The sequence below is a fragment of the Nocardiopsis protaetiae genome (genome assembly GCF_045446735.1).
GTDB classification, from domain to species: Bacteria; Actinomycetota; Actinomycetes; order Streptosporangiales; family Streptosporangiaceae; genus Nocardiopsis; species Nocardiopsis protaetiae.
This window is the reverse complement of the sequence record NZ_JBJJBV010000015.1, coordinates 1-46,482: the sequence shown is the minus strand read 5'-3', so window position 1 is coordinate 46,482 and position 46,482 is coordinate 1. Positions and strand designations below refer to the sequence as shown.

At 73.5% G+C, this 46,482-nt stretch carries 46 protein-coding genes and 1 CRISPR repeat array; of the genes, 18 read left to right on the top strand and 28 right to left on the bottom strand.

Annotated elements, in window-relative coordinates:
- From ACJOT3_RS04180 to ACJOT3_RS04150, 7 genes are all read right to left on the bottom strand, one after another.
- Positions 1 to 813: IS481 family transposase (locus ACJOT3_RS04180; RefSeq protein ID WP_406968942.1), on the bottom strand; the 813-nt coding region annotated here is incomplete at its 3' end.
- A gap of 68 nt (positions 814 to 881) precedes the next feature.
- Positions 882 to 1,313, bottom strand: a complete 432-nt coding sequence (locus ACJOT3_RS04175) for an SDR family NAD(P)-dependent oxidoreductase (protein WP_406968940.1) — start codon at positions 1,311 to 1,313, stop codon at positions 882 to 884.
- Positions 1,314 to 1,433: 120 nt separating this feature from the next.
- Entirely contained in the window at positions 1,434 to 1,832 is a 399-nt protein-coding gene (locus ACJOT3_RS04170) for a GNAT family N-acetyltransferase (RefSeq protein WP_406968938.1), read from the bottom strand.
- Between the two features lie 17 nt (positions 1,833 to 1,849).
- A complete protein-coding gene (locus ACJOT3_RS04165; protein WP_406968936.1) occupies positions 1,850 to 3,289 on the bottom strand; it encodes an AMP-binding protein in 1,440 nt (479 codons plus the stop codon).
- 141 nt (positions 3,290 to 3,430) lie between these two features.
- Positions 3,431 to 4,117, bottom strand: coding sequence for a helix-turn-helix domain-containing protein (locus ACJOT3_RS04160; RefSeq protein WP_406968934.1), 687 nt, complete (start codon positions 4,115 to 4,117; stop codon positions 3,431 to 3,433).
- A gap of 115 nt (positions 4,118 to 4,232) precedes the next feature.
- The gene (locus ACJOT3_RS04155) at positions 4,233 to 6,854 is read right to left on the bottom strand and encodes a glycoside hydrolase family 65 protein (protein WP_406968932.1); all 2,622 of its coding nucleotides are present in this window, start codon (positions 6,852 to 6,854) and stop codon (positions 4,233 to 4,235) included.
- Positions 6,851 to 7,621 (bottom strand): HAD family hydrolase, encoded by a 771-nt coding sequence (locus tag ACJOT3_RS04150; RefSeq protein ID WP_406968930.1) that lies wholly within the window; start codon positions 7,619 to 7,621, stop codon positions 6,851 to 6,853. Before ACJOT3_RS04150 ends, ACJOT3_RS04155 begins: the two co-directional genes overlap by 4 nt.
- Before the next feature lie 307 nt (positions 7,622 to 7,928).
- Between ACJOT3_RS04150 and ACJOT3_RS04145 the strand changes: the two genes are divergently transcribed.
- Complete coding sequence (locus tag ACJOT3_RS04145; protein ID WP_406968928.1) at positions 7,929 to 10,643, top strand: cation-translocating P-type ATPase; 2,715 nt, start codon at positions 7,929 to 7,931, stop codon at positions 10,641 to 10,643.
- A gap of 262 nt (positions 10,644 to 10,905) precedes the next feature.
- On the opposite strand, the gene ACJOT3_RS04140 is transcribed toward ACJOT3_RS04145, so the two are convergent.
- From ACJOT3_RS04140 to ACJOT3_RS04130, 3 genes are all read right to left on the bottom strand, one after another.
- Positions 10,906 to 11,352, bottom strand: a complete 447-nt coding sequence (locus tag ACJOT3_RS04140) for a hypothetical protein (RefSeq protein ID WP_406968926.1) — start codon at positions 11,350 to 11,352, stop codon at positions 10,906 to 10,908.
- Complete coding sequence (locus ACJOT3_RS04135; protein ID WP_406968924.1) at positions 11,345 to 11,692, bottom strand: hypothetical protein; 348 nt, start codon at positions 11,690 to 11,692, stop codon at positions 11,345 to 11,347. The genes ACJOT3_RS04140 and ACJOT3_RS04135 overlap by 8 nt, the downstream gene beginning before the upstream one ends.
- An 845-nt stretch (positions 11,693 to 12,537) precedes the next feature.
- Positions 12,538 to 12,810, bottom strand: coding sequence for a helix-turn-helix domain-containing protein (locus tag ACJOT3_RS04130; protein ID WP_406968922.1), 273 nt, complete (start codon positions 12,808 to 12,810; stop codon positions 12,538 to 12,540).
- 797 nt (positions 12,811 to 13,607) lie between these two features.
- On the opposite strand from ACJOT3_RS04130, the gene ACJOT3_RS04125 reads away from it, so the two are divergent.
- Together ACJOT3_RS04125 and ACJOT3_RS04120 are read left to right on the top strand one after the other, a co-directional pair.
- The gene (locus ACJOT3_RS04125) at positions 13,608 to 14,591 is read left to right on the top strand and encodes a patatin-like phospholipase family protein (RefSeq protein WP_406968920.1); all 984 of its coding nucleotides are present in this window, start codon (positions 13,608 to 13,610) and stop codon (positions 14,589 to 14,591) included.
- Positions 14,592 to 14,866: 275 nt separating this feature from the next.
- Positions 14,867 to 16,069: a hypothetical protein gene (locus ACJOT3_RS04120; RefSeq protein ID WP_406968918.1), complete on the top strand. Its 1,203-nt coding sequence runs from the start codon at positions 14,867 to 14,869 to the stop codon at positions 16,067 to 16,069.
- Positions 16,070 to 16,224: 155 nt separating this feature from the next.
- Here the strand turns inward: ACJOT3_RS04120 and ACJOT3_RS04115 are convergent, their stop codons facing one another.
- Complete coding sequence (locus ACJOT3_RS04115) at positions 16,225 to 16,986, bottom strand: SDR family NAD(P)-dependent oxidoreductase (RefSeq protein WP_406968916.1); 762 nt, start codon at positions 16,984 to 16,986, stop codon at positions 16,225 to 16,227.
- A 181-nt stretch (positions 16,987 to 17,167) separates the two neighbouring features.
- Here ACJOT3_RS04115 and ACJOT3_RS04110 point away from each other — a divergent pair, with 181 nt between their 5' ends.
- Complete coding sequence (locus ACJOT3_RS04110; RefSeq protein ID WP_406968944.1) at positions 17,168 to 17,872, top strand: TetR/AcrR family transcriptional regulator; 705 nt, start codon at positions 17,168 to 17,170, stop codon at positions 17,870 to 17,872.
- Between the two features lie 75 nt (positions 17,873 to 17,947).
- Positions 17,948 to 18,529: a hypothetical protein gene (locus tag ACJOT3_RS04105; protein WP_406968914.1), complete on the top strand. Its 582-nt coding sequence runs from the start codon at positions 17,948 to 17,950 to the stop codon at positions 18,527 to 18,529.
- Between the two features lie 638 nt (positions 18,530 to 19,167).
- Here the strand turns inward: ACJOT3_RS04105 and ACJOT3_RS04100 are convergent.
- A complete protein-coding gene (locus ACJOT3_RS04100; RefSeq protein WP_406968912.1) occupies positions 19,168 to 19,716 on the bottom strand; it encodes a TetR/AcrR family transcriptional regulator in 549 nt (182 codons plus the stop codon).
- Between the two features lie 148 nt (positions 19,717 to 19,864).
- On the opposite strand from ACJOT3_RS04100, the gene ACJOT3_RS04095 reads away from it, so the two are divergent.
- The gene (locus ACJOT3_RS04095; RefSeq protein ID WP_406968910.1) at positions 19,865 to 20,851 is read left to right on the top strand and encodes an SDR family NAD(P)-dependent oxidoreductase; all 987 of its coding nucleotides are present in this window, start codon (positions 19,865 to 19,867) and stop codon (positions 20,849 to 20,851) included.
- A 191-nt stretch (positions 20,852 to 21,042) separates the two neighbouring features.
- Here the strand turns inward: ACJOT3_RS04095 and ACJOT3_RS04090 are convergent, their stop codons facing one another.
- Entirely contained in the window at positions 21,043 to 21,564 is a 522-nt protein-coding gene (locus tag ACJOT3_RS04090) for a P-loop nucleotide/nucleoside kinase family protein (RefSeq protein ID WP_406968908.1), read from the bottom strand.
- Between the two features lie 161 nt (positions 21,565 to 21,725).
- On the opposite strand from ACJOT3_RS04090, the gene ACJOT3_RS04085 reads away from it, so the two are divergent.
- Positions 21,726 to 22,532 carry an NmrA family NAD(P)-binding protein gene (locus ACJOT3_RS04085; protein ID WP_406968906.1) on the top strand — a complete coding sequence of 269 codons (807 nt, stop codon included), beginning with the start codon at positions 21,726 to 21,728 and terminating at the stop codon, positions 22,530 to 22,532.
- Between the two features lie 51 nt (positions 22,533 to 22,583).
- On the opposite strand, the gene ACJOT3_RS04080 is transcribed toward ACJOT3_RS04085, so the two are convergent.
- Together ACJOT3_RS04080 and ACJOT3_RS04075 are read right to left on the bottom strand one after the other, a co-directional pair.
- On the bottom strand, positions 22,584 to 22,802 hold the full coding sequence (locus ACJOT3_RS04080; protein WP_406968904.1) for a hypothetical protein: 219 nt from the start codon (positions 22,800 to 22,802) through the stop codon (positions 22,584 to 22,586).
- Positions 22,768 to 23,739 (bottom strand): erythromycin esterase family protein, encoded by a 972-nt coding sequence (locus ACJOT3_RS04075; protein ID WP_406968902.1) that lies wholly within the window; start codon positions 23,737 to 23,739, stop codon positions 22,768 to 22,770. The genes ACJOT3_RS04080 and ACJOT3_RS04075 overlap by 35 nt, the downstream gene beginning before the upstream one ends.
- 92 nt (positions 23,740 to 23,831) lie before the next feature.
- Between ACJOT3_RS04075 and ACJOT3_RS04070 the strand changes: the two genes are divergently transcribed.
- Entirely contained in the window at positions 23,832 to 24,542 is a 711-nt protein-coding gene (locus ACJOT3_RS04070) for a TioE family transcriptional regulator (protein ID WP_406968900.1), read from the top strand.
- Between the two features lie 509 nt (positions 24,543 to 25,051).
- Here ACJOT3_RS04070 and ACJOT3_RS04065 read toward each other — a convergent pair.
- On the bottom strand, positions 25,052 to 25,645 hold the full coding sequence (locus ACJOT3_RS04065) for a hypothetical protein (RefSeq protein WP_406968898.1): 594 nt from the start codon (positions 25,643 to 25,645) through the stop codon (positions 25,052 to 25,054).
- A gap of 369 nt (positions 25,646 to 26,014) precedes the next feature.
- On the opposite strand from ACJOT3_RS04065, the gene ACJOT3_RS04060 reads away from it, so the two are divergent.
- The gene (locus ACJOT3_RS04060; protein WP_406968896.1) at positions 26,015 to 26,533 is read left to right on the top strand and encodes a pyridoxamine 5'-phosphate oxidase family protein; all 519 of its coding nucleotides are present in this window, start codon (positions 26,015 to 26,017) and stop codon (positions 26,531 to 26,533) included.
- Between the two features lie 130 nt (positions 26,534 to 26,663).
- A CRISPR array of direct repeats spans positions 26,664 to 27,242; the repeat unit is 29 nt; unit sequence CTGCTCCCCGCACGCGCGGGGATGGTCCC.
- Between the two features lie 109 nt (positions 27,243 to 27,351).
- Here the strand turns inward: ACJOT3_RS04060 and ACJOT3_RS04055 are convergent.
- A complete protein-coding gene (locus ACJOT3_RS04055) occupies positions 27,352 to 28,269 on the bottom strand; it encodes an alcohol dehydrogenase catalytic domain-containing protein (RefSeq protein WP_406968894.1) in 918 nt (305 codons plus the stop codon).
- Positions 28,270 to 28,401: 132 nt separating this feature from the next.
- Here ACJOT3_RS04055 and ACJOT3_RS04050 point away from each other — a divergent pair, with 132 nt between their 5' ends.
- Positions 28,402 to 28,842: a winged helix-turn-helix transcriptional regulator gene (locus ACJOT3_RS04050; protein ID WP_406968892.1), complete on the top strand. Its 441-nt coding sequence runs from the start codon at positions 28,402 to 28,404 to the stop codon at positions 28,840 to 28,842.
- Positions 28,843 to 28,848: 6 nt separating this feature from the next.
- On the opposite strand, the gene ACJOT3_RS04045 is transcribed toward ACJOT3_RS04050, so the two are convergent.
- The gene (locus tag ACJOT3_RS04045; protein WP_406968890.1) at positions 28,849 to 29,250 is read right to left on the bottom strand and encodes a MerR family transcriptional regulator; all 402 of its coding nucleotides are present in this window, start codon (positions 29,248 to 29,250) and stop codon (positions 28,849 to 28,851) included.
- Positions 29,251 to 29,411: 161 nt separating this feature from the next.
- On the opposite strand from ACJOT3_RS04045, the gene ACJOT3_RS04040 reads away from it, so the two are divergent.
- The gene (locus ACJOT3_RS04040) at positions 29,412 to 30,125 is read left to right on the top strand and encodes an SDR family oxidoreductase (RefSeq protein ID WP_406968888.1); all 714 of its coding nucleotides are present in this window, start codon (positions 29,412 to 29,414) and stop codon (positions 30,123 to 30,125) included.
- Between the two features lie 84 nt (positions 30,126 to 30,209).
- Here the strand turns inward: ACJOT3_RS04040 and ACJOT3_RS04035 are convergent, their stop codons facing one another.
- The 3 genes from ACJOT3_RS04035 to ACJOT3_RS04025 form a co-directional block, all read right to left on the bottom strand.
- Entirely contained in the window at positions 30,210 to 32,189 is a 1,980-nt protein-coding gene (locus ACJOT3_RS04035) for a hypothetical protein (RefSeq protein ID WP_406968886.1), read from the bottom strand.
- 646 nt (positions 32,190 to 32,835) lie between these two features.
- Positions 32,836 to 33,441 carry a hypothetical protein gene (locus tag ACJOT3_RS04030; RefSeq protein ID WP_406968884.1) on the bottom strand — a complete coding sequence of 202 codons (606 nt, stop codon included), beginning with the start codon at positions 33,439 to 33,441 and terminating at the stop codon, positions 32,836 to 32,838.
- A gap of 23 nt (positions 33,442 to 33,464) precedes the next feature.
- Positions 33,465 to 33,896 (bottom strand): DoxX family protein, encoded by a 432-nt coding sequence (locus ACJOT3_RS04025; RefSeq protein WP_406968882.1) that lies wholly within the window; start codon positions 33,894 to 33,896, stop codon positions 33,465 to 33,467.
- Between the two features lie 160 nt (positions 33,897 to 34,056).
- Here ACJOT3_RS04025 and ACJOT3_RS04020 point away from each other — a divergent pair, with 160 nt between their 5' ends.
- The 5 genes from ACJOT3_RS04020 (at position 34,057) to ACJOT3_RS04000 (ending at position 38,226) form a co-directional block, all read left to right on the top strand.
- The gene (locus tag ACJOT3_RS04020) at positions 34,057 to 34,635 is read left to right on the top strand and encodes a TetR/AcrR family transcriptional regulator (RefSeq protein WP_406968880.1); all 579 of its coding nucleotides are present in this window, start codon (positions 34,057 to 34,059) and stop codon (positions 34,633 to 34,635) included.
- A gap of 518 nt (positions 34,636 to 35,153) precedes the next feature.
- Positions 35,154 to 35,471, top strand: a complete 318-nt coding sequence (locus ACJOT3_RS04015; protein ID WP_406968878.1) for a hypothetical protein — start codon at positions 35,154 to 35,156, stop codon at positions 35,469 to 35,471.
- Between the two features lie 415 nt (positions 35,472 to 35,886).
- Positions 35,887 to 36,495, top strand: a complete 609-nt coding sequence (locus ACJOT3_RS04010) for a dihydrofolate reductase family protein (protein WP_406968876.1) — start codon at positions 35,887 to 35,889, stop codon at positions 36,493 to 36,495.
- Positions 36,496 to 36,629: 134 nt separating this feature from the next.
- On the top strand, positions 36,630 to 37,532 hold the full coding sequence (locus ACJOT3_RS04005) for an aminoglycoside phosphotransferase family protein (protein ID WP_406968874.1): 903 nt from the start codon (positions 36,630 to 36,632) through the stop codon (positions 37,530 to 37,532).
- 526 nt (positions 37,533 to 38,058) lie between these two features.
- On the top strand, positions 38,059 to 38,226 hold the full coding sequence (locus ACJOT3_RS04000) for a DUF397 domain-containing protein (protein WP_406968872.1): 168 nt from the start codon (positions 38,059 to 38,061) through the stop codon (positions 38,224 to 38,226).
- Between the two features lie 323 nt (positions 38,227 to 38,549).
- On the opposite strand, the gene mgrA is transcribed toward ACJOT3_RS04000, so the two are convergent.
- The 7 genes from mgrA to ACJOT3_RS03965 form a co-directional block, all read right to left on the bottom strand.
- Positions 38,550 to 39,590: an L-glyceraldehyde 3-phosphate reductase gene (gene mgrA, locus ACJOT3_RS03995; RefSeq protein ID WP_406968870.1), complete on the bottom strand. Its 1,041-nt coding sequence runs from the start codon at positions 39,588 to 39,590 to the stop codon at positions 38,550 to 38,552.
- A gap of 123 nt (positions 39,591 to 39,713) precedes the next feature.
- A complete protein-coding gene (locus ACJOT3_RS03990) occupies positions 39,714 to 40,142 on the bottom strand; it encodes an HIT family protein (RefSeq protein WP_406968868.1) in 429 nt (142 codons plus the stop codon).
- Positions 40,143 to 40,214: 72 nt separating this feature from the next.
- Positions 40,215 to 41,234 (bottom strand): LLM class flavin-dependent oxidoreductase, encoded by a 1,020-nt coding sequence (locus ACJOT3_RS03985; RefSeq protein ID WP_406968866.1) that lies wholly within the window; start codon positions 41,232 to 41,234, stop codon positions 40,215 to 40,217.
- A 66-nt stretch (positions 41,235 to 41,300) separates the two neighbouring features.
- Positions 41,301 to 41,675, bottom strand: coding sequence for a hypothetical protein (locus ACJOT3_RS03980; RefSeq protein ID WP_406968864.1), 375 nt, complete (start codon positions 41,673 to 41,675; stop codon positions 41,301 to 41,303).
- The gene (locus ACJOT3_RS03975; RefSeq protein ID WP_406968862.1) at positions 41,672 to 41,959 is read right to left on the bottom strand and encodes an aromatic acid exporter family protein; all 288 of its coding nucleotides are present in this window, start codon (positions 41,957 to 41,959) and stop codon (positions 41,672 to 41,674) included. The genes ACJOT3_RS03980 and ACJOT3_RS03975 overlap by 4 nt, the downstream gene beginning before the upstream one ends.
- A gap of 7 nt (positions 41,960 to 41,966) precedes the next feature.
- The gene (locus tag ACJOT3_RS03970; protein WP_406968860.1) at positions 41,967 to 42,809 is read right to left on the bottom strand and encodes a SigB/SigF/SigG family RNA polymerase sigma factor; all 843 of its coding nucleotides are present in this window, start codon (positions 42,807 to 42,809) and stop codon (positions 41,967 to 41,969) included.
- A 467-nt stretch (positions 42,810 to 43,276) separates the two neighbouring features.
- Positions 43,277 to 43,699, bottom strand: a complete 423-nt coding sequence (locus ACJOT3_RS03965) for a CBS domain-containing protein (protein WP_406968858.1) — start codon at positions 43,697 to 43,699, stop codon at positions 43,277 to 43,279.
- Between the two features lie 184 nt (positions 43,700 to 43,883).
- Between ACJOT3_RS03965 and ACJOT3_RS03960 the strand changes: the two genes are divergently transcribed.
- Complete coding sequence (locus ACJOT3_RS03960) at positions 43,884 to 45,530, top strand: carbamoyltransferase family protein (RefSeq protein ID WP_406968856.1); 1,647 nt, start codon at positions 43,884 to 43,886, stop codon at positions 45,528 to 45,530.
- Between the two features lie 87 nt (positions 45,531 to 45,617).
- Positions 45,618 to 46,472 (top strand): SDR family oxidoreductase, encoded by an 855-nt coding sequence (locus ACJOT3_RS03955; protein WP_406968854.1) that lies wholly within the window; start codon positions 45,618 to 45,620, stop codon positions 46,470 to 46,472.
- The last annotated feature ends 10 nt before the right edge of the window (positions 46,473 to 46,482 follow it).

The window sequence follows — 46,482 nt, the reverse complement described above, 5'->3', positions numbered from 1 at the left end:
CCATTCCTCGACCAGGATGCGGTTGAACCGCTCGACCTTGCCGTTGGTCTGGGGACGGTAGGGGCGGGTGCGCTTGTGCTTGATGCCCTGGCCGGCCAGCAGGTCCCGCCAGGCGTGGGACTTGTAGCAGGACCCGTTGTCGGTCAGCACCCGCTCCACGACGATGCCCACCGACGCGAAGTAGGCGGCCGCGCGTTCCCAGAACCCGGTGGCGGTCTCCTTCTTCTCATCGGCCAGGATCTCGCAGTAGGCCAGGCGGGAGTGGTCGTCCACGGCGTTGTGCAGGTAGGCGTACCCGGCCCGGGAGCGGTTCTTGCGCCCCCGGGCGCGGCCCAGCATCTTGTGGCCGCCGCCGTCGGGGATGTTGCCGAGCTTCTTGATGTCCACGTGGACCAGCTCGCCGGGCCGCTCGCGTTCGTAGCGGCGCACCACACGGCCGGTGGCCCGGTCCAGGTGGGTGAGGCGGGCGCACTTGTAGCGGGTCAGGATGCGGTGGACGGTGGAGGCGTGCATGCGCAGGTGGCCGCCGATGCGGGCCGGTCCCCACCGCTTGAGGATGCGGAGTTTGATGATCCGGCGTTCGCGGCGGGTGGGGGTGCGCCGGGGGCTGTGGTGGGGGCGGCTGGAGGTGTCGTGCATGCCGGGCTCGCCGAGGGTCCGGTAGCGGTCGGCCCAGCGTTTGGCGGTGGTGGGGCTGGTCTGGAAGCGTTCGGCGGCCCGGCGCAGCGGCCAGCCCCGGTCGACGACGCAGCGGGCCAGGGCGAGGCGGCCCGCGGGTGTGAGGGTGGCGTTGGCGTGGGTAGTGTGGGGCATCGAGGGCCTTCCGGTCCGGTGGTAGATGTCGCAATCCACACCGATACCGGAGGCCCTCTTCGTGTGTGTCAGGCGGGGTGGGTGTTACCAACCTCCGTGGTCAGTACACCTAGGTGGTTGGTGCCGAAGGTGAGCTCGAACCCGTCGGCGGTGGTCCGCCGCTCGGGCACGTTCATCACCCCCGCGTTGTTGAACAGCAGGTCGACGGTGCCTTCGGCGGCCAGGGGCGCGGTGGCCCCGGCGATCGAGGCCAGGGAGCCCAGGTCGACCACCAGGGTGTCCGGGGCCGCTCCGGGGTGCGCGGCGCGCAGTTCGGCGGCGGCGTGTTCGAGCTTCTCGGGGCTGCGCCCGGCCAGCACGAGGTGGGCGCCGTGGCCGGCCAGGACGCGGGCGGTCTCCAGGCCGATGCCACCGCTGCCGCCGGTGATGAGCGCGGTCCTGCCGGTCAGGTCGCCGATGTCGGCGGGGGTCCAGTGGGCGGCGGCGCGGGTGGCGTGCATGTCATCCTCCAAAATGAATGTTCATTCAATGGCTTCGAGTGTGCACCCGCGTGGAGCATCTGTCAATGAACGTTCATTCAATTCAGGGTGGGGTGGGTCACCAGGCCTCCGCCTCCCCGGTCAGCGCAGGCGGAGCAGCCCCGCGGCGGTGCCCCCGAACCCCGCCCGCCGGTAGAACTCCTCCAGGTGCGGTTCGAAGTCCACGTGCACCCACTCCACGCCCAGCTCCCGCAGGTCCGCCACCAGCGCCGCGACCACCCGGCCGCCCACGCCCCGGCGCTGCGCGGCCGGGGCGACGGCGGTGTCCAGCAGGAACGCGTGCCCGCCCCCGTCCCAGACCGCGTGCGCGAACCCGACCAGGTCCGGGCCGTGGAACTCCCCGGCCCAGGAGCGGCTGTGCCGCCGCAGCCGCTCGCCCCAGGGCACGAGCGCGTACGGGTGCCCGAACGCCGCGGCGTGCAACCGCGACACCCGCGCGTCGTCGACCGGGAAGCGCACCCGCAGCTCGGGTCCGGGCACGGGGGAGCCCCCGCCCATCAGGCGCCCAGGGAGCGCTTGAGGATCTTGCCCATGTCGTTGCGCGGCAGCGCCGCCACCACCCGCAGGGCGCGCGGCCGCTTGTGCGGGGCGAGCTCGGCGGCCACCAGGTCCGCCAGCTCCTCCAGCGAGGGCGCCTCGCCGCGCGGCACCACCCAGGCCACCACCCGCTCGCCCAGGTCCGGGTCCGGCTCCCCGGTCACCGCCGCCTCCGCGACCGCCGGGTGCGCCAGCAGGACGTTCTCGATCTCCCCGGCGCCGATCTTGTACCCGCCGCTCTTGATCAGGTCGGTGCTCTTGCGCCCCACCAGCCGCACCGCGCCGTCCGGTGCCCGCACCGCCATGTCGCCGGTGCGGAACCAGCCGTCGGCGGTCATCGCCTCGGCCGTCGCCTCGGGCCGGTTCAGGTAGCCGGTGAACAGGTTCGGCCCGCGCACCTGGACCTCGCCCACCGCCTCCGGGTCGCCCGGCGCCAGCGGGGTCCCGTCCTCCTCGACCAGCCGCAGCTCCACCCCGGCCAGCGGGGTGCCCACCCCGCCCGGCGCGGAGCCGTCCCCGGGGCGGACCGACGTGTTCATCAGGGTCTCCGACATCCCGTACCGCTCGACCACCCGGTGCCCGGTGGCCGCCGTCAGCCGTTCGTGGTCGGGCAGCGGCAGCGCCGCCGAGCCCGACACCAGCAGGCGCGCCCCCGCCAGGGCCGCGGCGAGCTCCGGGTCGCCGCCCACGGCCAGCGCCAGGCGGTGGTACATCGTCGGCACCCCGAACAGCAGGGTCCCGCCGCCGCGCAGCGCCGCGGCCACCGTCGACGGCTCGAACCGGCCGGTGTGGTGCAGCGTCCCGCCCCGGCGCAGCGGGCCGAGCACCCCCAGCACCAGGCCGTGCACGTGGAACAGCGGCAGGGCGTGGACCAGCACGTCCTCGTCCGTCCACGACCACGCCAGGGCGAGCGCGTCCAGGGTCGCGGCCACCGCCCGGCGCGGCAGCAGCACGCCCTTGGGCGCGCCGGTGGTGCCGGAGGTGTAGACGATCAGCGCGGTCGACTCCTCGTCGACCTCCCGGCGCGGCGGCACGGCGGCGGGGGCGTCGGGGTCGGGGGAGGCGTCCACGTCGACCCGGCGCAGCCCGCGCAGCGCCTCGGGCAGCTCGGCGCCGGGCGGGGCCAGCACCAGGTCGGGGGCGCTGTCGCCGACGATGTGCGCCAGCTCCGCGCTGCCCGACTTCGGGTTCAGCGGCACCGCCGCCACCCCGGCCAGGAGCGCCGCCACCACGGCCACACACGTCTCCAGGGTGGGGAGCGCCCACACGGCGACCCGCCCGCCCGCGGGCAGCTCCGCGGCCAGCCGGGAGGCGGCCGCGGACAGGCCGCGGTAGGTGAGGGAGCGGTCGCCGAAGACCAGGGCGGTCCGGTCGACGGGATCGACGACGAGCGGGAGCACGGCGGGTTCCTTCCCGGAAGCGACAGGGGATCGTCCCATCTCTATCGCACCCGGGGTCTCCGCTCCGTCCGCGCCCCGGCCCCAGGGCGTGTGGGATCGGAGACAGTGGCGGGACCGCCGCGCCGGGGACGGTGCCCTGACTTACAGGGCCCGGCCCGTCAGGCGGCGCCCGGTGACCTCCGCGGCGGCGATCCGCACGTGCACGGAGCCCCGGCGGTCGGCCCAGCTCGCCAGCGGGGACACGGCCCGCAGCACGGCCTCCTCGTCCGGGTCGCCCACCACCCGCCCGTGCCCGGTCACCAGGACGCTCCACCCCTCGCTCAGGGTCTCGTCGATCCGGTCGACCTCGAAGGAGACCGGCCCCTGGGCGTGGGCGGCGATCACCCCGTCCGGGGAGGTGCGCACCAGCACCCCGCTCCCGTCCCACACGTAGTTGACCGGCAGCACGGTGGGCGCCGCACCGGGCCCGGCGGAGAACGCGATCCGGCCCACCCCGCCGGGGGCGATCAGGTCCTCGCACTCGGCCCGGGAGAGCACCCACAGGTCGTGGTGCGGGAAGGCGGTGGCCGCCACCCCCGGCGGGATCCCCGAGGCCGAGCCCAGCAGCTCCTCCGGGGAGGTGCGCAGGGCCATCGCCAGCCGGTAGAGCGCCGAACGCGTCAGCACCGGCGGATGCTCTTCGAGGTAGCCCACGTACCCGGGGTCCATCCCGGCGCGCAGGGCCACGTCCTCACGGGTCAGTCCCAGGCTCGTTCTGCGGTGCACCACCCGGCGGCAGAAGTCCCCTCCGGGCGCGGTGGACACGTGTGCCTCCGATGCCTCCGACATCTCCCCTCCGAACCCGGCCGACGGCCGCGGTGTTCGTCCCCGTGGACCTTCAGTGTCACCACGGGCACAGGGCCCTGAACAGGGACCTTCGACCTATGTCGGCGGCGATCGTCCCTCACCCGGGCGGCGAGGTCCACGACCCGCCCGGCGGCACGGTGGCGCGGTGCCCCCGCACGTCGACGGTGATCGGCGCCCGCCCCGACTCCGGCACCGCGACGGTGGCCCGGTCGCCGCGCACCCGCACCCGGACGCCCCAGTGGCCCCGGTAGCGCAGCTCGAACGCCGTCTCCGCGAGCTCGGGCGGCAGCAGCGGATCCAGGTACAGCACCCCATCGCGCACCTCCAACCCCGTGAAGCACCGGGTGAGCAGGTCGATGGTGCTCACCATCGCGCCCAGGTGGATCCCCTCGGCGGTGGTGCCGCCCTGGACGTCGTCGATGTCCGAGCGCAGCGCCTCCCGGAAGAACCGCCACGACGCGCGCCGGTCCCTCCGCGCCGACACCCAGGAGTGCACGACCGAGCTCAGCGTCGAGCCGTGCGAGGTGCGCCGCATGTAGTAGTCGATGGTGCGCGGGATCAGCCCCGGGTCGGCCTCGTACCCCAGGTGGTGCAGGACCCCGGTGACCTCCGCGGGCGAGAGCAGGAAGAACAGCATGAGCACGTCGGCCTGCTTGGAGGCCTTGTACCGGTTGCAGGTGTCGCCTTCGGCCTCCAGGATCCGGTCCAGCCTGCGGATGTCGCCGTACCGCTCCCGGTAGCCGTCCCAGTCCAGTTCCTCCAGCTCCCCGTAGCCCGCGAACTGGCTGACGACCCCCTCGTGGAAGGGCACGTACAGGCGGCGCGACACCGTCTCGAACCGCTCCACCTCCTCCGGGGCCAGCCCCAGGTGCTCGCGCAGGTCGCGGGCGCGCGCCGCGGGCAGCGCGTCCAGCACGTCCAGGGCGCGCGACAGCAGCCACGACGCCAGGACGTTGGTGTAGGCGTTGTCGTCCAGCCCCGGCTCCTCCCGGTCCGGGTACCCGTCGTGGTACTCGTCCGGGCCCATGACCCCGCGGATGCGGTACCGGTCCAGGGCCTTGTCGTGGACGGCCAGATCGGCGAAGGCCCGGGCGACCTCCAGCAGCGGCTCCGCGCCGGCCTCGCACAGGAACCCCGTGTCGCCGGTGGCCTGGTAGTGGCGCCACACGTTCACGCCGACGGCCAGGCCGACGTGGCGCTGCAACCGGGAGTGGTCCGGCACCCACCGCCCCGACCGGGGGTTGAGGTGGACGCTCTGGGACTCCTCCCGCCCGTCGCTCCCGCTCTGCCAGGGGAACAGCGCGCCGCGCACCCCGCACGCGCGGGCCCCGTCCCGGGCCGCGGGCAGGCGGCGCGCCCGGTAGCGCAGCGTTCCGCGGGAGACCTCGGGCAGGCGCAGGTCCAGGAAGGGCAGGACGAACAGCTCGTCCCAGAAGACGTGCCCCCGGTAGGCCTCCCCGTGCAGGCCCCGGGCGGGCACACCCGCGTCCAGGTCCGCGGTGTGCGGCGACAGCGTCTGCAAGAGGTGGAACAGGTGCAGGTTGAGGATGCGCTGGTCCTCCTCGTCGCCCACGTCCACCGAGCAGGCGCGCCACAGGCGGTGCCAGGCCGTGGTGTGCCGCTCCAGCAGGGCGTCGAACCCGGCGGCGCGGGCCAGGCACGCGCGGGCGGCGGTCAGCGGGTCGGCGGCGGCGTGGTCGCGCGAGGTGCACAGGGCGACGGTCTTCTCCACGGTCACGGGCTCCCCGGCGGTGACCTCCAGGGCGAGGTCGACCCCGATCCGTGTGCCGGGGGTGTGCCGCTCCCGCCCTCCCCGGGCGTCTCTCGTGCCTCCGGCTCCCCCCGCCCCACCGGTGTCCCCGGCGTCCTGAGGCCCACTCACGCCCCTGATGTCCCTGGCGTCCTGGGCGTCCCTTGCCTCACCGGTGTCCCCGGCGCCTCGGACATCTCTTGTGCCACTGGAGACTCCGGTGTCCCCGGGCTCCCCGGTATCCCCCGCGGCCCTGGTGTCCCTGGCGGTATCGGCGTTCGCGGCGGGCACGGGGGAGTACGCGGCGGGCGGGCCCGAGGTGACCCGGGTGCGGGCGGCCAGCGCGATGCCGATCCGCGACCGCGCGGTGGTGCAGCGCAGCCACACCGTGTCCTCCCCGTCCTCCCCGTCCGCGCAGGCGTCCCCGGGGACCAGGTGCCGCGAGGCCAGCCCCCGGTACCGGGCCACCCCGGTGTTGGCGACGTCCCCGTCCAGCTCCGAGCGGACCACCAGGGTCCCCGACCAGTCCACCGGGACGAACGTGGTCTCCAGCGCGGCCAGGTGCGGGTCGTCCATGGACACCAGGCGGTGCTGCACCACCCGGGTGCGGAGCCCCGGCGGGCCCGCCTCGAAGGCCCGGGTCAGCACCCCGCGCCGCATGTCCAGCTCCAGGCGCACCCCCTCCCCGGGGCCGGTGAACCACGCGCCGTCCCCCGCCCGGAAGGTCAGCGGCAGCCAGTTCGGGGCGTTGACCATGTCCTCGTTCTCGACCTCCCGGCCCGCGACCTCCGACACCGCCCGGTCGAAGCACCCGGCCAGGTAGGTGCCCGGGTAGTGCTCCCCGTCGGCCCGTGCCTCCGGATCGGCGCCGCGGGTGGCGAAGACCCCGTTGCCGAGCGTGCACAGCGCCTCCCGCAGCCCCGTGCGCCCGGGGTCGGCCCCCTCGTAGACCAGGGTCCAGCGGCTCATCGGTTCTCCTGTCCCCTCTCCGGGCCGCCGGTCCCCCCGACGGCGATCACCGCGTCGGCGCCGCGCCGGTACAGCTCCGCGGCCCGGCCCCCGTGGTCGACCCCGACCACGAACCCGAACCCGCCGCGCACCCCCGCCTCCACCCCGGCGAACGCGTCCTCCACCACCGCCGCCCGGCCGGGGGCGACCCCCAGCCGCCGGGCCGCCTCCAGGAACAGGTCGGGGGCGGGTTTGCCGGCCAGCCCCGACCGGGCGGCGTCCACACCGTCCACCCGGACGTCGAACAGGTCCGCCACCCCCGCCGCGCGCAGCACCTCGGCGCAGTTGCGGCTGGCCGACACCGCCGCCGTCGCGCACCCGCGTTCGCGCAGGCCGCGGATGATCGCGACCACCACGGGGAACGCGGAGGTCCCGGAGCGGCGCAGGGCCTGGAGGAAGTGGCGGTCCTTGCGCGCCCCCAGCGACGCCACCGTGTCCCCGGCGCCCCGTTCGGGCACCCGGATGCCCCGCGAGGCGAGGAAGGCGCGCACCCCGTCGAGCCGGGACCGCCCGTCGACGAACCGCACGTAGTCCTCGCGTTCGTCGAACGGCGCGAACCGGCCCTGGCCGCCGGTGCCGTTCGTACGGGCGCGCTCGCTCAGGAAGGCGTCGAACAGCCGCTTCCAGGCCGCGGCGTGCACCCGCGCGGTGTCGGTGACCACCCCGTCCACGTCGAACAGCACCGTCTCGATGTGGTCGGGCCAGGCCACCGGCCCGGGTTCGGCCACGGCGACCACCTCCTCGGTTCCGGAAGCGCGGTGGCCCCGGGTCTCCACTCGGGTCTTCAGAGGCCCCGGGTCTCCAGACCACGCGAGGCCGCACCCGGTGTCAAGGGCCGTCCGGCCCGGTCCCCGCGGCCGACCGAACGTCCTTCCCGCAGGTGGGAGGCGGTGTGCGCGGCCGGATCGGCGTGTCGGGGCGGGGACCTGTGGCCCACCCGGGTGCGGACCTTCGCCCCCTGCGTTCGCACCGGCCGATCACCGACCGTGGAGGAGAGGGCCCAGGCCACGCCCTCGGACGGGGACGGTGACGCTCATGACCGGTACGGCCCATCCCGGCGAGCCCGCCCGCGGGGTCGCGGCTCAGGTCGGCCGGGGCGGAACCTGGCACGCCCTCGCCCCGCGCGAGGTCCTGGCGGCCGTCGGCTCCGGCACCGACGGGCTGTCCCCGGCGGAGGCGGCCGCGCGGCTCGCCCGCCACGGCCCCAACCGCCTGCCCTCCGGCCGCGGGCGCGGCCCGCTGCCGCGCCTCCTGGCCCAGTTCCACAACCTCCTCATCTACTTCCTGCTCGGCTCGGCGGCCGTGGCCTGGCTGCTGGACCACCGCGTCGACGCCGCGGTGATCGTGGCCGTCGTCCTGGTCAACGCCGTCGTCGGCTTCGTCCAGGAGGGCAGGGCCGAACGCGCCCTCGACGCCATCCAGGACGTCATCGCGCCCCGCGCCGCGGTCGTGCGGGCGGGCCGCCGCACCGCCGTCCCGGCCGACGGGCTGGTGCCCGGGGACGTGGTCGAGCTGGAGGCGGGCGACCGGGTGCCCGCCGACCTGCGGCTCCTGGAAAGCCGCTCCCTGCTCATCGACGAGGCCGTCCTCACCGGGGAATCGGTGCCCGCCGAGAAGCAGCCCGCACCGGTGCCCGCGGACACCGCCCTGGCCGACCGCGCCTGCCTGGCCCACTCCGGGACGCTCGTGGCCTCCGGGCGGGCCACCGGGGTGGTCGTCGCCACCGGCGCCGACACCCGCATCGGCCGGATCAGCGGCCTGGTCGGCGGGGTGCGCACCCTCACCACGCCGCTGCTGCGCCGGATCAACGGGTTCGGCCGGGCGGTCACCCTGGTCGCCGCGGTCGGCGGCGCGGCCCTGTTCGCCTTCGCCGTCCTGGTCCGGGACTTCGCGTGGGTGGAGGCGCTGATCGCGGTGGTCGCGCTCACCGTGTCCCTGGTCCCCGAGGGCCTGCCCGCGGTCATCACCATCACCCTGGCCATCGGCGTGCGCCGGATGGCCGCGCGCCGGGCCCTCATCCGGCGGCTGCCCGCCGTCGAGACGCTGGGCGCGACCTCGGTGATCTGCTCCGACAAGACCGGCACCCTGACCCGCAACGAGATGACCGTGCGGCGGTTCCACCTGTGGGGGAGCACCCTGGAACCGGCGAGTGGCGAGACCGCCGCCGCCTCCCGGCCGGCCGCGGCCGCCGTCGAGACGGCGGTGCTGTGCAACGACGCCCGCGTCCGCCCCGGACCCGGCGGGTGGGCCCACGAGGGCGACCCCATGGAGGCCGCCCTGCTCATCGCCGCGCACGAGGTCGGGGCCGACCCCGACGGGATCCGGGACGGGCACCCCCGGACCGCCGAGATCCCCTTCGACGCCCGCCACCGGTTCATGGCCGTGCGCTGCCGCACCCCGTACGGCCCCGACCGCGTCCACGTCAAAGGCGCCCCCGAACGCGTGCTCGCCATGTGCTCGCACCAGTTGGGCGCCGACGGCACCGCCGAACCCCTGGACACCGCCCGCTGGGAGGGCGTCATCGCCGCCGCGGCCCGGGCGGGCGAACGCGTCATCGCCCTGGCCCGCCGCGACGCCCCCGCCGAAGCCCCGGGGCTGGGGTTCGGGGACGTGGAGGAGGGCCTGGTCCTGCTCGGCATGGTCGGACTCGCCGACCCGATCCGCCCCGAGGCCGCCGACGCCATCGCCGACTGCCGCAGCGCCGGGATCTCCGTCGTCATGATCACCGGCGACCACACCGGCACCGCCGTCGCCATCGCCCGGGAACTCGGCATCGCCGACGACCCGGTCGCGGCCACCGGCCGCGACCTCGACACCCTCGACGACGACGCCCTCGCCGACCTGGTCGAGAACGTGGACGTGTTCGCCCGCACCGACCCCGAGCACAAGCTGCGGATCGTCCGGGCCCTCCAGCGCCGGGGCCGGATCGTGGCGATGACCGGCGACGGCGTCAACGACGCCCCCGCCCTCAAACAGGCCGACGTCGGGGTGGCCATGGGCGTGCGCGGCACCGAGGCCGCCAAGGAGGCGGCCGAGATGGTGCTGCTCGACGACGACTTCGCCTCCATCGTCGCCGCCGTCAACGAGGGCAGGGTGGTCTACGACAACATCCGCAAGGTCATCGCCTGGACGCTGCCCAGCAACGGCGGGGAGGTGCTCGTCGTCATCGCGGCCATCGCCGCCGGGACGATCCTGCCGGTGACCCCGGTGCAGATCCTCTGGCTCAACCTGATCCTGGGCGCCACGCTGGGGCTCGCGCTGGCCTTCGAACCGGCCGAGGAGGGGGTGATGGAGCGGCCGCCCCGGGAACCGGACCGGGCCCTGCTCTCGCCCTTCCTGCTGTGGCGGGTGGGGCTGGTGTCGGTGCTGTTCCTGGTGGGGAGTATGGCGGTGTTCGGGTACGGGCTGGCCCGGGGGCACGACGTGGCGACCGCGCGGACGCTCGTGGTCAACGCGCTCGTGGTCTTCCAGATCTTCTACCTGTTCGACATCCGGTACCTGCACGTCGGGTCGCTGCGGCCGCGGTCGGTGCGCGGTACGCCGGCGGTGCTGCTGGCGCTGGCCGTTCTGGTCCCGGCCCAGTTCGCGCTGACGTACGCGCCCTTCATGAACGAGGTCTTCGGCACCGCCCCCGTGCCGTTCTGGGACGGGGTGCTGGTGGTCGTGTTCGGGTCCGGGCTGCTGTTCCTGCTCGCGGCGGAGAAGGCCCTGATCCGCGGGTTGGGGCTGTTCCCGGAGCTGCGCTCCTGAGCGGTGCCGGATCCGGGGCGGGCCGGGCTCCGAGGAGGTGCGGGGAGTGGGGAGGGTGAGGGGTGAGGAGGCGGGGGGGGGTGAGCCGTGCCGCGCCCGGGAGTGGGAGCGGCACGGCGTTCGAGGGGGCGGTGGCGGGCCCGAACCCCGCCACCGCCCCGGCCGCGGACCGGTCGGCGCCCCCGCGATCGACCGGCCCTGCGGAGTCCGCCCCGCGCCCGGTAGCCGTCCTGTCCGGGACGGGGCGGGGTCGGTGGCCGGGTCAGAGGCGCCGGTAGGCGGCCAGCCGCCGCTCGAAGTGCGCGTCCACCGGGTGGGCGGCCCCCCGGCTGCGGTCCTCCAGCACCAGCAGCAGGCGCGGGTCGGGCGCGAGCAGGGCGCACACCGCCGCCGCCATCAGGTCCGGGTCCAGCAGGGCCTCCGCCCCCGGCACCAGCGGCACCCGGGCCCCCTCGCAGCGGTGGGACCAGCCGCGCAGCTCGTTCCAGTACAGCGTGGTGTCCTGTCCGACCCGCAGCCGGGCGCCCCGCACGTCCCGGTGCTGCAGGTGGCAGGCGGGCAGGTGCACCCGGGGCGGGTCGGACAGGTCCTTGCGCAGCCGGTCCGCGCAGGCCTGCACGTAGGCGTGGTGGTTGATCGGCCAGGGAACCGTGTTGGCGTCCGGGTAGTGCATCCCGGAGGACATGATGACCATGGCGCCCTCACCCACAGGCCAGGACGGTGAACAACACGGTGACGGGCAGGCCCGCGTAGATGCCGCGCAGCACGGTGACGTGTTCGCGTCCCTGGACGCGGTGCGACTCGCGCACCCCGGCCAGCAGCATCCGCCAGCGGGCGGGCACCGCACCGGTGGCGGGGTCGGGGGAGGGGAAGTGCGGGAGCCCGGTGGCCGGGGGCGCACCGCCCTCCTCCTTGCCGTCGCCGTCGGCCTGGCTCCCGCCGGGTCCGGTGGGGCCCGTGGGGTTGGCAGGGCCGGTGGGTCCGCCAGGGCCCGTGGAGCCCGTGGGACCCGTAGGTCCGGCGGGGCTCGTGGAGCCCGTGGAGCCCATAGATCCCGTGGGGCCGGTAGGGCCCGAGGGTGTGGCGGGTCCCGTAGCGCCGGTGGGTCCGGTGGGGCCCGTGGAGCCCATGAATCCCGTGGGGCTGGTGGAGCCCGAGGACGTGCCAGGGCCAGTGGAACTCATGGGTCCGGTGGAGTCCGTGGGGTCAGTAGAACCCATGGGTCCGGCAGAGCCCGTGGGCCTGACAGGGCCCATGGAGCCCACAGATCCCGTGGGGCCCGTGGAATCCATGGAACCGGCGGAGCCGGTGTGGCTGCCAGGGCCCGTGGTGCCGGTTGGGCTGGTGGAGCCCATGAACCCTGTGGTGCCAGTGGGACCCGGGGGCGCGGCGGGGCCTGTAAGTCCGGTGGGGCCGGTGGAGCCTATCGGGCTGTCGGGTCCCGTGGATCCGGCGGGGCCTACGGGCTCCGTAGAACCGCTGGGGCTCTTGGGCTTCATGGGGCCCTGGGTGCTCGGGGTGCCCTCGGGTCCCGCCGCCGGGGCGGGGGCCGGCGCGGGGTACTCGGTGCCGCCGGGGGTCAGGACCGCGTAGTGGACGATCATCCGGCCGTCCACGTCGGTGACGCAGGCGGTCAGCCCGGGCCACAGGGACGGCTCGCGCTCCAGCAGGGCGGCGATGTGCCGCGCGGTGACGATGACCTTGCGGGGGCCGCTCACCGACACCGGCTCGGCGGGCGGCCGGGTCGAGGGCGTCGGGGGCGGGACGGGCATCCGCGGCCGGGCGGGGGTCGCGGTGCGCGTCGGGGCGGCGAGCGGATCGGAGGACGGTTCCTGCGGGGGCGGGGCCGCGGGGAGGGGGTCGGAAGAACGATCGGAAGCGATTCGGAGGGTGTTCATTCGAATCCTCTTTTCGGGGGTCCGGGCCGATCCGTAGGCGGCTCCGGTATTCCAGATTCTTTTCGTGCATTCTCCACGTACCGATTGAGCGATTCGCAGGTGATCCGACGGATCCACTTCTTCGGACCGACCTTCACCGATTCCAGCTCCTGCGCGTAACAGAGTTCGTAGACGACTCTTTCCGAAAGGTCCAGGATTTCTGCGGCCTTGCGTACGCTGACCAGGAGTTTGGGAATCTCGATCACGTGGGTTTCCCTGTGCTCGATCATGGGGCGAATGTAGCAACGTGGGGTAGCGGTGGACAAGGTCGACCCCTGGGGCGTTTGTTCCCTATGTTCTTTTTCGGGACCTTGTTCTCGGTTGAGAAAAAAGAATGCGGCAGCGCAAGGGCTTGCGAGCCCCTGTCTGACTCGCAAGGTAAAGTTAAGGGAAAGGGAAGTGTGATCTTGTTTTACCGAGCATTTCCCGCCGGTCCCCGTTCGCCGTGGCGGGGTCCTGCCGTGCCGTTTCGGGGGCGCTCGGCGGGGAGCCGACGAGGGTGCGCGCTCATCGGATCCGGCCGCCGGACTTCGCCCGCGCCTGCATTGTCGCGCAGGCTTTCGGCTTCGGTCCCGTCCGGTGAGCCACCCGTTCCGGCCCCGGCCCGGCCACCGCCTCCGCGCTCCTCGCCGCGGGGCGCCCCGGGAGGGGGGTCGGGCGGGCGCGGGCGGTGATCGCGCCCGCGCAGCGGCCGTCCCCGCCGGCGGCCGCCCCCGCCATCGGGGCCATCGCCCAGGGGCGGTGCTGCTCTGGGGCGGGGGAGCGGTCGCGGCGGGTGCGGTGGCGCTAGCGCGCCGGGGGTTCCGGCCGTCGGCGCCCCGGTGGCGGCCCTCGCGGGTCGGGCACCGACCGTGCCGTCCCCGGCCGCGGTCGGCGCGCACCTGTGGCCCACCGCACACCGGACGACTCGACCGCCTCCCTTGCGAATGAACACTCATTCAAATATGGTCCTCCTATCTGAATGAACATTCAATCAGCCCTGATGGCGCTCCCCCGCGCCACAGCAGGCTTGAGGAGAGGACCCATCATGACCACGCACTCCGGCCGCACCCGAGGCTCCCGCATCGCCCTGGCCGCGACCGCCGCCACCGCCGCGCTGACCCTGGCCGCGTGCTCCGCCCCCGCCGAGGACGCCCCGGCCGAGGAGCCGGGCGAGCGCCCGCGCGTCGGCATCGTGCTCGGCGGCGGCGGTGAGGTCGGCATCGCCTGGCAGACCGGTGTGCTCGCCGCCCTCGCCGAGGAGTCCGGGCTCACCCCGGACGTCGTCGACGTCGTCGTCGGCACCTCGGCCGGGGCCTTCTCCGGCGCCCAGTTCGCCTTCGGCCTCGACCCGGACTCCCTGGTCGAGGCCGAACGGGCCGGGGGCGTGCTCAGCGCCCCGGTCGGCGGCGGATCGACGGACGAGATGCCGATCCCCGCCGAACTGCTGGAGGCGCTGGCCTCGACCGAGGGGACCATCGAAGAGCGCGGGCGGCGCGTCGGCGAGATGGCCATCGAGGCCCCGGTCGGGATCTCCTCGGAGGAGTACGTCGCCTTCGTGGCCGCGGGCCTGCCCGGGGCGCAGCGGCCCGAGTTCGACTCCCGGGCCACCTCGGTCAACGCCCTGACCGGGGAGACGGTCCTGTGGACCGCCGACGACGGAGTCCCGCTCGCCGCGGCGCTCGCCTCCTCCAGCGCGGTCCCGGGCTTCCTCCCCGTCGTCGAGATCGACGGCGCACCGTACACGGATGTCCCGCGCACCTCCTTCTCGCGGGAGCTGGTCGAGGAGAAGGACCTGGACGCGATCGTCTACATCGGCATGCCGACCCCGAACCTGTCGAACACTGTCGAGGAGGACGCGCTCGACGCGCTGGAGGACGAGGGGCTGCTCGTGGTGCGCATCACCGGTACCGACGCGTCGAACGCGGTCGCCGCCGACGCGCTCAACCCCGAGGCCCGCCCCGAGGCCGTGGAACTGGGCCTCGACGAGGGCCGCGCGGCCGCCGCCGAGGTCACCGCGATCCTCGGCTGACCCCGCGCCGCCCCGATCGGGCACCGTCGGTCCGCCGACGGTGCCCGATCCCGTCCCGGGAGCGTGGCGGGGGCGGTGCTGCGGCGGGCAGGGGCGGTGGGGCGGTGGCGGCGGGGGCTCTCGGGCCGGAGGACCGGAGGTTCCGGGCCTCAGCCGCCCCAGGGGCCGGGCCCGTGTGAATGCCGGGTGGGGATTTTCGCCGAGCCACTCCCCGTGTGTGTTCAGGGCATTACTCTGGGTTCTGTTAGTCGCCCCCTTCTCCCCAGGACGGCCCCATGACCCGACCCCGGACCGTTCAGGTCTCCCCTCACGAGCTCACCCCCGTGCTCCTGAAACGGCCCCACCTCGACATCTTCGCGGCCCTGCTCCTCGCCGCCGCCACCGCCCTCGCCGTCTACGTGAGCTGGCCCGTCGCCGGAGCGTTCATCGTCGTGGTGCTCGTCTTCACCCTCCTGAACGGATACCACCGCAGAAAGCGGCAGCTGGACGGGGTGGTCCGCGGCCACGAGGCCGCGACCGCCGAACACGAGTGGTCCCTGGCCGAACGGGGAGTCCACGCGGGCGTCCTCGGCGCCGCCTACGAGGCGGAGTCCGCCGCGTCGGCACGCGGGTTCGGCCGCATCGACCAAGAGGTCCCCGACGACCTGAAGGAGCTGGAGAAGAGCGAGGAGGCGCTGCGCCTGGAGCAGAACGTGGGCTTCGGCGAGCGCGTCAAGGAGTCCGTGGACCTGGAGTGGGCCCACTTCCTCGCCCACCGCGCCGCCGGGCTGACCGCCCGGGGCGTCCTGCGGATGCGGTGCCACGGGTTCGCCGTCACCGCGTTCGACGTGACGGTCATCGACGAGGGGCGCGCGGAGGCGCTCCGACGGTACTTCCCGGTGGAGCGGGCCGCGGAACTGGCCGGCACCCACCTGACGGTGTGGACCGTCGACCTGCCCCTCCCGCTGCCGCGCCTCTCGTCGGCCCACCCCTGGGGGGACATCTACTCCGCCGTCGATGTCCGGGGCGGGGAGGCCGCGGCGGCGGGGGAGGCGGAGGACGGGGAGCGGCACGCGGCACGGGCCGCCGATACCGCGTTCGCCGAACTCCTGATGTCGGTCCCGGCCGTGCGCGAGCACGCCCTCGCCCCCGACGGGATTCCATGGACCCTGGAGGGCGACCGTGTCATCGCATCGAAGCGGTCGGACTCGGGCCTGTCCGTCGGCGGTGTCGCGGCGGTCGCCGACGACCTGGGGCGGCTGTGCGCCGCCTTCCCCTGGGCGGACCTGGAACGCTTCCGGATCGACGGGTGGGACCGGGAGGCCGCGGCCCCGGAGGTCACCTGGACGCACCGGTGGTCCGGCAAGTCCGGGCCCCCGACCGTCGAGCGGTGGGGGCGGGTCGAGGTCACGCGCGGCGGGCTGTGCGTGTTCGCCCCCGTGATGGAGGCGATCCCCCTGGTCCCGGACCCCGGCGGCCTGGCAGCGGTCCGTTCGTGAACGCGGCCGCGGCCGGGGCACCCGCGCGGGTGCCCCGGCCACGGAGGACAGCCCGGCTAGGGGCGGTCCGGGTCGGTCCGGGTCGGGTCGGCCTGAGCCGATCCGGGGCGGGTCGGCCTGGCTCGGCCTGGGCCGGGGCTGCGGGTGCGGGCGGGTCAGACGGCGGCCCAGCCGTTGTCGACCGGCAGGATCGCCCCGTTGACGTTGCTCGCGGCGTCCGAGGCCAGGAACACGATCGCGGCGGCCAGTTCCTCGGCGGCCGCGACCCGGCCGATGTTGTTCGCGTACCGGCCCAGGGCGGTCGGCCCGTCCACGCTGGTCGGGGTGCCGATGGCGATGTTGGTGGCGGTCCCGCCCGGGGCGACCGCGTTCACCCGGATGCCGTGGTCGCGGTACATGACGGCGGTCGACTTCACCAGCCCCACCACCCCGTGCTTGGCGACGGTGTACGCGGTCCCCGACGCGCCGCCGCGCAGGGACGCCTCCGAGGCGGTGAACACGATCGACCCCGAGCCCCGCTCCTTCATGAGCGGCAGGACCGCGCGGGTGAGCAGGAACGGCGCGGTGAGGTTGACCCGGATCAGCCGCTCCCACATCTGGTCGCCGACGTCGGCGGTCGCGGACATGTCGTCCATGATCCCCGCGTTGTTGACCAGGACGTCGACGCCGCCCAGCTCCTCCACGGCGGTGCGGACCACCTCGGCGACGACCTCCGGCGAGCTCAGGTCGCCGACGACGGCCTGCGCCCGGACCCCCGCGGCCCGCGCCTCCTCGGCGGCGGCACGTGCGCCGTCCCCGTTGATGTCGGCCACCAGGACCGACGCGCCCTCGGCGGCGAAGGCCGGGACCGCGGCGCGGCCGATGCCCGAGCCGCCGCCGGTGACGATGACGTTCCTGCCCTTGAGGCCCGTCTCCATTGCTGCCCCCTCGTGTGTTCGGCGGCCGCTGCGGCCGCGCCGTCATCATAGGCCTTTTTGTCGCTGCGTGACATTTTGTCTTTTGGTGACATTTGTGACTAGACTGAACGCCGTGTCGGGGAAGGGGACGGTGGAGGGGGCGATGGGGGAGATGGCGACGGTCGCGAAGGGCAGGCCGCCCATGACCGAGCGGCGCAAGCAGGTCATCCGGCTCCAGATCGCCCGCGCGGCCCTGGAACTGTTCGCCGAGCAGGGCGTGGCCGGGACCACCGGCGACGACATCGCGCACGCCATCGGCATCTCCACGCGAACGCTGTGGCGCTACTTCCCCACCAAGGAGGGCTGCGTCCGGCCGCTCCTCACCAGCGGCCTGGAGGTGATGGCCGCCCACCTGCGGGGCTGGCCCGCCGACCTGTCGCTGGTGGACCACCTCGACCGGGTCGGCGCGTTCACCGGGGGCGGTGGAGACGGGGAGGCCGGGGGCGACGGGGAAGGCGGGGACACGGTGGAGGCACCGGTGGCCGCCCTCATCCGCATGACACGGACCGAGCCCGGGCTCATGGCGGTCTGGCTGGACGTGCACCGGGCCGCCGAGGACGTGTTCGCGCAGATCCTCGCCGAACGCCTCGGGGTCGACCCCGGCGACTTCGCCGTGCGGGTCCGGTCCGCCGCACTCAACGGGGCGCTGCGCGCGGCGGCCGAACGGCAGGCCCTGCACGGCGGTGCGAGCGGTGACGGGAGTGGTGGCGGGAGCGGCGTCGACAACGGTGGAGGGACCGGTGGGGAGAACAGTGGGGGGTCCCCCGGGACGGGTGCCCTGCTGCGGGTGGCGCTGGTCGCCCTGACGGACGGGTTCGGCCCGGTCCGTTCCGGCGGAGGGTCCTGAACGGCGCCGCGACAGGTACGCCGAACAGGCGATTTCCGGGTCTTACCGGTACCGTGCCGCGGGTACCGTGACCGGATGAGCACCACACCGGAAGACAACACGGGACCCGAGGACACCGGCCGGGCACCGGAGGGGGCGGGCCAGCCGACCTTCGAGCCCGCGACCGCCGTGGCCGACCGGACCCCCGGGGCCGAGCATGGGGAGCCGGGGCGGACCGACGCGGAGCCCACCGGGGAGGAGGCCGCCGAGGCCGCCGCCGCTGGTGGGGGCGCGGGCGGGGTCGCGGGCGCGGGAGGGGGCGCCTTCTCCGCCGAGACCTTTGCGCTCGTCGGTCTGGCCCTGCTCGCCGTGACCATCCTGTCCGGGAATCTGGTGGAGATCCTCACCAGCATGATCCTGGTCGGCGGCCAGCCGATCGCCGCCGAGCAGATCGTCCAGATCCGGATCCAGATCTCCGCGGGCACCGCGCTGGCGCTGCTCACCGCGGTGGTGTCGCTGGTGTCGCTGATGCTGGGGAGCGCCGCCACCCGCCCCTGGGCCAAGTGGGCCGCCACGGCCGGGGGCATCGTGGGGGTGCTGTTCGTGCTCGCCGGCGCGGCCGCCTTCCTGCTGATCCCGGAGGCGGCCCCGCCGCAGCCGATGATCCCGCCCTTCTAGGAGGCGACGCCCTGGGGCGCGGCCCCACCAGGCCCCACGGCCCCGGACGGTTCTTCCGTCCGGGGCCGTTCGTGTCCTCCGGGACGGGCACCCGAGGCGACCCGCGCGGCCGGGACCGCGGCGGTGGTCGAGCCCGCTGGGGCTGTTGGGGCGGTCGGGATCGCTGGGCCGGCCGGGGCGACCAGGGCGGCCGGGACGGCTGGGGGCTCGGCGGTGGTCGGGGTGGCTGGGGCTGTTGGGGCGGTCGGGATCGCTGGGCCGGTCGGGGCGACCAGGGCGGCCGGGATGGATGGGGCTGCGGCGGCGGTCGGGATCGCTGGGACTGCCAGGGCGTCCGGGGCGGCCGGGTCCGTAGTGGTGATCGGGACGGCTGGGATTGTGGTGCCGGTCGGGGCGATCGGGGCTGCTGGGGTGGCCGGAACCGCGGTGGCGATCGGGACTGTCGGGGTGGTCGAGATGGCCAGGACCGTGGTGGCGGTCGGCGTGGCCGGGACGGCTGGGGGCTCGGCGGTGGCTTGACGGAGGAGGGCAGGGGCACGGGTGGCCCGGGCCACTGCCGGGGCGATTGATCCGGTTCTGCCGCGGGGTGTTAGGGCGGCTTTACGGTGCTGGACGGTTCTGTGGCCCGGGTCGGGGGCTCAGGGGCGGGGGCGCAGGCCGGCGAGGAGGACGTCGACGAACACGTCGCGGTCGTGGCCGCCGGAGAGGCGGATGGCGTGTTCGGTCCCGCAGATGAGCCGTTCCACCCGGTCCGCCGAGAGGTCGGTGCTCACGACCCCCGCCCGCTGGGCGCGTTCGAGCACGTCGGCCAAACCGTCGAAGGTCTCGGACTTGAGCGCGGTGACCTCCGGGCTCGCGTCCTGTGCGGCGAGCAGTATGGCCTGGAGGCCGCCCGACTCCAGGTGCAGGTCGACCATGTCGCGCAGCGCGGTCTCGAACGCGCGCGCGGCGTCGGGTTCGGCGGCGGCCTTGTGGGCGATCGCGTTGAGCCGCTCCAGGGCGCCCCGGGTGAGCTCCTCCACGAGGGCGTGCGCCGTGGCGAAATGCCGGTAGACGGTTCCCACACCCACTCCCGCCTCGCGGGCCACCTCGTTGAGGCGCAGGTCCTTGGGGTCGGCGCGGCGGGCGGCGGCCAGGATGCGTTCGCGGCTGCGGGCGGCGTCGGCGCGGAGCGGGGTCGAGGTCATGCCCGGATCCTATCCGGCGCCCCGCGAAACGGATGAAGGATCCGGATCACCGGAGCTCCTCGCCGAGAAAACGGATAGTTCATCCGTTTTGCTGCTAGGGTCTGGAAAGCGGATGAGGTATCCGTTTTCGAGGTGTGAGGGGCAGGCCATGACACGCAAGTTGCAGAACACACGCCGTGTACCGGGACCGCAGGCGCCATGGGACCCCGGGCGGCTCCCCGACCAGCACGGACGCACCCTGGTGGTGACCGGCGCGACCGCGGGCATCGGCTACTTCGCCGCCGAACAGCTCGCCGGCGCCGGAGCCCGCGTGGTGCTCGCCGGACGCTCGCCCGAGCGGCTGCGGACCGCCGAGGCGGCCATCCGGTCACAGGTGCCCGGGGCCGCCGTGGACCGGGTTGTCGTCGATCTCGCCTCCAAGGCCTCGGTGACGGACGCGGCCGCCGCGCTGGCCGAACGCGACCGTATCGACGGCCTGCTCCTCAACGGCGGGTCGATGTCGATGAAGGCGACCGAGGCCGCCGAGGACGGCCTCCCCCTGCAACTCGTCACCCACGTCGCCGCTAACATCGCCCTCGTGGCCGGGGTGCTGCCCGCGCTGGCCCGCACCGGCGAGAGCGGCGGTGTCCCCGCACGGATCGTGCACACCTCGACGGGGTTCGTCGACCTGCTTCGCAGACCCGTCACCGCCCCGCTGCCGACCTCCCGGATCGGGGTGGTCGCCTACACCCGGGCCAAGGCGCTCACCGAGGTGTTCGGGTTCGAACTCGACCGGCGGCTGCGCGCCGCGGACGTACCCGTGCGGTCCCTGGTGGTGCGCCCCGGGGTCGGTGTGGACGCCCGGACACCGCACCGCGCGGGCATCCGCGACGACACCGTTCCGGTACGGCGCAACCCGTACACCCCCTGGGCGCAGGGCAAGGACGCCGCCGCGTGGTCCGCGGTCCGGGCCCTCACCGACCCGGGCGTCCGGGGCGGGGAACTCTACGCCCCCGCGAACGGCAGGCGCGGCCTGCCCGTGCTCATCGAGCCGCGGGAGGTGACCCCGCCGGACCGGGTCGGCGACCTGTGGCGGCGGCTCGAAGAACTGGCCGGGGTCACGGTCCCCGTCCCGGGGACCATCCACCCGGACTGACCCGGGGGCGCCGCCCGAGTGATGTTCAAGCCGTGGCCGAGGGGTGGTGTCCCATCACTTTGAGGGTGGGCGTCCGGCAGGTTCGAGCCATGGCCGGACCAGGGCCCGCCCGGGGATGGAGTCAGGTCCGGGCCAGGGCCGGGGCTGCTCCTTCGGGGTGACCGCCTGGGCGGGGAGGCTTCAGGGAGGCTTCAGGGAGGTGTCGGCGGGCGGCCGAGGTGGGCCAGGGCGGTGTGGACGTTCTCGTCGGGCGGTCGCATCGAGTCCAGGCGCAGCCGGGCCTCGTGCCAGTCCGCCAGCCCCGTGACGCGGGCGGCGACCGACTCCCAGGAGGGTTCCGGGAAACCCGCGATACCGCGCTCCCGGCCCTCCAGGCGGCGGCGGTGCTCGGCCGGGTCCGAGCAGAACACCTCGATGAAGGCGAGGGGCCGGGCGCGGCGTTCCGCGAGCGAGCGCCACTGGTCGCGGGCGGCCGCGACATCGTTCACCGCGTCCACGACGACGTCGTGGCCCAGGCGCAGCTGCTCCTCGGCCAGGTCCTCGGCGACCACGTACGCCGCCAGGCCGGTCGGCTGCCCGCGGTCGACGCCCGAACGCCACAGGGCGGCCTCGATCGGGTCCACGGACAGCAGCGCGCAGCGGAGCGCGCGGGCGAGCGCCCGCGCGATCGTGCTCTTTCCCGACCCGGGCGGACCGGCCATGGCGATCAACATGACTCCGAGTATCGCGTGTGCACGACGGGGCGGTGGCCGGGCGTTCATTCCCGGCCGGCAGCGGCCCGTCCCCGTTCCTTGACCTCAAGTCCGGTTGAGTTTTTAGCGTGGCCCACAGGCGACCGGGAGAGCCCGGGACGGCGAGAGTAAGGGGATCCACGATGACGACGCTCGTGACAGGGGCCACCGGCAACACCGGACGGCACGTCGTGGCGGAGCTGCTGCGCCGCGGCGAGAGGGTGCGGGCGCTGACCCGCGACCCGGTCGCCGCCCGGGGGCGGCTCCCGGCCGGGGCCGAGATCGCCGTCGGAACGCACACCGCCCCCGGCGAGCTGGGAACCGCGCTCGCCGGGGTGGAGCGCCTGCACATCACGGTGACCGCCGGGCTCGCCGAGGCCGGACCCGAACTCGTGCGGCGGGCCGTCGACGCGGGCGTGCACCGCATCACCGTGGTGTGGGGCGGCGGCGTGGGCCCGGTGGAGCAGGCCGTGGCGGACTCCGGGGTGGACTGGACCCGCCTGGAACCCCAGGAGTTCATGTCCAACACGCTGACCTGGGCCGATTCGATCCGCAAGGAAGGCATCGTGCGCGAACCCTACGACTTCCCCAGCGCTCTGGTCCACGAGGGCGACATCGGGGAGGTCGCCGCGATCGCGCTGCTGGAGGACGGCCACGCGGGGAAGGCCTACAACCTCACCGGGCCCGAGTCGCTCACATCGAGCGAGCGCATCGCCGCGCTGTCCCGGGCGACCGGCCGCGACATCGTGTTCGAGCGGATCACCCACGAGCGGGCCGTGGAGCGGCTGACCGCCACCGGGGTGTCGCGGGTGGACGCCGAGTACGTGGTCGGCTGGTACGCCGCCTCCGATTCCGCCTCTCGAACCGTCGACGGCACGGTGGAACGGGTGACCGGTCACCCCGCGCGCACGTTCGCGCAGTGGTTGGACGAGCACGCCGACCGTTTCTGAGGGCGGTGCGCCGCCGGGGCCGGGCCGCGGGGGCCGGCCCCGGCGGGCGGTTCACAGGGAGGCGGCCGCGGCGGCCCCGTCACGGATGTGCAGCACGGCGTCGGCGGTGGCGAGCGTTTCCGCGTCGAGCGGGAAGTACCCCTGCTCCGGGGTCGGGTCGGTGCGGACCCTGGCGGAGGGGGCCGTGACGGCCTCCGTCAGCCCCCAGACACCGACCCGGCCGTCCAGGGCGCTCTCATGGGTGCCCGGTTCCGGGGCCGCGAGCCTCATCTCGTCGCTGCGGCCCAGGCTTCCGGCGATGAAGGAGTACCGCTCGCCCACCAGCGACCTGACGATGGAGCCCGCCCCCCGACCAGGCCAGATCCATGCCCGCCAGCGTCCAGCGGCTCGGACCGTCCTGGAGGTGGCGGTTGTGCGCGTACACGAGCGTCGGCCCGCGGTGGCGTTCGTGCTCCCGGATGTCGAGGAGGTTGCGCGCCATGGCCGCGTCCCGGACTCCCAGCATCCGCGAGGTCCGCGTCGCCGGTTCCAGGGGCTCGGCCGCCGCCCGGTGGTAGCGCAGCAGGTCCAGGGCGGTGGTCAGGTGGGTGCGCGCCGCCGTCCACGCGGTGTGCGAGGTGGCCGCGACCAGCTCCGGCGCGCGGAGGTGGAGCTCGGTCAGCAGGTCGTCCGCGACCACCCGCAGCCGCAGGGCCTCGGCGGTGGCGCCCACCGACGCGGCCGGGTCCATGACCGCCTCGGTGCGGCTCCAGCGTTCGTCGTCGCCGGTGAGCGCGGCGATGTCGAGGTCCAGGCCCAGGAAGTCGCGGGCGTGCTCCAGGTGGCGGCGCGGGCTCGGGGCGGACACCATCTCCGTCGGGGCGTCGAAACCGTGCAGGGCCAGCCGCTCCCCGGCCGGTCGGCCGCGGTTGTACTCCCGCATCCAGACCACCAGCTGCCGGGTGGCGGCCTGCTCGCCCCAGCCGTGGGAGAAGCCCTCCCGCATCACGGCGTCCAGGCCCGGGTCCGTTCGGCCGTGGACGAAGTCGTCGACGGTGAGGGCGGCGGCGCGGTCGGTCTCCAGGGCGATCGAGCGGAAGCCTCGCTCGGCCAGCCGCGCGAACAGTTCGTTGCGGACCAGCGGAAAGGCGGGCTCCCCGTGCGTGGGCTCGCCCAGGGCGAGCAGTTCGCAGGGCGCGGCGGCGAGGTCGTGGATGTCCAGGCTCATGTGTCTCAAGCGTATCTTTGAAAGAACTGTTGAGACTTTTATCGCCGTGTAGTGGGGGAGGTGCGGTAAAGTCTCAAAGCGGTGATCGAATCTTGAGACCAGCGGACCTCGCGCGCGAGCACGGCATCTCGACCCAGGCGGTGCGCAACTACGAACGGGACGGGTGCCTGCCCGCCGCGGAGCGCACGCCCAGCGGATACCGGGTGTACACCGAGGTGCACGCGGCGGCGCTGCGCACCTACATGTCCCTGATCGCCGCCCACGGGCACGCCGCCGCCGGGCGGATCATGCGCGCCGTCAACACGGGACGGCTCGACGAGGCGCTGGCGGTCATCGACGAGGGGCACCGGCAGTCGCTGCGCGACCGGGCCACCCTCGACGCCGTGCGGGAAGCGGTCGACCACCTCCTGGCACAGGACGGCACACCCGCGGCACGCTCCGGCGACCGCGCCCCCCGCAGCATCGGCGGGCTCGCCCGGCGGCTGGGGGTGACCCCGGCGACCCTGCGCAACTGGGAGACGGTGGGGATCCTGGCACCCGACCGGGAACCGGTCACCGGGTACCGGGTGTTCCGCGCCGACGACATCCGCGACGCCGAACTGGCCCACCTGCTCCGCCGCGGCGGGTACCCGCTGGAGCATATCGCCGCGGTGGTCCGCCGCGTCCGCGCCGCGGGCGACACCGAGGCGCTCGCGGCCGCGCTGGAGGACTGGCACCGCAAACTGACGGCGCGCGGGATCGCGATGCTCGCCGCCGCCGCGCACCTCGACCGCTACCTGCACCGCCTCGGCCCGCCCCCGTAGGCCCGGCGGGGACGTCCCGCGTGTCGCACGGCCGCGGTGAGGGGACGGCGGCGAGCATCGACGGCGAAGGCTGTGCTCCCCGCCGCGCACCTCGACCGCTACTTGCATCTCCCGGCCCGCGTCCGTGGTCCTAGCGGGGACGGACCGGGCCTGATCGGGGCCCACCCGGGGGTGCAGGGAGGCGCGGCGCTCGGCCGAACCGGTGGGCGGCCCGGTCGATCGTCTCCTTTCCTTGAACGGATCCGCGGTCGCGCGGGGAGTGGCACGGCAGGGCGCCGGGTTCGGGCGCGACGGTGTCGGGTGCACGCCGTGGTCCGCGGACGTTCCCGGAACCGCTCGGGCCTGATGAGCGTGGCGAGCAGCTCCCGGCCGATGGGGACACCGGAGAACCCCAGGTGTTCTGTCCACTCATCGGAAGGCGGGTGAGCGGGGAATCCCGGGACGTGTGGTGGTGGAAGTCGAGAAAGGCGCGGCTCCTGTGAGTGAGGGTGTTCTCCACGGTGGACGGTTCAGGGGTGACGGGCGTGCTCCCTTCCCGGATCGGGGGTGGTGGCTGGGGACGGCCTCTCCAGAACCCGGAGCAGGCGCTCGCGGTCGTCGGTGCCGATCTCCGGGTCGGCGTCGAGCAGTACGCGCACGGTCGGCCCGTGCTCGGCGAACACCGCCCGGCACCGGGCCCGCTCCGGGTGATCGCGCTCGGCGCCGAACACCAGCAGCGCGGTGGCGTTGTCCTCGGGCACGGGCTCGGAGAGTTCCGCCGTGATGGTGAGGAGACGGACCAGGTCGAGACGGACCGTGGTGTCGGATCCGGCCGCCAGGCGGATGAGGAAGGGCAGGGCGGCGGGCATCGCCGCGTTCAGGGTGAAGATGTCGTCCATGAGCACGGTGGTCAGCACGTCCACGGCCCTGGGGGCGCTGTTGCGGTCCAGGAGGGCGCGCAGCAGGAGGGGGATGTCGGCCGGGCACCGGTGGAACCGGGACCAGGCGATGTCGGCGCAGCCCGCGAGTGCCGGATGATCGGGGGCCGCCGGGTCCGCGGGGGACGGAGGGTGCTCGCGCAGGAATGCGGCGATGGCGGCTTCTTTCGCCTCGGTATCGATCACGCACATGGACTCGGACCCGCCTTTGCTCTCGCCCGCACACGGAAGACCCCCGGTGGCGGGGGATCCCGGAATCCGAAGGGGATTTCTCCGGACACTTTTTATTGTGTGCCGGGCCGCCCGGCCCCGCCACCCGATTCCCCGGCCTGTGGATAACCCTCCCGGGAGAGCCTTCCCGTGTCGTCGGTGGCGGATCGGGAAGGGGTGATGGGACGGCCTGAGATGGGGGTTACCCTGCGACCTCGCGCACGGCTTCCGCCGATGCTTCCGGGACTCCTCGCGGGGCTGCCGCCCACCACCGAGGAGACGGCGCCGTGGCCGGGCTCCTGGTGGAGGAGTTGTCGCACGATCGCCGAGATGAGGAGCGGTCCCGTGTACGAGACACCGTATGAACTTCGAGAACTGCAAGCCCTGCTGGATGCGTCGCTGTCGCGATCGGGCCCGCACCTGCGCTCGATCGTCGGCGCGAACACGGTGGACGCGGAGCGGCTCACCGCGATCCTGACCGGGATGCGCACGCTCGCGCTGTCCACGGTGACGGCAAAGGGGGAGCCGCGGATCAGTGGTGTGGACGGGCATTTCCTGCACGGGCGGTGGCATTTCGGTACGGCGCGCACGGCCGCCAAGGCCCGCCATCTCGCAGCACGCCCCGCCGCCAGCGCCGCCCATATGCGCGGTGAGGAATTGGGGGTTTTCACACACGGAACGGTGGAAATCCTCAACCCGGAACGCGGGGGAGCTTCCGAGGATTGGCCGGAGCTGCTCGCGTATTTCCAGGATTTCTATGGGAGTGACGCGTTCGACTGGGAGGAGGAGGTGGTGTACTTCCGTCTGCACCCACAGTGGATGGCCGTGTTCGCCCCCGACCCGTCAGGCTTCATTGCCGAATGATGCAGGAGTGGCTCTTTTCCATTCATGTGAGCCTTCTGGATGCTTTTGGGATCCTATGTCAGCGGTGACTGATTCTTGAGAACTTGCAAAATCGCCCGCTTCCCGATGGAATCTCCGCAGGTCATTTACTCTGCTCCCCGCACGCGCGGGGATGGTCCCCCGGCGCCCGACTGGACGCCGCACCGGCGGCCCTGCTCCCCGCACGCGCGGGGATGGTCCCTTCGTCAACCCCTCCGCCTACGCGGACAACCACTGCTCCCCGCACGCGCGGGGATGGTCCCGTTGCCGGTTCCGTTCTCCCTGTTCACGAAGACTGCTCCCCGCACGCGCGGGGATGGTCCCCGCTGGCGCCTGCGGAACGGCCGCAGGTTCCACTGCTCCCCGCACGCGCGGGGATGGTCCCTTGGCCAAGCGCGTCCAGGTCGGCCAGACGCGCTGCTCCCCGCACGCGCGGGGATGGTCCCCGGCTGGGACGACAGGGCCCGCGGCTTGTACCCTGCTCCCCGCACGCGCGGGGATGGTCCCCCTCTGCGGCTAATGGGCCGGACGAACCCACGGCTGCTCCCCGCACGCGCGAGGATGGTCCACGGTGCTCGTAGGGGGACAGGACCGTGTCCGGCTGCTCCCCGCACGCGCGGGGATGGTCCCAGGATCAGATCGGGGCGGGTGTGCCCGACCTTCTGCTCCCCGTGCATGCGGGGATGGTTCCGTCGAGACGGGTGGCCGTTCGCGCGCAGGCCGCTGGTCCCCGTGTTGTGGGGGGTGGTCGGGTGGGGGGTGCTCCGCGCGCCCGGGTGGGCGCGCGGAGCGGGTCGGGGTCAGGGCTGGAGGACGTAGCGGCCGCGGGTGCCGCCGCGGGCGAAGGCGCGGTGGGCGGTGGCGGCCTCGGTGAGGGGGAGGACCGCGTGCACGCGGGTCGGGAGTTCGCCCGCGGCGGTGCGGGTGAGCAGGCTCGCCAGGCGGGCGCCGTCCGGGACCACGCCCACGGTGCGCACGTCGATGCCGCGTTCGGAGGGCACCGGCGAGCCCGGCTGCACCCCCACGAAGATCCCGCCGTCGCGCACCAGGTCGCGCCCGTGCTCCTGGAGTGCCGCGGTGTCGGCGACGGCGTCCCAGTCCCCGGACGCCCGGTCGGTGAAGTCCGCCTTGAGGTCGCGGACGAACGCCTCGTCGCCCGTTCGGGCGAGCCCCGTCACCTGCCAGCCGCGCTCCTGGGCCAGCGACACCGCGTAGCCGCCGACGGCGCCCGCGGCGCCGGTCACCAGCAGCCGGTTCGCCGTGTGCGGCGCGTCGCCGAGCAGGTCGACCAGCTGGGCGGCGGTGAGCCCGTTGAGCGGCACCGTGGACACCGCGGTCAGGTCCTGGCCGTCGGGCACCGCGGCCACGTCGGCGGCCGGGACGACCACCTGTTCCGCGTAGGTCCCGAAGTCCCGGTCCAGGCCGCCGACCAGCCCCGCGACCCGGGTGCCGACCGCCAGGTCCACGCCCTCTCCGGCGGCCGCGACCGTGCCGGAGAAGTCCCAGCCCAGCCCCGTGTGCTCGGGCTGGTCGATGATCCCGAGCCCGTGGAAGACCCCGGCCGCGACCGCGAGGTCGACGGGGTTGACCGGGGCGGCGGCGATCCGGACGCGGACCTGTCCGGGGCCGGGTTCGCGCAGCGGCACGTCGATGAACTCGATGGAGTCCGGCCCGTTCGGGACGCGGACGACGGCGGTGCGGAAGGTGGGAGTCCCCATGGTCGTGCTCCTTCGGCCCCCGGGGGCCTTGCGTTCGGAAACTGACACGCACCACTCTGGTGGGGTAACTCTCCAACGGGAAGTGCGCACTTGGAAGTGCGTAGACCACCCCAGGGTAGGAAGGACCGGCCGATGGCGACGAGGACCGCGGCGCAGAAACGGGCGCGGGAGAAGGCCGACTACGACGCGTTCCTGGCGCAGTGCCCGAGCCGGCAGCTGCTCGACCGCATCTCCGACAAGTGGGTCGCGCTGATCCTGTCCGCGCTGGGCAGCGACGGCCCGCACCCCGTGGGAGAGTCCGGGGGCGGGCCGCGGGCGATGCGCTACTCGGAGCTCTCCCGCCGCCTGGCCGGGGTCAGCCAGAAGATGCTCACCCAGACCCTGCGTTCACTGGAGCGCGACGGCCTCATCACCCGCACCGTGACGCCCACCGTGCCGGTGACGGTCACCTATGAGCTCACCGGCCTGGGGATCTCGCTCCACCACCTGATGCGCGGTGTCAAGGCGTGGGCGGAGGACCACATGTCCGAGGTGCTCGCGAACCGCGAGGAGTACGACGCCCGGGCCGTGTGAGAAGGGTCAGGGGGCGGCGGGCGAGGTTTCGCGCAGCGCGGGGCAGTGCTCGGGATCGGGGTGCACGGTGAGCGCGATGACCTGGTCGAGGCGGCGGCCGGCCTCTTCGAGTTCGGCGATGCTCGTGGAGATGCGGGCCCGTTCGGCGCGCAGACGCTCCAGCACGCCCGGCTGCGCGCGCCCGGCGTCGACGCTGGGCAGGATCGCGGCGATGGTGCGGCTGTTCAGCCCCGCCGCGAAGAACTGCCGGATGACCTGGACCCGTTCGACCGCCGACTCCGGGTAGACCCGCTGTCCGCTCGACGTGCGCTCCGGGGTGAGGAGCCCCTGCTCCTCGTAGTAGCGAAGGGCCCGGGTGCTCACCTTCGCCCGTTCCGCAAGCGTGCCGATGCGCATGGAACCGCCCATGGTCTCCCCGCCCCTTTGATGTGGATCACAGCCCGCGGGCTTGCCCTTGACGTCAACGTCAAGTTCTAGCGTGACCGGGTGAGGAGGCATTCCCGCGGGCCGCGACCGGCCCGGGTGCCGGACCTCGTGCACACCCGCGCACACAACACTCGGGGGAACCCATGGACATCACCGGCTCCGTCGCTCTGGTCACCGGAGCGAACCGCGGTATCGGCCGCCGCTTCGTCGACGAACTCCTGGACCGCGGGGCCGCGAAGGTCTACGCCGCGGCCCGCCGTCCCGGGACCGTCGAGGTCTCCGACCCCCGGGTCGAGGTGCTGCGCCTGGATCTGCTGGACGCGGACTCGGTGTCGCGGGCGGCGGCGCAGGCCCGCGACGTCACCCTGCTCGTCAACAACGCCGGGATCGCCACCAGGGTGGACCTGGTGACGGGCGACCCGGACGCGATCCGCCTTGAGCTCGACACCCATTTCTTCGGCACGCTCGGTGTGATCCGGGCGTTCGCGCCCGTGCTCGCGGCGAACGGCGGGGGAGCGGTGGTGAACGTGCTGTCGGCGCTCTCGTGGTTCACGACCGCGGGCGCGGGCGCCTACGCCGTGGCCAAGGCCGCCGCCTGGAGCATGACCAACGGTGTCCGCCTCGATCTGGCCGGCCAGGGGACCCTGGTGCAGGGTGTCCACCTGGGGGCGGCCGACACCGACATGATGGCCGGCTACGACGTTCCCAAGATCGACCCGGTGGACGTGGCCCGGGCCAGCCTGGACGGTGTGGCGTCGGGTGCGATCGAGGTGCTGGTCGATGACGCGAGCCGTTTCGTGAAGGCGTCGCTGGCGCAGGACCCCGCCGGGTTCTACGCGCAGGCGCTGGGGGCGTGAGGGCGGTGCGGGCCCGGCGTCCCCCGGGGCGGTGAACGCGGCCGGGGGCGGACAGCGGTCGTTCGCCCCCTGGTCCGCCCGGGGTCACTCCTGGAGCCGGGATCGGATCTCGTGGAGTTCGGCGCGCAGCCGTGCCGCGTGTTCGGGCCCGAGCCGGACGGGCCGGGCCTGGTCGGGGTGGTCCAGGACCGACGACTCCTCGGCCAGGCGCAGAACCGCGAGACGTGCCCGGGGCGGGAGCTCCTCGTCGCGGGCGACGCGCAGTGCGGCCTCCAGCGCCCGTACGGAATTCCCGCGGAAGTGGTGCGCCCACAGGCCCGAGCCGCTCTCTTGCAGGCAGACCGCGGCGGTCGCGAACCCGCGGCGCACGAAAGGCGGCCGTTCGGGGGCCTCCAGGAGCGATGCGCAGGCGGCCGCGACCGGGGGGATGCCGCGCAGGCGGGCGCGCACCAGGGACAGGGCGTGCGCCGCGGCCTGGGTGCCCTTGGTGCCGCCGTGCGCGTGGGGGAGGAGCTCGGCCTCCGCGGCCGTGTCGGCGTCCCGGCCGCGGTCGACCGCACCGAGCAGGAGCAGGCGGACGGGCAGCGACCACTGGCGCTTGTCGCGCAGCACGGCGTCGACGACCCTGCCGGCGGCGCCGTCGCCCAGGCGGGTCAGGGCCGCCGCGTACGTCACGACGGCGGGCGGGGCGCTGGTGTAGGGGCCCGGCTTGACGAAGAGGCGCTTGCGCCAGGTGCGGGCGAACGGCACGAGGTCCTGCGGGCGCAGGGCGTCCGCGCCGTGGAGGAGTTCGAGGAGGACGGCGAGCGCGGGCTCGGAGAGGTCCTCGCGTGCCAGGGCCGCCCGCAGGCCTTCCAGGTGCCGGGCGACGACGGCCTCGCGCAGTTCGACCGCGGCGTTCCGGCCGGGCCGGTGCTCGGGGTCGAACCCGGGGCTCGGGGGCAGGCCGGCGGCGGCGCGCACCTCGTCGACGGCGTCGGGCCAGGCGGCGGTGGCCGCCAGGACCTCGGGGGAGGGCGTGGCGGGGGACCCGGGGCGCGGGGTGTCGGCGGCGATCGGGGAGCGGGTCCAGCGGTCGGCGATGACGACCCGCAGCCAGAGCGGAACCCGTTCGTCGCGCAGGGCGGACAGGGCGTGGACGCGGGTGGGTTCGCCGAAGCGGGCGACCAGGCGGGCGGCGACCTCCTGAACGCGGGACGCGGTGTTCTCGCCGCCCGCGGCCCTGATGTCCTCGGCGAGGTCGACGGCGGCGGACACGGGGTTCGCGCCGTCGGCGGCGACCAGGTCGAGGAAGGTGGCGACCTGGCGTCCTTCCAGGGCGGCGGCGCGGGCGGCCCGCATCGCTGCCGGGTCCTTCCACCGGTTGAGCACGCGGGCGTCGGCGCGGCCCAGCTCGGCCAGGACGGTGGCCGCCGGGCGGGCCCGGGGATGGTCGGCCTCCAGGGCGTGGGCGACCAGGGCCGAGGCCTCGTCGCCGTGGGGGTGGAGGGCGTCGAGGCCGTCGGGGGAGAGGACGACGTTCAGGTCGGCGGGGGTGAGGGCGCCGCGCAGGCGCAGTGCCCGGGCGGCGGGGACGAGGAGGTCGCGCAGGCCGGGGTGGGCGATGAGCGCGTGGAGGAGTTCCTCCTCGCCGTCGCGGAAGGGGACCGGCCCGGACCGGTCGTCGCCCAGGACCTCCAGGCGGATACGCCACTGGTCGGTGGACTCGGGGTCGGCGCGACGGGGTGCGGCGTCGCGGCGGAGCACGAACACCTCGGTGTCGCTGCGCCCGCCCAGGACGGCGAACCCGTGCGGTTCCAGGAGGGAGAGGGCACGGGCGACGGCGGTGCGGTCACCGCCGAAGTAGACGCGCTGGGGGCGGACGAGGGCGCCGGTGCGGTCGAAGCCGCCGGCCTGGGTGTGCCAGCCGAGGTAGGGGTGGGAGTCGGGGAGGCCGCGGCGTTCGCGCTCGGCTCTGGCGTGGTCGTGCACTTCGTCCTGCGTGACCAGGTGGCGGCCGGGTTCGACGAAGAGGACTCCCGGGGCCCGGTGCAGGGTGTCGAGGATGAGGCTGCGGTCCGACATGGGATGGACCTTAGCGGGGGCGGGGGACAGTGCCGCTGTTCCTCGGTTCGGGCGGGGGTGTGTTCCCGGGGTGAGGGGTTTCTCCGTGCGTCGGCGGTGGCCCGAACATCCCGACGTGTGTCCTCGGCGTGCGGGGCCTCCCGTGTGCTGCCGGGCGCGGAGGCGGGGTGTGTTCCCTGCGCCCGGGGTTTCCTCGTGTGTTGGGAGGGCGGTCTGAATACCCCGGCGTGTGTCCTGGCGGGTCATGTCCCCCGGAGCGGTGTAACTTTCGCGCGGGTGTCTCCTTGCAGGTCATCGCGATAGGTGGCTGACACCTGGCGGCCATCACGTGCTGGGGCCCGCCGACCGTGGTGGAAGGGGGACCGCCCAAGGCGGCGGGACACCGACCGGGCGGACGTCGGCAACGCGCATCCGTGAGGACAGGGCGGGAAAAGTTACACCACTCGGTGGGACGCCATCGTCGGATGCCTCGCGGTCGGTCGGGTGTCGGCACGGTGGCTTTGGGGAAATCTATGTCGTAAAGGTAGGGGTTCTGGATACTCCTCACACACTGACGATCTCGTCCCCGGGACCACCGGATGGACTCTCCGAGCCCGGTACCCGTTCCCTCGGGCGGCCGAAGGACGGCCGTCGGCCGTGGTCGCGGCTACCGGTCTTTGAGGTGTGCGATCCAGCTGTCGAAGGGGTCGGGGTCGGCCGCCCGCCAGTGCTCGGGCACCTCGACGTCGAACTCCGCCTCGACCCAGGCCCGGAAGGGTGCGAGGGCCTGGACCGCGTCCTCCTCGTCCGGTGGTTCGGCCAGGAATTCGGGATAGGCGATGTCGGTGTATCCGATCGCGATGAGTCGCAGGAAGTCGATGGCGGAGTCGGCCAGCAGGAACGCGGCCCCGTCCGAGCCCAGGGCGACGAACCGTGTCGTCCCGGAGTCGTTCCACAGCAGGCACTGGCTGCCGTCACCGGCGATCTCGCCCAGCGGGACGAGGTCGTCGTGGCCGGGCTCCCCGGGTTCGAACCACCCGGTCAGGCTCGCGCCGGGGGAGAACACGACGCCGAGCTGACGGTCGCCCGGGTACGGCGTGAGGAAGTGGCCGTGCTCGTTGGTGAGCCCGAAGCCCTGCGCCTCCATCCACGCCCAGGCCCGGGTCAGGGGCTCGGGGAGCGTGATCCCGGCGGGCAGGCCGGGTGTCAGCAGGTCGGTCATGCGCGGCATGGGCGGGCTCCCGTGGGTGGGCGGCGGGGTCGGGTCGGTCACGTGGAGTATGCCGGGTTCCGGTGTCAGGAGCGGGGCGTGATGGGTGCTCTGGTGTGGCGGCCCCAGGCGACGAAGGCCGCGAGGGCGATGAGCACGACGTTGAACGCCACGTCCGTCTCGTCCCGGGAGAGGTGGAAGGCGATGGCGGACGCCTGGAGCGCGACGCAGCCCAGGGCGGCCAGGACGGTCAGTCTCGGCTGGATGCGGGTGAGGGCGGGGAGCAGGACGCCCAGGCCGCCGAGGACGTCGAACCCGGAGGTGGTGTAGAGCAGCGCGGGAGGGGTCTGCCCGACCCAGGGGAAGACCTCGGCGAGTTCGGCGATGGGGGTGGTGAGCTTCCAGATGCCGCCGCCGACGAAGACCAGGGCGAGGAGGATCTGGGCGGCCCAGAGCACGGCGTGGAGCGCCCGGGGCCGGGTCGTGGGGGTCGGGTGCTGTCGGGGTCCGGTCTTCATGGTGGCCTCTCCGCGGCTGTTCGGTGGGGGTGTCGGGGTGTTCAGGGGTGTCGGGGGTGGTTTCGTCCGCCTGGTTTAAAAAATAGCTCATGGGGCAGTTACTGTACAAGTCGTTCAGAAACTATCTGGGTGTGTGAGAGCGTGGGTAGGATCGACCACCATGGGAACGAAGGAGCCGGACGGCGTGGACCCGAGGGTCCTGCGGACCCGGCGCGATGTCGTCGAAGCGGCCACGGAGCTGTTCGTGACCGAGGGGTGGAGCGTGGTCACCCACGCGGAGGTCGCCAAGAGGGCGGGTTATTCCAAGGCGACCGTCTACGCGCACTGGCCGACACGCCTGGACCTGATGCGGGCGTCGATCGGCAAGATCTGCGACGAGGCCGACCACCCGGAGCCCACGGGCGACCTGCGGGCCGATCTGGTGCGGGGGCTCGTCGATTTCGCCGAGGACCTGGCCGGGGGCCACCTGGACCGGGTGTTCGGGGGGCTGCTGGAGCGGGCCGGCAACGATCCTGAGGTGGACGAGCTGCGTCGGCGGCTCTACGCGGCGGGGACCCGGTCGTTGGAGGGGGTCTTGCGGTCGCACCTGCCGGAGGAGGACGTCGAGCCGTCGTTGGCGCTGCTGGTGGGCGGGGTGCTCGCCCGGGGCGCGTTCCAGGCCCGGCCGGCGACGGAGGAGTTCGTCGAGGACCTCGTGGACCGGGTGCTGGCGTCCGCCGGCCGGAGAGAGGTGGGGTGAGCCGGGGAGGCCGGCGCCGTGTGATGTCCGGGGAGGTGGGGTCGACCGGTGCGCGGCTCGTCGCCGGCCGGGCCCTCGACATCGCGTGATGCCTGGGGAGGTTGTGGTCGGCTCGGGTGCGCCGGGGTTGTTCGGCGGTAGCCCTGCGTGAGTGAGGCGGGCCGGGGGCGGTCGTGGTTCGCGGGCGGTGTCCACTTCGGCGGGAGCCGTGCGCGTGGGGAGGTGCGGAGCCGGGGTGTTCGCGGGGGTCGTGAGTCCTGTACGGGTGAGGGTCGGCCTGTCGGGCCGAGGCGTTCGCATCGTCGCCGGGGCGGACGGTGCACCTGCGGGGGCGGCCTGTCGGGCACCGGTGGGTGCGGGGGCTGGTCGATTTCTCCGGGTGAAGTCCGTGTGTACGGGAATTGAGGCCTATGCCACGTGACCCCCAACTTCGGACTTCGGGTGGTGTGCTGCACACTGATGGGCATCAGTTTTTCGCGCTGCCCGCTCCGGCGCCCTCTTGAGAGGCATCCCCCATGATGACGCGAACGCTTTTCCCGACCGCGGCCGCGGCCGTTCTCCTGCTCACCGGGTGCGGATCCCCGTCCGGTGAGGACGCGCACAGGGCCGCGGCGGCCGCGGCCCTGGGCAGGGATCAGATCACCGACAAGACGTGGGCGGACATCCAGAGCTCCGCCGAACAGATCTGTGCCGAGGAGAAGGGTGTGTTCGCGCTGGCGACCACGATGAGCGCCGCCGATGAGGCCGACCTCGCGTTGCGCAGGGTGAACGTCGAGCACGTGTGCCCGGAGAGGTCGGGGGAGTTGGACGAGGCCCTCGCCGGGCAGTCCGGTTGAGGGAACGGCGGACTTCGTCCGGGGGTTCTCCGTGATCCTCCCAGGGCGCCTCGGGGCAGTGCGCTCCGGGGCGCTCTGCCGTTCGCGGGGGTCGACGGCCCCGAGGTAGGTCCGGGGAACCGCGGGTCCGGGGTCCGGGGCCCAGAGTCCGGGAAGGCCCGGGTTCGTGTGCCGGTCGTGTATCGGCCGTGCGCGAGTGTCGGCTGTGGCTGTGGCTGTGGCTGTGGCTGTGGCTGTGGCTGCGGGCGCGGCTGCGGGTGCGTGCAGGCGTGCACCGCGGGTGCCCTGCCGGGGTCGTGGCGGTTCGTCGGTGGTCGGGGGGATGATCGTGTTCGGTGTCGAGTCATCGGTGTCCGGGCCGTCCCGCTCCGCTCTACTCGCGGGTGCGGTGGCTCCGGCGGAGGAGGGTGCGGCGATGTCCAAGGTGACCTGTGATCTCTCGATCTCGGCGGACGGCTGTTCGGCCGGACACGGCCAGAGCGAAGAACGGCCGTTCGGTGACGACGGCGGTGATGGCTCGGGGGCGAAGCTGCACGCCTGGATGTTCGAGACCCCGGAGGAGAACCGGGCCGAGCTCGCGCGGATGGGTGCGGCCGGGGCGTTCATCATGGGGCGGAACATGTTCGGTCCGGTGCGCGGTGCGTGGGATCGGGACTGGAACGGGTGGTGGGGCGAGGATCCGCCGTTCCACGCGCCGGTGTTCGTGCTCACCCACCATCGGCGTGATCCGCAGCCGATGGCGGGCGGCACCACGTTCCACTTCGTCACCGACGGGATCGGGTCCGCGCTGGAGCGGGCGCGTGAGGCCGCGGGGGAGAGGGATGTGGCGGTCCAGGGTGGGGCCACCACGGTCAACCAGTACCTGGCCGCGGGGCTGATCGATGAGTTGCGGCTGCACATCGCGCCGGTGGTGTTCGGTGCCGGGACGCGGTTGTTCGAGGGCGTCGGGCCGCTGGGTCTGGAGCAGGTGGAGTCGCGGGCGGCGACCGGGGTGACGCATGTGACGTACCGGGTGGTGAAGTAGCGGCCTGTGGGGTGGCGGGTGCTCCGCCGACCGGGGGCGTGGAAAAGCGGGTGGCGGGGTGGTGGGTGCCGCGCCGTCCGGGGAGGTGTGGAAATTCGGGTGCCCTGCGGGTGGCGGTTGGTCAGACTGGGCCGATGCGCATGCACAGGGATCAGCTCGTCGTCACCCCGGAGACCGCCGCGCGGCTCATCGCCGACGGGTTTCCGCGCTGGGCCGGGCTGCCGCTCGTTCCGGTCCTTCCCGGGGGCACGGTCAACGCGGTGTTCCTCGTGGGGGAGGAGCTCGTCGCCCGGTTCCCTCTACAGCCGGCGGATCCCGAGGTGGCGCTCCGTGCCCTGAAGGACGAGGCCGAGGCGGCCCGGGAGCTTGTGGGCCGCACTCGTTTCCCGACCCCCGAACCCGTGGCGATCGGTGCGCCGGGGGAGGGGTACCCGATGCCGTGGAGTGTGCAGACGCGGTTGTCCGGGGTGCCCGCCGACCGGGTCGAGGCCGGGGGCGGGGTCGGTTTCGCGGTGGATCTGGCCGAGTTCGTGCGGGGTGTGCGTGCGATCGACACCCGGGGGCGGGTGTTCGCCGGGTCGGGGCGCGGGGGCCGCATCGCCGATCACGACGGTTGGGTGCGCACCTGCCTGGAGCGTTCGGAGGGGATGGTGGACGTGTCCCGGCTGCGGCGGTTGTGGGAGGAGCGGTTGCGTGATCTACCGCGGGGGAGCGTGCCGGATGTGATGACGCACGGGGATCTCATGCCCGGCAATCTGCTGGTGCGGGAGGGGCGCCTGGTGGGTGTGGTGGACGTGGGTGGTCTGGGTCCGGCCGATCCCGCGCTGGATCTGCTGTGCGCCTGGGATGTGCTGGAGGCGGGTCCCCGGCTGGTGTTCCGGGAGGCGCTGGGGGTCGATGACGCCGAGTGGGATCGGGGGCGGGCGTGGGCGTTCGAGCAGGCTTTGGGGTTGGTCCGGTACTACCGCGACAGCAATCCGCCGATGAGTCGGATCGGTCGTCGCACGCTGCGCCGGATCCTTGAGGCCGAGGAGTGAGCCGGGCCGCGCGGGCTCCGGTGGTGGGGGAGGGGCAGGGTCGGGGACCTCTCGTCTGCCCGCCGTGGGCTCGGGGCCGGGGACCCGGCCCGGTTGCCATGCCGGAGGTCATGTCCTCTGGAGTGGTGTGACTTTCGGGCGGGCGCATTCTTGCGGGTCGTAGCGATGGCCGACCGGGGTTGGCGGGCCATCGAGTGTTGGCGGCCCGCCGATCGGGGTGGAGGCCCGCCGACCGGGACGGAGGTGTCGCCGGAGACGGCGGCGCACCGGTCCGGCGGATACCGTCGGCGTGCGTCCGTGGGAACAGGGCCGGGAAAGCCGTACCACCGGGAAAGTCGCACCACTGGGTGGGACACCATCGTGCCGGACCTCGGCTGTGCGCGGGTGTGCGGTGGCCGGGGCCGACCCTGCGTGCGGTTTTCGAGGTCGTTCGGCTCCTGTGCGGATGCAGGGGTGTTCTGTCGCTCAATGGGAAGCAAGGTGTACAAGTAGGTCGAAGCTGCCAAAGAGCGCGAAGGGGATATCAATGGGCGAATGGCGCAAGAGCACCTACAGCAACTGTGAGGGCAACTGCGTGGAGGTCCGGGAGGGCGCCCGTGGTGCGGACGTCCGGGACACCCGGCACCGCGAGGCCGGACATCTCTCCTTCGACCCGGTGGAGTGGTCCGCGCTCCTGTACTCCGTGGCCCGCTGACCCACAGCCCCACCGCCTCACCGCCCCGGCGGCTCGCAGCGGCGGACCTGCCGAGCCCGCCGCCCCCGCCTCCTGCCCGGGGCCGCCGGCGGCGTCGGACCGCTGGGCACTCGCCCCTCCCGGGATCTCGTGCGCGACCGCGACACCCCGGTGATCATCGGCTCCGACATGCCCCGCACCCGGTTCCTCCCGCCGCGCCGCCGTCGAGGTCGGTACGCTGTGCGGGGCGGCCGCGCCGACCGGTCCGTGACCGGCGCGGCCGCCCCCACCTGGGCGGTTCCCGACTTGGGCGGCTCTCCGATCCCGCCGCCCCGGCCCCTCCGTTACAGGGTGCCGTTGCGGGCCTCGCGCCACAGGTCCACGCCGCCGTCGATCGCGTGCCCGTCGATCGCCGCCAGCTCCTGGTCGGTGAATTCCAGGTTCCCCAGCGCCGCCACGTTCTGCTCCAGCTGCGCCACCGACGACGCCCCGATGACCAGCGACGTCACCCGCGGGTCGCGCAGGGCCCAGGCCAGCGCCATCTGCGCGAGGGTCTGTCCGCGCCCGGCGGCGATGTCGTTGAGCGCCCGCAGGTGCCCCAGCGTCTCCTGCGAGAGCCATCCGGTGTCGAAGGACTTGTCCTGGGTGGCCCGCGACCCCTCCGGCACGCCGTCCAGGTACCTGCCGGTGAGCAGTCCCTGGGCGAGCGCGGTGAATCCGATGACGCCCACGCCCAGGTCGCCGACGGTGTCGAGCAGCCCCTCGGTCTCGATCCACCGGTTGAGCATCGAGTACGAGGGCTGGTGGATGAGCAGCGGTGTGCCCAGGTCGCGGAGGATCCCGTAGGCCTGGCGGGTGCGTTCGGCGTCGTAGGAGGAGATGCCGACGTAGAGGGCCTTGCCCTGGCGTACGGCGGTGTCCAGCGCCCCCATGGTCTCCTCTAGGGGGGTGGAGCCGTCCAGGCGGTGGGAGTAGAAGATGTCGACGTAGTCCAGCCCCATGCGCTTCAGGGACTGGTCGAGGGAGGCCAGCACGTATTTGCGGGAGCCGCCGCCCTGGCCGTAGGGGCCGGGCCACATGTCCCAGCCGGCCTTGGTGGAGATGACCATCTCGTCGCGGTAGGGGGTGAAGTCCTCGCGCATGAGGCGGCCGAAGTTGATCTCGGCGGCGCCGTAGGGCGGGCCGTAGTTGTTGGCCAGGTCGTGGTGGGTGATGCCCAGGTCGAAGGCGCGGCGGGCGATGGCGCGCTGGGTCTCGAAGGGGCGGTCGTCGCCGAAGTTGTGCCAGTAGCCCAGGGACAGCGCGGGCAGGTCCAGGCCGGAGCGGCCGGTGCGCCGGTAGAGCATGGTGCCGTCGTAGCGTTCGGGTGCGGCGACGTAGGTCATCGTGCGGGCTTTCTGGTGTGGCCGGTGTGGGTGTGTCGCCGGTGGGCGACGGGTTCCACTCTGCTCTCACCTGCGTCTTGTTGTCCAACAGGTGATTGTGGACCGATTGAGAAGTCGTGTTTCTCAGTGGGGGGTGACGGCCTCGGGGTGCCCGAGTTCGGTCAGTGCCCGGCGCAGCTTCTGTGCGGCGTCTTCGAGGGCGTCCTGGTCCTGTTCGACGGCCACGTCGGTGACGTCCAGGTCTTGGAGCCTCCACAGCGGTGACACGTGGATGTGCAGGTGGGGGACTTCGAGTCCGGCGATGAGGTACCCGGCGCGCGGGGAGTCGAACGCCTTCTTGACGGCCTGTCCGATGTGCTGGGCCACGCGGGTGCAGTGGGCGAGCAGGTCGGGGTCGGCGGTGGTCCAGTCGTCGACCTCGGCGCGGGGGACGACGAGGGTGTGGCCGGGGTTGAGGGGGGCGATGGTGAGGAAGGCGACCGCCACCGGGTCCTCCCAGACGAAGCGGCCGGGTAGTTCGCGTTCGATGATGCGGGTGAACAGGGTCGGCACGGGGTCGCCTTTCCGGGTCGTGGTGCGGGGTCCTCTCCCAGGGGCGCGGACCCCTCGGAGAGGACCACGTTCTCACGTCCGGGCGGGCCTCCAGCCCAACAGGGGTGCGAGCCGCCGGGCGATGTCGGTGAGGATCTGTGCGTAGTCCTCGTGGTCGAAGGTGAACGGCAGGGCGAACGCCACCTCCTGGACCTGCTGGAAGGCCGGGTCGGCGTGCAGGTGTTCGGCGATCTGCTCGGCGGGGCCGACCAGGTCGGGGGCGAACAGGATGCGTGCCGGGCCCTGCGGCTCGCGGGTGCGGGGCAGGCGGGCGTCGGCGTAGGCCCGGTACTTGGCCTTCTGTTCGGCGGTGGCCCCGTCGGTGGGGATCACCACCAGTCCCTGGGAGACGCGGGCGCGCTCGCCCAGCGGGTGGATTTTGCGGAACCGGCGGATGTGGGAGGCCTGGACGCGGGCGAAGTCGTCGTCCTCCTCCCCGTGCACCACGTTGCTGCTGAGCAGGTGGAGTCCCTGTTCGGCGGCGCGGGTCACCGAGGACAGTCCGGCCGCGCCGTACCAGAGGCGCCCGGCCAGGCCGGGTGCGTGGGGCTGGACGCGGGCGGAGTAGGTCTCGATGCCCTCGGTGCCGGTGAACGTGGAGGCGGGCTCGCCCGCCAGGAACCGGAGCAGGCGGGCGACCCGTTCGTGGGTGAAGTCCTCCTGGTCGGCGGTGTCGGGGTAGAGGCTGTGTTTGATGTGGTCGTAGTGGGTGGGCGGGCCGACGCTGACGCCGGGGTCGAGGCGTCCGCCGGAGAGGACGTCGACGGTGGCCAGGTCCTCGGCCAGGCGGAGCGGGTTCTCCAGTCCGAGGGGGATGACGGCGGTGCCCAGGCGGATGCGGGTGGTGCGCTGGGTGGCGGCGGCCAGGACGGCGACGGGTGAGGAGATGCCGTGCTGGAGGTGGCGCTGGCGGATCCAGGCGCTGTCGAAGCCGAGCCGTTCGCCGAGTTCGATCGTGCGCAGGGTGTTCTCGTGGCCGGTGGCGGGGTCGTGTTCGTCGAAGAGTCCGATGGTGAGGAAGCCCAGTCGGGTGAGCGGGCGGTCGGAGGTCATGCTTCTCCTGCAGGGTCGTGACCGAGCGCGCGGAGCAGGCACATGGTACGCCCCGGCCCGTGGGGGTCAGTGGTGGCCCCGGGTGGAGGCGGTGAGGGCTTCGTCGGCCTCGCGCAGGTCGTCGAGGAGGCGGGCGGGGTCGTCCAGGGCGGCGACGCCGCGGGCGGTGCCGCGCAGGCGCAGGGGCGGGAGCAGGACGAGGTTGACGGCGACGCCGATCGCGGAGCCGGTGAGGACGACGGCGAGGATCTCCGCGGCCCGGGTGAGGAATTCCGGTGGGCTGTGGAGGGTGACGAAGACGGAGAAGGCGAAGAAGGCGGCGGTGGCGACCCGGGTGCCCTGGTCGCCCAGGCGGCGCCAGCGTCCGATGGCCAGGGCGGCCAGGGCCGCCAGGGCGAAGACGGCGGTGCCGGTGCCGGCCGGGATCGCCGGTGCGGTCACACCAGGGCGATGCCCAGCAGTACCGCGGCGACCATGCGCAGTGATCGGAGCAGGGAGCGGTAGAGGGTGGCCCGCACCATCAGCAGGGCTGCGAAGGGGGCGAAGGCGGGGGTGGTCGCCCGCATGAGGTCGTGGGCGGTGACCCAGGCCAGGGTGGCGGCCAGGGTCGCTTTGAGGACCAGGACGGCGGTGTCGCGTTCTCGGCCCTCGAAGGCCGGGGCCCGGCGGAACCAGCGCCGGGCCCCGGTGGGGAGGGAGGCGGGTTCCCCGGTGGGGCGGGTCACCGGGTGTTCAGGCCGTGGTGCCTGCCGTGGTGGTCTCGTCGGTCTCGGGCTCGTCGTGGTCGACGCGTTCCCTGAGCTTGCCCAGGGTGGCGGACAGCAGCCGGGAGACGTGCATCTGGGAGCAGCCGATCTCTTCGGCGATCTGGGCCTGGGTGAGGTCGTCGAAGAAGCGCAGCCGCAGCAGGATGCGTTCGCGGTCGTCCAGGCAGGTCATGGCCGGGCGCAGGGATTCGCGTTCCAGGACGAGGTCGTAGGAGTCGTCCTCGTCGCCGATGCGCTCTTCCAGGGTGGAGCCGCCTTCTTCGTCCTTGTGGTCGGGCAGGTCCAGGGACAGGGTGCTGTAGGCCTCGGAGGCCTGGAGGAGTTCTTCGACCTCCTTGCGCGGCAGGTTCATCTCCTGTGCCAGCTCCTCGGTGCGGGGTTCGCGGGCGTGGCGTTGCTGGAACTCGACGCTCACACGGTGCAGGCGGCCGCGGTGTTCCTGGTGGCGGCGGGGGACGCGGACCGCCCAGGTGTGGTCGCGGAAGTGTCGTTTGATCTCGCCGGTGACCGTGGGCAGCAGGTAGGAGATGAACTTCTTGCCCCGGTCGGGGTCGTAGCCCCGGACGGCCTTGACCAGTCCCAGGTGGGCGGTCTGGCGCAGGTCTTCGTAGGGTTCGCCGCGGCCGCTGTAGTGGCGGGCGATCCGGTAGAGCAGGGGCCGGTACAGCTCCAGGACCTGTTCTTGGAGCAGGTTCGTGTCGGGGTGGCCTTCGGGCAGGTCCCGGAGGTCTTGGAGGAGCTCCTCCGCCGAGCGCCCGTGGACGTCCTCCTCGACGGCGTGGCCGGTGGTGGTGGACGTTGCGGTCATGGCAGCGGGCATGGTGTTTCCCTCCACGTGAACGGGGAGTGGATGTGCGGCGCGGTCCGTGTCCGGGCGGAGTCCCGGTGGTGCGTGGTCCGCGTCCTTGTTGTGGACGGGCCGTCGGTCCTTCGCTGTGCGCTGTTCGTGTTGAGCGCGTCGCGGCCCTGGTCACTCGACGCCGTGAATGCGGCTTCGGAGAGTGACCCGCAGTCTCTACGTGCCCGTTCGAGTGGCGTCTATAGCGGTCGTCGGGATGTTTTCCCAAGGTTGACCGGGACGTGGCGCGTTCGGGTTAGGCCGCGGTGGTGTGGACGGTGGCCGGGTGGGTGGCGCCGGCGGCGCCGCGCACCGGCGGGCGGGTGCGGTGCGGGGAGGTGCGGGGCGTGTGGCGCGACGGCGGTGACGAAGCCGCCCGGGGGCGGGGAGCGGTCGGCCGGGGGCGGGGGTCGGGCGCCGTGCGCGGGGCCGGCGTCTCACCGGTTGGGCCGGGCCGAGCTGACGTCGGCCAGGGCCGAGTCGCGGTCGATGGCCCGTGCCAGGTCGCCCATGGTGACGACGCCCACGACGCGGTCGCCGTCCACGACGGGCAGGCGGCGTACGGCGCCTTCGCGCATGGTGTGGACGGCGTCGCGGATGTCGCTCTGCGGGGGCACGGTGGCCACGTCGGAGGTGCAGATCTCGCCGGCGGTGTGCCGGGCGGGGTCACCGCCCTGGGCCACGCAGCGCACGACCAGGTCGCGGTCGGTGAGGATGCCGACCAGGTGGCCGTTCTCGGCGACGAGGACGTCGCCGAGGTCGGAGTCGCGCATGATCTGCGCGACCTCGCTCAGGGGCGTTCGGGGCTCGACGGTGCGCACGGGTGCGGTCATCACGTCGGAGATGCTGTTGGTGGCCATGTCGGTACCTCTCCTCACGGTTCGGGAATCTCGGGTCCGCAGGGGGCCACTAGCCGGTGCGGTGCGGGGTAAACCCCGGGTCCGGTGGCCGTACCGGTGATGTTTAGGGGCTTGTTCCCACAGGTAGTCGGCTGGTTGCATCGGGCATCGTTTCGTCGGTGCGATCCGGAGGGAGGCGGAATCCATGCGTGTCCTTGGGGTCAACGCGGTCTTTCGCGATCCGGCCGCCGCCCTGGTCGTGGACGGCCGTACGGTTGCGGCCGCGGAGGAGGAGAGGTTCTCGCGGCGCAGGCACGGCAAGGACCCGGTGCCGTTCTCCACGTGGGAGCTGCCGGTGCAGGCGATGCTCTGGTGTTTGGAGGAGGGCGATCTGGCGCCGTCGGACCTGGACGTGGTGACCTACTCCTACCACCCCGACCTGGCCGACCCCGAGGGTCCGGGGCAGGACGCCGACTGGGAGCACCTGCGCCTGTTCTACGTCGAGCGGGCGGCGCACTTCCTCGCGCAGGCGCTGCCGGGGCTGGACCGGCGGCGGGTGGTGTTCGTGCCCCACCATGTGGCGCACGCAGCCTCGGCGGTGCTGGCCGCGCCGCCCTTCGAGGGTGGGCGGGACGCGGTGGTCTTCGCCGCTGACGGGCGGGGCGAGTCGACCTCCCACCTGGTCGGTGCGTCCACGGGCGGGAGGCTGGAGGTGCTGAGCCGCCAGCCTTTGCCGGACTCGCTGGGGCTGGTCTATGAGGAGCTCTCCGAGCACCTGGGGTTCGGCCGTTCGGGTGATGAGGACGAGGTGGTGGCTCTGGCCTGCAAGGGTGAGCCCTCCATGCTCGGGGTGGTGCGCGAGCACCTGCGGTTCGAGGGCGGGGGCCGTGTCCGGGCCCGTGCGCTGGAGGTGCCGTGGGATGTCCTGGCGCCGCGCCGGGACCCGGGGGCGGAGCCCGTCCAGGAGCACGCGGATCTGGCCGCGAGTGTCCAGGAGGCGCTGGAGGAGACGATCCTGGGGGTTCTGGACTGGGCCTATGAGCGGACCCGGTTGCGGCGGCTGACGATGGCGGGCGGGGTCGCGTTCAACTGCGCGGCCAACAGCCGTGTTCACCGCGATGGGCCCTTCGATGACGTGTGGGTGCAGCCCGCCGCCGGGGATGCCGGGACGGCTCTGGGCGGGGCCCTGTACGCGGCGGCCAAGGCGGGGGACGATCCGCGGCCGATGCCCGGGGCGGACCTGGGCCGGTCCTGGGACGAGCACGAGGTGGAGGCTTTGCTGTGTGATGCCGGGGTGGCCTTCGAGCGCTCCGCCGACCTGCCCGCCGCGGTCGCCGCGGCGCTGGCCGACAACGCGCTGGTCGCCTGGTTCCAGGGCCGGGCGGAGTTCGGGCCGCGGGCGTTGGGGCGCCGCTGCCTGCTGGCCCATCCGGGCGATGCCGCCAACCTCCACCGGCTGAGCCGGGTCACGGGCCGCGGGCCCTTCGGGCCGGTGTCCCCGATGGTGGTGCAGGAGCGGGCCCCGGAGATCTTCTTCGACGGGCCGCTGCCGAGCCCGTACGGGCTGTTCGCCCACCGGGTGGCCCGGCGGTGGCGCGGGCGCCTGCCCGCGGTCGTCAACGCCAACGGTACGGCCCGGGTGCAGACGGTCTCCCCGGCGAGTGATCCGCTCACCGCGCGGGTGCTGGCGGAGTTCGAGGGCCGTACCGGGCTGCCGGTGCTGGCCGGTACCGGTCTGGCCACGCCGGGGCGTCCGATGGTGGATTCTCCGTGGGACGCGCTGGAGTGCTTCGGGTCGGCGCCCGTGGACGTGCTGGCCATCGGCCCGTTCCTGGTGCGCCGCCGGCGGTGAACCCTGCGGGGGTCCGGAACCCTGCGGGGGTCCATGTGTGAGCGGTGGGGATCGGGGCAGTGGCACGCGGGAAGGGAGGGATCGGCGATGACGCGGAAACAGCCTCCGGCGCAGAGCCAGCCCTATCCGGGGCGTACCGAGCCGATGGATCCCCGGCCGCGCGACGAGATGCGCGGCTACCGGGGCAGCGGACTCCTGGAGGGCAGGCGGGCGCTGATCACCGGCGGTGACTCCGGGATCGGGCGGGCCGTTGCGGTGGCCTTCGCCAAGGAGGGCGCCGACGTGGTGTTCGGCTACCTCAGCGAGGACGCCGAGGCCCAGCACACGGTGGGCCTGGTGCAGGAGCAGGGGCGGCGCGCCGTGGGGGTGCGCGGTGACCTGGCCGATGAGGCGCACTGTGCGCACCTGGTGCGCCGGGCGGTGGAGGAGCTGGGCGGGATCGACGTCCTGGTCGAGCACGCCGCCACCCAGAAGCCGGTGAAGGACTTCACGGAGCTGACCACCGAGCAACTGCGCCGCACCTTCGACGTGAACGTCATGGGGGTGTTCTGGACGGTGCGCGAGGCCCTGCCGCACATCCCCGAGGGCGGGTCGATCATCATCACCGGGTCGATCAACGGATTGCGCGGCAATGACACGCTCATCGACTACGCGGCGAGCAAGTCCGCGGTGATGAACCTGTCGCTGTCGCTGTCGCAGACGCTCATGGAGCGCGGTATCCGGGTGAACTGTGTGGCGCCCGGGCCGGTGTGGACGCCGCTCATCCCCGCCACCCTCGGAGAAAAGGGGGCCGAGGGTTTCGGGGAGCAGGCGCCGATGGGCAGGGCGGCCGATCCGGACGAGATCGCGCCCTCCTATGTGTTCTTCGCCAGTGGGCGGCTGTCGTCGTACTACACGGGGGAGACGCTGGCGCCGACGGGCGGGGAGATCCAGGCCGGTTGACCGCGCGGGG

What these genes read in the sequence shown, in the direction of transcription:
- ACJOT3_RS04175 (WP_406968940.1), bottom strand. Translation starts at nt 1,313, where the DNA reads ATGCACGCCACCCGCGCCGCCGCCCACTGGACCCCCGCCGACATCGGC.
- ACJOT3_RS04160 (WP_406968934.1), bottom strand. Translation starts at nt 4,117, where the DNA reads ATGTCGGAGGCATCGGAGGCACACGTGTCCACCGCGCCCGGAGGGGAC.
- ACJOT3_RS04155 (WP_406968932.1), bottom strand. Translation starts at nt 6,854, where the DNA reads ATGAGCCGCTGGACCCTGGTCTACGAGGGGGCCGACCCCGGGCGCACG.
- ACJOT3_RS04145 (WP_406968928.1), top strand. Translation starts at nt 7,929, where the DNA reads ATGACCGGTACGGCCCATCCCGGCGAGCCCGCCCGCGGGGTCGCGGCT.
- ACJOT3_RS04135 (WP_406968924.1), bottom strand. Translation starts at nt 11,692, where the DNA reads ATGGGCTCCACGGGCTCCACGAGCCCCGCCGGACCTACGGGTCCCACG.
- ACJOT3_RS04130 (WP_406968922.1), bottom strand. Translation starts at nt 12,810, where the DNA reads ATGATCGAGCACAGGGAAACCCACGTGATCGAGATTCCCAAACTCCTG.
- ACJOT3_RS04125 (WP_406968920.1), top strand. Translation starts at nt 13,608, where the DNA reads ATGACCACGCACTCCGGCCGCACCCGAGGCTCCCGCATCGCCCTGGCC.
- ACJOT3_RS04120 (WP_406968918.1), top strand. Translation starts at nt 14,867, where the DNA reads ATGACCCGACCCCGGACCGTTCAGGTCTCCCCTCACGAGCTCACCCCC.
- ACJOT3_RS04115 (WP_406968916.1), bottom strand. Translation starts at nt 16,986, where the DNA reads ATGGAGACGGGCCTCAAGGGCAGGAACGTCATCGTCACCGGCGGCGGC.
- ACJOT3_RS04110 (WP_406968944.1), top strand. Translation starts at nt 17,168, where the DNA reads ATGACCGAGCGGCGCAAGCAGGTCATCCGGCTCCAGATCGCCCGCGCG.
- ACJOT3_RS04105 (WP_406968914.1), top strand. Translation starts at nt 17,948, where the DNA reads ATGAGCACCACACCGGAAGACAACACGGGACCCGAGGACACCGGCCGG.
- ACJOT3_RS04100 (WP_406968912.1), bottom strand. Translation starts at nt 19,716, where the DNA reads ATGACCTCGACCCCGCTCCGCGCCGACGCCGCCCGCAGCCGCGAACGC.
- ACJOT3_RS04095 (WP_406968910.1), top strand. Translation starts at nt 19,865, where the DNA reads ATGACACGCAAGTTGCAGAACACACGCCGTGTACCGGGACCGCAGGCG.
- ACJOT3_RS04090 (WP_406968908.1), bottom strand. Translation starts at nt 21,564, where the DNA reads ATGTTGATCGCCATGGCCGGTCCGCCCGGGTCGGGAAAGAGCACGATC.
- ACJOT3_RS04085 (WP_406968906.1), top strand. Translation starts at nt 21,726, where the DNA reads ATGACGACGCTCGTGACAGGGGCCACCGGCAACACCGGACGGCACGTC.
- ACJOT3_RS04080 (WP_406968904.1), bottom strand. Translation starts at nt 22,802, where the DNA reads ATGAGGCTCGCGGCCCCGGAACCGGGCACCCATGAGAGCGCCCTGGAC.
- ACJOT3_RS04075 (WP_406968902.1), bottom strand. Translation starts at nt 23,739, where the DNA reads ATGAGCCTGGACATCCACGACCTCGCCGCCGCGCCCTGCGAACTGCTC.
- ACJOT3_RS04055 (WP_406968894.1), bottom strand. Translation starts at nt 28,269, where the DNA reads ATGGGGACTCCCACCTTCCGCACCGCCGTCGTCCGCGTCCCGAACGGG.
- ACJOT3_RS04050 (WP_406968892.1), top strand. Translation starts at nt 28,402, where the DNA reads ATGGCGACGAGGACCGCGGCGCAGAAACGGGCGCGGGAGAAGGCCGAC.
- ACJOT3_RS04045 (WP_406968890.1), bottom strand. Translation starts at nt 29,250, where the DNA reads ATGGGCGGTTCCATGCGCATCGGCACGCTTGCGGAACGGGCGAAGGTG.
- ACJOT3_RS04040 (WP_406968888.1), top strand. Translation starts at nt 29,412, where the DNA reads ATGGACATCACCGGCTCCGTCGCTCTGGTCACCGGAGCGAACCGCGGT.
- ACJOT3_RS04035 (WP_406968886.1), bottom strand. Translation starts at nt 32,189, where the DNA reads ATGTCGGACCGCAGCCTCATCCTCGACACCCTGCACCGGGCCCCGGGA.
- ACJOT3_RS04025 (WP_406968882.1), bottom strand. Translation starts at nt 33,896, where the DNA reads ATGAAGACCGGACCCCGACAGCACCCGACCCCCACGACCCGGCCCCGG.
- ACJOT3_RS04020 (WP_406968880.1), top strand. Translation starts at nt 34,057, where the DNA reads ATGGGAACGAAGGAGCCGGACGGCGTGGACCCGAGGGTCCTGCGGACC.
- ACJOT3_RS04015 (WP_406968878.1), top strand. Translation starts at nt 35,154, where the DNA reads ATGACGCGAACGCTTTTCCCGACCGCGGCCGCGGCCGTTCTCCTGCTC.
- ACJOT3_RS04010 (WP_406968876.1), top strand. Translation starts at nt 35,887, where the DNA reads ATGTCCAAGGTGACCTGTGATCTCTCGATCTCGGCGGACGGCTGTTCG.
- ACJOT3_RS04005 (WP_406968874.1), top strand. Translation starts at nt 36,630, where the DNA reads ATGCGCATGCACAGGGATCAGCTCGTCGTCACCCCGGAGACCGCCGCG.
- ACJOT3_RS04000 (WP_406968872.1), top strand. Translation starts at nt 38,059, where the DNA reads ATGGGCGAATGGCGCAAGAGCACCTACAGCAACTGTGAGGGCAACTGC.
- mgrA (WP_406968870.1), bottom strand. Translation starts at nt 39,590, where the DNA reads ATGACCTACGTCGCCGCACCCGAACGCTACGACGGCACCATGCTCTAC.
- ACJOT3_RS03985 (WP_406968866.1), bottom strand. Translation starts at nt 41,234, where the DNA reads ATGACCTCCGACCGCCCGCTCACCCGACTGGGCTTCCTCACCATCGGA.
- ACJOT3_RS03970 (WP_406968860.1), bottom strand. Translation starts at nt 42,809, where the DNA reads ATGACCGCAACGTCCACCACCACCGGCCACGCCGTCGAGGAGGACGTC.
- ACJOT3_RS03965 (WP_406968858.1), bottom strand. Translation starts at nt 43,699, where the DNA reads ATGGCCACCAACAGCATCTCCGACGTGATGACCGCACCCGTGCGCACC.
- ACJOT3_RS03960 (WP_406968856.1), top strand. Translation starts at nt 43,884, where the DNA reads ATGCGTGTCCTTGGGGTCAACGCGGTCTTTCGCGATCCGGCCGCCGCC.
- ACJOT3_RS03955 (WP_406968854.1), top strand. Translation starts at nt 45,618, where the DNA reads ATGACGCGGAAACAGCCTCCGGCGCAGAGCCAGCCCTATCCGGGGCGT.